At 60.1% G+C, this 57,671-nt stretch carries 42 protein-coding genes (1 of these 42 running past the window's edge); 23 read left to right on the forward strand and 19 right to left on the reverse strand.

Annotated elements, in window-relative coordinates; all coding sequences use genetic code 11:
- The 3 genes in view from ACP7BN_RS15410 to ACP7BN_RS15420 are tightly spaced (at most 5 nt apart) and all read right to left on the reverse strand, a layout consistent with a single transcriptional unit that may run on beyond the window.
- Positions 1-104 carry the start of an alpha-L-glutamate ligase-like protein gene (locus tag ACP7BN_RS15410; protein ID WP_426205106.1) on the reverse strand. The gene continues 883 nt to the left of window position 1, outside the view, so 104 of the gene's 987 nt are visible here — the first part of the coding sequence; its start codon is at positions 102-104; the stop codon falls past the left edge of the window.
- Complete coding sequence (locus ACP7BN_RS15415) at positions 104-1,639, reverse strand: inactive transglutaminase family protein (RefSeq protein WP_420648822.1); 1,536 nt, start codon at positions 1,637-1,639, stop codon at positions 104-106. Before ACP7BN_RS15415 ends, ACP7BN_RS15410 begins: the two co-directional genes overlap by 1 nt.
- A 5-nt stretch (positions 1,640-1,644) precedes the next feature.
- Positions 1,645-2,181 (reverse strand): ATP-dependent zinc protease, encoded by a 537-nt coding sequence (locus ACP7BN_RS15420; protein ID WP_426205107.1) that lies wholly within the window; start codon positions 2,179-2,181, stop codon positions 1,645-1,647.
- Positions 2,182-2,473: 292 nt separating this feature from the next.
- Here ACP7BN_RS15420 and ACP7BN_RS15425 point away from each other — a divergent pair, with 292 nt between their 5' ends.
- The 5 genes from ACP7BN_RS15425 (at position 2,474) to prpF (ending at position 9,299) form a co-directional block, all read left to right on the forward strand.
- The gene (locus ACP7BN_RS15425; RefSeq protein ID WP_426205204.1) at positions 2,474-3,193 is read left to right on the forward strand and encodes a GntR family transcriptional regulator; all 720 of its coding nucleotides are present in this window, start codon (positions 2,474-2,476) and stop codon (positions 3,191-3,193) included.
- Entirely contained in the window at positions 3,190-4,080 is an 891-nt protein-coding gene (prpB, locus tag ACP7BN_RS15430; RefSeq protein ID WP_426205108.1) for a methylisocitrate lyase, read from the forward strand. The genes ACP7BN_RS15425 and prpB overlap by 4 nt, the downstream gene beginning before the upstream one ends.
- A 42-nt stretch (positions 4,081-4,122) precedes the next feature.
- Complete coding sequence (gene prpC, locus ACP7BN_RS15435; protein ID WP_426205109.1) at positions 4,123-5,250, forward strand: bifunctional 2-methylcitrate synthase/citrate synthase; 1,128 nt, start codon at positions 4,123-4,125, stop codon at positions 5,248-5,250.
- A 207-nt stretch (positions 5,251-5,457) separates the two neighbouring features.
- Positions 5,458-8,052 (forward strand): Fe/S-dependent 2-methylisocitrate dehydratase AcnD, encoded by a 2,595-nt coding sequence (gene acnD, locus ACP7BN_RS15440; protein ID WP_426205110.1) that lies wholly within the window; start codon positions 5,458-5,460, stop codon positions 8,050-8,052.
- Positions 8,053-8,108: 56 nt separating this feature from the next.
- A complete protein-coding gene (prpF, locus tag ACP7BN_RS15445; protein ID WP_426205111.1) occupies positions 8,109-9,299 on the forward strand; it encodes a 2-methylaconitate cis-trans isomerase PrpF in 1,191 nt (396 codons plus the stop codon).
- Positions 9,300-9,419: 120 nt separating this feature from the next.
- Here the strand turns inward: prpF and ppsR are convergent, their stop codons facing one another.
- Positions 9,420-10,238: a posphoenolpyruvate synthetase regulatory kinase/phosphorylase PpsR gene (ppsR, locus tag ACP7BN_RS15450; RefSeq protein WP_007951980.1), complete on the reverse strand. Its 819-nt coding sequence runs from the start codon at positions 10,236-10,238 to the stop codon at positions 9,420-9,422.
- A 174-nt stretch (positions 10,239-10,412) separates the two neighbouring features.
- Here ppsR and ppsA point away from each other — a divergent pair, with 174 nt between their 5' ends.
- The 8 genes from ppsA to ACP7BN_RS15490 all read left to right on the forward strand — a co-directional run bounded on the left by ppsA (position 10,413) and on the right by ACP7BN_RS15490 (position 18,542).
- Positions 10,413-12,788, forward strand: coding sequence for a phosphoenolpyruvate synthase (ppsA, locus tag ACP7BN_RS15455; protein ID WP_420648816.1), 2,376 nt, complete (start codon positions 10,413-10,415; stop codon positions 12,786-12,788).
- Between the two features lie 94 nt (positions 12,789-12,882).
- The gene (locus ACP7BN_RS15460; protein ID WP_426205112.1) at positions 12,883-13,872 is read left to right on the forward strand and encodes an alpha/beta fold hydrolase; all 990 of its coding nucleotides are present in this window, start codon (positions 12,883-12,885) and stop codon (positions 13,870-13,872) included.
- Positions 13,873-14,067: 195 nt separating this feature from the next.
- Entirely contained in the window at positions 14,068-14,559 is a 492-nt protein-coding gene (gene rraA, locus ACP7BN_RS15465; RefSeq protein ID WP_420648814.1) for a ribonuclease E activity regulator RraA, read from the forward strand.
- Between the two features lie 25 nt (positions 14,560-14,584).
- A complete protein-coding gene (locus tag ACP7BN_RS15470; RefSeq protein WP_426205113.1) occupies positions 14,585-15,580 on the forward strand; it encodes a zinc transporter ZntB in 996 nt (331 codons plus the stop codon).
- Positions 15,581-15,643: 63 nt separating this feature from the next.
- The gene (locus tag ACP7BN_RS15475) at positions 15,644-15,892 is read left to right on the forward strand and encodes a CrfX protein (RefSeq protein WP_420648812.1); all 249 of its coding nucleotides are present in this window, start codon (positions 15,644-15,646) and stop codon (positions 15,890-15,892) included.
- A gap of 2 nt (positions 15,893-15,894) precedes the next feature.
- Entirely contained in the window at positions 15,895-16,719 is an 825-nt protein-coding gene (locus ACP7BN_RS15480; protein ID WP_007916401.1) for a mechanosensitive ion channel family protein, read from the forward strand.
- Between the two features lie 90 nt (positions 16,720-16,809).
- The gene (gene sigX, locus ACP7BN_RS15485; protein WP_420648811.1) at positions 16,810-17,400 is read left to right on the forward strand and encodes an RNA polymerase sigma factor SigX; all 591 of its coding nucleotides are present in this window, start codon (positions 16,810-16,812) and stop codon (positions 17,398-17,400) included.
- A gap of 107 nt (positions 17,401-17,507) precedes the next feature.
- Positions 17,508-18,542, forward strand: a complete 1,035-nt coding sequence (locus ACP7BN_RS15490) for an OmpA family protein (RefSeq protein WP_420648810.1) — start codon at positions 17,508-17,510, stop codon at positions 18,540-18,542.
- 73 nt (positions 18,543-18,615) lie between these two features.
- Here ACP7BN_RS15490 and cobA read toward each other — a convergent pair whose 3' ends face one another.
- The 8 genes from cobA to ACP7BN_RS15530 all read right to left on the reverse strand — a co-directional run bounded on the left by cobA (position 18,616) and on the right by ACP7BN_RS15530 (position 30,254).
- Positions 18,616-19,395, reverse strand: coding sequence for a uroporphyrinogen-III C-methyltransferase (cobA, locus tag ACP7BN_RS15495; RefSeq protein ID WP_426205114.1), 780 nt, complete (start codon positions 19,393-19,395; stop codon positions 18,616-18,618).
- A 12-nt stretch (positions 19,396-19,407) separates the two neighbouring features.
- On the reverse strand, positions 19,408-22,122 hold the full coding sequence (locus ACP7BN_RS15500) for a molybdopterin-dependent oxidoreductase (protein WP_426205115.1): 2,715 nt from the start codon (positions 22,120-22,122) through the stop codon (positions 19,408-19,410).
- On the reverse strand, positions 22,122-22,439 hold the full coding sequence (gene nirD / locus ACP7BN_RS15505) for a nitrite reductase small subunit NirD (RefSeq protein ID WP_102900776.1): 318 nt from the start codon (positions 22,437-22,439) through the stop codon (positions 22,122-22,124). Before nirD ends, ACP7BN_RS15500 begins: the two co-directional genes overlap by 1 nt.
- Complete coding sequence (gene nirB / locus ACP7BN_RS15510; protein ID WP_426205116.1) at positions 22,436-24,889, reverse strand: nitrite reductase large subunit NirB; 2,454 nt, start codon at positions 24,887-24,889, stop codon at positions 22,436-22,438. The genes nirD and nirB overlap by 4 nt, the downstream gene beginning before the upstream one ends.
- Before the next feature lie 300 nt (positions 24,890-25,189).
- Complete coding sequence (locus ACP7BN_RS15515) at positions 25,190-26,863, reverse strand: protein kinase domain-containing protein (protein WP_426205117.1); 1,674 nt, start codon at positions 26,861-26,863, stop codon at positions 25,190-25,192.
- Positions 26,864-26,870: 7 nt separating this feature from the next.
- Positions 26,871-28,082 (reverse strand): nitrate/nitrite transporter, encoded by a 1,212-nt coding sequence (locus ACP7BN_RS15520; RefSeq protein WP_426205118.1) that lies wholly within the window; start codon positions 28,080-28,082, stop codon positions 26,871-26,873.
- 369 nt (positions 28,083-28,451) lie between these two features.
- Positions 28,452-29,027, reverse strand: coding sequence for an ANTAR domain-containing response regulator (locus ACP7BN_RS15525; RefSeq protein WP_042558507.1), 576 nt, complete (start codon positions 29,025-29,027; stop codon positions 28,452-28,454).
- Positions 29,028-29,042: 15 nt separating this feature from the next.
- Positions 29,043-30,254, reverse strand: coding sequence for a CmpA/NrtA family ABC transporter substrate-binding protein (locus ACP7BN_RS15530; protein WP_426205119.1), 1,212 nt, complete (start codon positions 30,252-30,254; stop codon positions 29,043-29,045).
- 143 nt (positions 30,255-30,397) lie between these two features.
- Between ACP7BN_RS15530 and ACP7BN_RS15535 the strand changes: the two genes are divergently transcribed.
- Positions 30,398-31,426: a quinone-dependent dihydroorotate dehydrogenase gene (locus tag ACP7BN_RS15535; protein ID WP_426205120.1), complete on the forward strand. Its 1,029-nt coding sequence runs from the start codon at positions 30,398-30,400 to the stop codon at positions 31,424-31,426.
- A 285-nt stretch (positions 31,427-31,711) separates the two neighbouring features.
- On the opposite strand, the gene rmf is transcribed toward ACP7BN_RS15535, so the two are convergent.
- Positions 31,712-31,927, reverse strand: coding sequence for a ribosome modulation factor (rmf, locus tag ACP7BN_RS15540; protein ID WP_003223300.1), 216 nt, complete (start codon positions 31,925-31,927; stop codon positions 31,712-31,714).
- 533 nt (positions 31,928-32,460) lie between these two features.
- Between rmf and rlmKL the strand changes: the two genes are divergently transcribed.
- Together rlmKL and ACP7BN_RS15550 are read left to right on the forward strand one after the other, a co-directional pair.
- A complete protein-coding gene (gene rlmKL, locus ACP7BN_RS15545) occupies positions 32,461-34,731 on the forward strand; it encodes a bifunctional 23S rRNA (guanine(2069)-N(7))-methyltransferase RlmK/23S rRNA (guanine(2445)-N(2))-methyltransferase RlmL (protein ID WP_426205121.1) in 2,271 nt (756 codons plus the stop codon).
- Between the two features lie 145 nt (positions 34,732-34,876).
- The gene (locus tag ACP7BN_RS15550) at positions 34,877-37,261 is read left to right on the forward strand and encodes a sensor domain-containing diguanylate cyclase (RefSeq protein ID WP_426205122.1); all 2,385 of its coding nucleotides are present in this window, start codon (positions 34,877-34,879) and stop codon (positions 37,259-37,261) included.
- Positions 37,262-37,388: 127 nt separating this feature from the next.
- On the opposite strand, the gene dacB is transcribed toward ACP7BN_RS15550, so the two are convergent.
- Entirely contained in the window at positions 37,389-38,849 is a 1,461-nt protein-coding gene (gene dacB, locus ACP7BN_RS15555; RefSeq protein ID WP_426205123.1) for a D-alanyl-D-alanine carboxypeptidase/D-alanyl-D-alanine endopeptidase, read from the reverse strand.
- A gap of 234 nt (positions 38,850-39,083) precedes the next feature.
- On the opposite strand from dacB, the gene ACP7BN_RS15560 reads away from it, so the two are divergent.
- On the forward strand, positions 39,084-39,428 hold the full coding sequence (locus ACP7BN_RS15560) for a YggL family protein (RefSeq protein WP_420648798.1): 345 nt from the start codon (positions 39,084-39,086) through the stop codon (positions 39,426-39,428).
- A gap of 56 nt (positions 39,429-39,484) precedes the next feature.
- Here ACP7BN_RS15560 and ACP7BN_RS15565 read toward each other — a convergent pair whose 3' ends face one another.
- Positions 39,485-40,675, reverse strand: a complete 1,191-nt coding sequence (locus ACP7BN_RS15565) for a benzoate/H(+) symporter BenE family transporter (protein ID WP_426205124.1) — start codon at positions 40,673-40,675, stop codon at positions 39,485-39,487.
- 407 nt (positions 40,676-41,082) lie between these two features.
- Between ACP7BN_RS15565 and ACP7BN_RS15570 the strand changes: the two genes are divergently transcribed.
- Positions 41,083-41,847: a GntR family transcriptional regulator gene (locus ACP7BN_RS15570; protein ID WP_426205125.1), complete on the forward strand. Its 765-nt coding sequence runs from the start codon at positions 41,083-41,085 to the stop codon at positions 41,845-41,847.
- Positions 41,848-41,938: 91 nt separating this feature from the next.
- Here the strand turns inward: ACP7BN_RS15570 and guaD are convergent, their stop codons facing one another.
- The 4 genes from guaD to xdhA form a co-directional block, all read right to left on the reverse strand.
- On the reverse strand, positions 41,939-43,243 hold the full coding sequence (guaD, locus tag ACP7BN_RS15575; RefSeq protein ID WP_426205126.1) for a guanine deaminase: 1,305 nt from the start codon (positions 43,241-43,243) through the stop codon (positions 41,939-41,941).
- A gap of 13 nt (positions 43,244-43,256) precedes the next feature.
- Positions 43,257-44,114, reverse strand: a complete 858-nt coding sequence (gene xdhC, locus ACP7BN_RS15580; protein ID WP_426205127.1) for a xanthine dehydrogenase accessory protein XdhC — start codon at positions 44,112-44,114, stop codon at positions 43,257-43,259.
- Between the two features lie 141 nt (positions 44,115-44,255).
- The gene (gene xdhB / locus ACP7BN_RS15585) at positions 44,256-46,655 is read right to left on the reverse strand and encodes a xanthine dehydrogenase molybdopterin binding subunit (RefSeq protein WP_426205128.1); all 2,400 of its coding nucleotides are present in this window, start codon (positions 46,653-46,655) and stop codon (positions 44,256-44,258) included.
- Positions 46,648-48,102 (reverse strand): xanthine dehydrogenase small subunit, encoded by a 1,455-nt coding sequence (gene xdhA, locus ACP7BN_RS15590; RefSeq protein ID WP_426205129.1) that lies wholly within the window; start codon positions 48,100-48,102, stop codon positions 46,648-46,650. The genes xdhB and xdhA overlap by 8 nt, the downstream gene beginning before the upstream one ends.
- Before the next feature lie 266 nt (positions 48,103-48,368).
- Here xdhA and ACP7BN_RS15595 point away from each other — a divergent pair, with 266 nt between their 5' ends.
- From ACP7BN_RS15595 to ACP7BN_RS15615, 5 genes are all read left to right on the forward strand, one after another.
- Positions 48,369-49,028 carry a GntR family transcriptional regulator gene (locus ACP7BN_RS15595; RefSeq protein ID WP_420648791.1) on the forward strand — a complete coding sequence of 220 codons (660 nt, stop codon included), beginning with the start codon at positions 48,369-48,371 and terminating at the stop codon, positions 49,026-49,028.
- A gap of 2 nt (positions 49,029-49,030) precedes the next feature.
- Entirely contained in the window at positions 49,031-52,519 is a 3,489-nt protein-coding gene (gene smc / locus ACP7BN_RS15600; RefSeq protein WP_426205130.1) for a chromosome segregation protein SMC, read from the forward strand.
- Between the two features lie 260 nt (positions 52,520-52,779).
- Positions 52,780-53,643 carry a cell division protein ZipA gene (gene zipA, locus ACP7BN_RS15605; protein WP_426205131.1) on the forward strand — a complete coding sequence of 288 codons (864 nt, stop codon included), beginning with the start codon at positions 52,780-52,782 and terminating at the stop codon, positions 53,641-53,643.
- Positions 53,644-53,821: 178 nt separating this feature from the next.
- Positions 53,822-56,179: an NAD-dependent DNA ligase LigA gene (ligA, locus tag ACP7BN_RS15610; protein WP_426205132.1), complete on the forward strand. Its 2,358-nt coding sequence runs from the start codon at positions 53,822-53,824 to the stop codon at positions 56,177-56,179.
- A 214-nt stretch (positions 56,180-56,393) separates the two neighbouring features.
- On the forward strand, positions 56,394-57,560 hold the full coding sequence (locus ACP7BN_RS15615) for a zinc-binding metallopeptidase family protein (RefSeq protein WP_426205133.1): 1,167 nt from the start codon (positions 56,394-56,396) through the stop codon (positions 57,558-57,560).
- Positions 57,561-57,671: the final 111 nt, after the last annotated feature.

Raw genomic sequence — 57,671 nt, forward strand, 5'->3', positions numbered from 1 at the left:
AGACTGCGTTTGTTGTACTTGAGCACGTAGTCCGCGTTACGCCGATTGATGCCCATGATGCCCCGGGCTTCCAGGGCCTTCCAGGTCTTCCAGAAACCGAACATCAGGCGTCAGCCTTCTTCAGGAAAGCCTTGAAGCGCACCAGTTCGGTCAGGCGATAACCGCGATAGCGACCCATTGCCAGCATGAAGCCCACCAGAATCAGCAGGATCGCCGGGAAGGTAAACACGAAGTACACCAGCTCCGGCACGCTCATGATGAGGTGCGCCAGCGACGCCGCGAACAGCGTGCCGATCGCCACTTTCATCGCATGTCCGGCACCGCGTTCTTCCCAGGTGATCGACAGGCGTTCGATGGTCATGGTCAGAATCACCATCGGGAACAGCGCCACCGACAGACCGCGTTCCAGACCAAGCTTGTGACTAAAGAGACTGATCGCCGCGATCAACACCACGACAAAGGTCAACACCACCGAGAGTCGCGGCAGCATTTGCAGCTTCAGATGTTCCAGATACGAACGTAACGACAGCCCCAGTGCGGTAATCACGGTAAACAGCAGAATGCCGAACCCGAGTTGCGTCTCGCGGAAGGCCAGGGCGATCAACACCGGGGTGAACGTGCCCAAGGTCTGCAGGCCGATCAGGTTGCGCAGGATCAGGATCACCAGCACGCCAATCGGGATCATCACCATGATCATGAAGGTCTGCTGGGTTTGCAGCGGCAGTCCGTACAGCGAGTAATCGAGGAAGTTGGCGTCGGTGTTTTCGTCGGTCAGCTTGGCCAGACGAATCGCGTTCATCTCGCTGTTGTTCAGGCTGAAGGTCACGTTGGCTTTTTTGCCGCCGTCGACGGTGATCAGGTTTTCGTCGCCGGTCCACCACAGCAGGCGGTCGGTCGGCAGGCCTTGCTCACCGGTTTCCGGGTTGAAGTACAACCAGTCGGCGCCATTGAAGCTGCGCAGCCACAGTTCCGGGGTTTGCGGCTGATCGGCGACCAGACGCAGGGTGTGGACTTTTTCTACCGGTACGTGGGCGATCGATAGCAGCAATTCGACGATCTTGGCTTTGTGCGCGGTGGACGGATCGCCGGCCAGCAGCAGTTTCACGTTATCGTCGTTGAGATTGTTGACGCGTTTGATCGCTTCGCCGATGAAGGTTTCGACGTCGGCGGAGTGCTGGCGGATCGGCGCGAGCAGGGCTTCGGCGGCGATTTTTTCCGCGCCTTCGATGACCATGCTGTCGCGGAAGGTCGGGCCTTTGATCTTGGTTTTTTCAGCGGTGTAGCGCTTGGTCAGCACCAGACGGTAATACAGCGTCTGATTGCCCTTGGCACGCCGCGCTGACCACGTCACCTTGCGGTTGCCGTCAACCCGGTTGACCGCTACTCCGTAATTGTTCGAGATGAAGCTTTCATTGAGGCTGACGTAGTCGCGACTCAGGGGCGGCACGAACATCTGGATCTTCACCGGATCCTTGGTGCTGGCGACGAACTCGACTTTGGCGTCGATGTTCCACAAGTCGTCGGTGGCGTCTTCGGTCACCGGGATGCCGAGCACGAAAATCTGATAGGCCGTAACCGAAACGCCGAGCAGCACCAGAATGGTGATCAGGATTTTCAGGTGGAAGGTTAGAGAACGCATGGAAATTACTCGGCGGTATGAGCGGCGATGGCGCAGGCAGGTTTGCCGGCAGCGTATTTAAGACTGGGATCGACCAGCGCGTCGAAGCGTTTCAGCGCTTCGGAGCCGATCAAAAGCGGATATTGGAACGCACTTCGGTCGGTCAGGTTCACTTCTATACTGCGCATTGCCGAACCCATGCAGATATCCAGCTCGATCACCGGACGAGCGGTGTACTTCTTGCCCTCTTCCGGATCGTAGTCGCCGGCGCGGCGCTTGATTTTGCTGACCCGTGCCAGCGGCCGTTCGAGCGGGTGCGAATGCGCGGCGTCGATGGCCAGATAGAAGCGTACCCACGACTCGCCGTTGCGTTTGAAGCGTTTGATGTCGCGGGCGCTCAGTGAGGCGGTTTTGGCGCCGGTGTCGAGTTTGGCCGCGACTTGCAGATTGATACCGTCCAGCGCTGCGTATTCATTGAGGCCGTACACGGTTTTTTCCCCCGCCAAGGCGAGGCCGGGCAGGCAGAGCATATAAAAGAAGGTGGAGAAGGGCTTGAGTCTCATAAATCCTGGTGCGCAGCGTTCCGTTTCTCGGTGCAAGGCGTTGGGCAATGACTGCGCAAGCGCCTACGTGTGCCTATCAGCTTTTTATGACAAGCCGTGCAAATGACTGGCAAATGCGGGCGGCATTCTAGCACGGTGGTTTTATGGCGCCAGCCGCCGAGCGGGTCTATAACCCTTGGGGCTGAATCAGTGGCTTATTAGACGATTGTCGACAATGTGTATTTATCCTTTGACTGATTGGCATTGATTCGCTAGTTTTTGCCGCATTGGATTTCAAGGTGTCGACAATATGCTGGATCAACTCGATCCCCCGGTGATCAGCGGTGACGATTCCGAGACACTTTCGGAAAACGTCTTTCGGCGCATTCAGGCGGCCATCGTCAAAGGTGAAATCGCCCCGGGCAGCAAGATCTCCGAGCCGGAGCTGGCGCGTACCTACGGCATCAGCCGTGGGCCGCTGCGTGAGGCGATCCATCGTCTGGAAGGCCAGCGCTTGCTGGTGCGCGTACCGCACGTCGGCGCACGCGTGGTCTCGCTGAGCCATGCCGAATTGCTCGAACTCTACGAAATCCGCGAATCCCTTGAAGGCATGGCCTGCCGTCTGGCGGCGGAACGCATGACCGTCGAAGAAATCGACGAACTGCGCCGGGTCCTCGAAACCCACGAGCGCGATGCGGCGTTTCAGGCCGGCGTCGGTTATTACCAGCAGGAAGGCGATTTCGACTTTCATTACCGGATCATCCAGGGCAGCGGCAACCGCACCCTGACCCAGATGCTCTGCGGCGAGCTGTACCAACTGGTGCGCATGTACCGCATCCAGTTTTCCACCACGCCCAACCGTCCGCGTCAGGCCTTTGCCGAGCACCACCGGATTCTCGATGCCATCGCCGACCGTGACGGCGAGCTGGCCGAATTGTTGATGCGCCGGCACATCGGCGCTTCGAAACGCAATATCGCCCGTCATTATCAAGACGGCGCCAACCCGACAGTCACTGAACGAGGTGAGTCATGAGTTCCAACCAGAAAACTCCAGGCCAGCGTTTTCGCGATGCGGTCGCCAGCGAGCATCCGCTGCAAGTGGTCGGCGCGATCAACGCCAACCACGCATTGCTGGCCAAGCGCGCCGGTTTCAAAGCGATTTACCTGTCCGGTGGCGGGGTGGCCGCAGGCTCTCTCGGGGTGCCGGATCTGGGCATCACCGGCCTGGATGACGTGCTCACCGATGTGCGCCGCATCACCGACGTCTGCGATCTGCCGTTGCTGGTGGATGTCGATACCGGTTTCGGTTCCTCGGCGTTCAACGTCGCGCGCACTGTGAAGTCGATGATCAAGTTCGGCGCGGCGGCGATTCACATCGAGGATCAGGTCGGCGCCAAGCGTTGCGGCCATCGTCCTGGCAAAGAAATCGTCTCGCAGCAGGAAATGGTTGACCGCATCAAGGCGGCGGTCGATGCGCGCACCGATGACAGCTTCGTGATCATGGCCCGCACCGATGCGCTGGCGGTTGAAGGTCTCGAATCGGCACTCGATCGCGCTGCTGCGTGCATCGAGGCCGGTGCTGACATGATCTTCCCGGAAGCCATCACCGAGCTGGAGATGTACAAGCTGTTCGCCAGCCGCGTGAAAGCGCCGATTCTGGCCAACATCACCGAATTCGGCGCGACGCCGCTGTACACCACCGAGCAACTGGCCGGGGCCGATGTATCGCTTGTGTTGTACCCGCTGTCGGCGTTCCGCGCGATGAACAAGGCTGCGGAAAACGTCTACACCGCGATCCGCCGCGACGGTACGCAGCAGAATGTCATCGACACCATGCAGACTCGCATGGAGCTCTACGATCGCATCGATTACCACACGTTCGAGCAGAAGCTCGATGCGTTGTTTGCGGCGAAAAAATAAACGCCGCCAGCCTCCCTAACAAATTCAAGATTGGAGAAAACAATGGCCGAAGCAAAAGTACTCAGTGGCGCCGGGCTCCGGGGCCAGGTTGCCGGGCAAACCGCTCTGTCGACCGTGGGCCAGGCTGGTGCCGGGCTGACCTATCGCGGCTATGACGTGCGCGAACTGGCCGCAGATGCGCAGTTCGAAGAAGTGGCGTACCTGCTGCTGTACGGCGAACTCCCTAGCAAAACCCAGCTCGCCGACTACCAGCAAAGACTCGGCAAGCTGCGCGATCTGCCGCAAGCGCTGAAAGAAGTGCTTGAGCGCATTCCCGCCGACGCCCACCCGATGGACGTGATGCGCACCGGTTGCTCCTTCCTTGGCAACATCGAACCGGAGCAAGACTTCTCCGAGCAACTGGACAAGACCGACCGCCTGCTGGCCGCGTTCCCGGCGATCATGTGCTACTGGTATCGCTTCAGTCACGATGGCAAACGCATCAATTGCGTCAGCGATGAACCAACCATCGGCGGCCACTTTCTGCACTTGCTGCACGACAAGAAGCCGAGCGAACTGCACGTCAAAGTGATGAACGTGTCGTTGATCCTCTACGCCGAACACGAATTCAACGCTTCGACCTTCACTGCCCGGGTGTGCGCTTCGACGTTGTCTGATCTGTATTCCTGCGTAACGGCGGCCATCGGCTCGCTACGCGGCCCGCTGCATGGCGGCGCCAACGAAGCGGCGATGGAAATGATCGAGCGCTTTTCGTCGCCGGACGAGGCGATCAAAGGCACCCTCGGCATGCTCGAGCGCAAAGACAAGATCATGGGCTTCGGCCACGCGATCTATAAGGACAGCGATCCACGCAACGAAGTGATCAAGGGCTGGGCGAAAAAGCTTTCCGATGAAGTCGGGGACAAGGTGCTGTTCGCGGTTTCCGAAGCGATCGACAAGACCATGTGGGAGCAGAAGAAACTCTTCCCCAACGCCGATTTCTACCACGCCTCGACGTACCACTTCATGGGCATCCCGACCAAGCTGTTCACGCCGATCTTCGTCTGCTCGCGCCTGACCGGCTGGGCCGCACACGTGTTCGAACAGCGCGCCAACAACCGCATCATCCGCCCGAGCGCCGAATACGTCGGCGTCGAACAGCGCAAGTTCGTGCCAATCGAACGTCGCTGAATGGTGAGGGCCCAGCACTGATCTCGAAGTTCACCGAAAAAAACTGTGGGAGCTGGCTTGCCAGCGATAGCGGTGGGTCAGTCAGCATCGATGCTGGATGTGACTCAGTCATCGCTGGCAAGCCAGCTCCCACAGGGTTCGATGGGAATTTCAGGATTGGCGTCAGGCCCCAACCTTTTTGTTATCACCGTGACCGAGTCCCGACCGATGAACACAGAATTCCGCAAGAACCTGCCCGGTACCCCTCTGGATTACTTCGACGTCCGTGCGGCGGTCGATGCGATTCAGCCCGGCGCCTACGACACCCTGCCGTACACCTCGCGCGTGCTGGCGGAAAACCTCGTGCGGCGTTGCGATCCGGCCACGCTGACCGAGTCCCTGAAACAATTCATCGAACGCAAGCGCGACCTGGATTTCCCGTGGTTCCCGGCTCGCGTGGTGTGCCACGACATTCTTGGGCAGACCGCATTGGTCGACCTCGCCGGTCTGCGCGATGCTATCGCCTTGCAGGGCGGTGACCCGGCGCAAGTCAATCCGGTGGTGCCGACCCAGTTGATCGTCGACCACTCGCTGGCAGTCGAGGCCGGCGGTTTTGACGCGCAAGCCTTCGAGAAAAACCGCGCCATCGAAGACCGTCGCAACGAAGACCGTTTCCACTTCATCAACTGGACGAAGAAGGCCTTCAAGAATGTCGATGTGATCCCGCCGGGCAACGGCATCATGCACCAGATCAACCTGGAGAAAATGTCTCCGGTGATCCAGGTGCGCGACGGCGTGGCGTTCCCGGATACCTGCGTCGGCACCGATAGCCACACCCCGCACGTCGATGCACTGGGCGTAATCGCGATTGGCGTTGGCGGCCTCGAAGCCGAGAGCGTGATGCTCGGCCGCGCGTCGTGGATGCGTCTGCCGGAAAGCGTCGGTGTTGAACTGACCGGCAAGTTGCAACCGGGCATCACCGCCACCGACATGGTGCTGGCGCTGACCGAATACCTGCGTAAGCAGAAAGTCGTCGGCGCATGGCTGGAATTCTTCGGCGAAGGCGCCGCCGCGCTGACCCTCGGCGACCGCGCGACCATCTCCAACATGGCCCCGGAATACGGCGCTACGGCGGCGATGTTTTACATCGACCAGCAAACCATCGACTACCTGAAACTTACCGGTCGCGAAGACCAACAAGTGCAGCTCGTCGAGCATTACGCGAAGACTACTGGCCTGTGGGCCGACAGCCTGAAAGGCGCGCAATACGAGCGCGGCCTGACTTTCGATCTGTCGTCGGTCGTGCGCAACATGGCCGGCCCGAGCAACCCGCACGCCCGCGTCGCGACCAGCGATCTGGCGGCCAAAGGCATCTCCGGTCAATGGGATGAAGTGCCGGGGCAAATGCCCGACGGCGCGGTAATCATCGCCGCCATCACCAGTTGCACCAACACCAGCAACCCGCGCAACGTGATCGCCGCCGGGCTGATCGCGCGTAACGCCAATCGACTCGGACTGACGCGCAAACCGTGGGTCAAGTCGTCGCTGGCGCCGGGTTCGAAAACCGTGGCGCTGTACCTTGATGAAGCGGGGCTGACCACTGAGCTGGAGCAGCTTGGTTTCGGCATCGTCGCGTTTGCCTGCACCACTTGCAACGGCATGTCCGGTGCGCTCGATCCAGTGATCCAGCAGGAAATCATCGACCGCGATCTGTACGCCACCGCCGTACTCTCGGGTAACCGCAACTTCGACGGGCGGATTCATCCGTACGCCAAGCAAGCGTTCCTCGCTTCGCCACCATTGGTGGTCGCTTACGCGATTGCCGGCACCATCCGTTTCGACATCGAAAAAGACGTGCTCGGCGTGGTCGATGGCAAGGAAATCCGCCTGAAAGACATTTGGCCGAGCGACGAAGAAATCGACGCCGTGGTCAAATCCTCGGTCAAGCCGGAGCAGTTCCGTCAGGTCTACATCCCGATGTTTGCCATCCACGAAGACACCGGCCCGAAGGTCGCGCCGCTGTACGATTGGCGCGAAATGAGCACCTACATCCGCCGTCCGCCGTACTGGGAAGGCGCGTTGGCCGGCGCACGTCCGCTCAAAGGCATGCGCCCGCTGGCGGTGCTGCCGGACAACATCACCACCGATCACCTGTCGCCCTCCAACGCGATCATGCTCGACAGCGCCGCCGGCGAATACCTGGCGAAAATGGGCCTGCCGGAAGAGGACTTCAACTCTTACGCAACGCACCGTGGCGACCACCTGACCGCGCAGCGCGCGACCTTTGCCAACCCGAAACTGTTCAATGAAATGGTCGTGGAAAACGGCAAGGTCAAACAGGGTTCGCTCGCCCGTGTCGAGCCGGAAGGCCAGGTAATGCGCATGTGGGAAGCCATCGAAACCTACATGGAGCGCAAGCAACCGCTGATCATCATTGCCGGCGCTGACTACGGCCAGGGTTCCTCCCGCGACTGGGCGGCCAAAGGCGTGCGCCTGGCCGGGGTGGAAGCGATTGCCGCCGAAGGTTTCGAGCGCATTCACCGCACCAACCTGGTGGGCATGGGCGTGTTGCCGCTGGAGTTCAAAGCGGGCACCGATCGCCATACGTTGGCCATCGACGGCACTGAAACCTACGACGTGATCGGTGAGCGCAAGCCGCGTGCGGATCTGACGCTGGTGATCGACCGCAAGAACGGCGAGCGCGTCGATGTGCCGGTCACCTGCCGCCTCGATACCGCCGAAGAAGTGTCGATCTACGAAGCCGGCGGCGTGTTGCAGCGCTTTGCTCAGGACTTCCTCGAAGAGTCGGCAGTTGCCTTTTAAAACAATTTAAGCGACCAAAGGATGATGAATCCTTTGGTCGCTTTAAAGGAGCAGTCATGGCTCACGCAGCACAAATCAAAATCCCCGCCACTTATATGCGTGGCGGCACCAGCAAAGGCGTGTTTTTCAGCCTGAAAGATCTGCCTGAAGCCGCACAGGTCGCAGGCCCGGCCCGCGATGCTTTGTTATTGCGCGTGATCGGCAGCCCCGATCCGTACGACAAACAGATCGACGGCATGGGCGGTGCGACATCGAGCACCAGCAAAACCGTGATCCTGTCGAAAAGCACCAAGGCTGATCACGATGTCGATTACCTGTTCGGTCAGGTCTCCATCGACAAACCGTTCGTGGACTGGAGCGGCAACTGCGGCAACCTGTCGGCAGCGGTTGGTTCGTTTGCCATCAGCAACGGTCTGGTGGATGCCGAGCGCATTCCGCACAACGGCGTCGCCGTGGTCCGGGTGTGGCAGGCCAACATTGGAAAAACCATCATTGCGCACGTGCCGATCACCAACGGTGAAGTGCAGGAAACCGGTGATTTCGAGCTCGACGGCGTGACCTTTCCTGCGGCTGAAGTGCAGGTCGAATTCATCGACCCGGCGGCGGAAGAAGAGGGCGGCGCCGGTTCGATGTTTCCCACCGGCAACCTGATCGACGATCTGCAAGTGCCCGGTGTCGGCACCTTCAAGGCAACCATGATCAACGCCGGTATTCCGACGATTTTCGTCAACGCTGAAGACATCGGCTACACCGGCACCGAACTGCAAGGCGCGATCAACGGTGACCTGAAAGCGCTGGCGATGTTTGAAACCATTCGGGCTCACGGCGCATTGCGCATGGGCCTGATTTCCGATCTCAACGAAGCGGCCAAACGGCAACACACGCCGAAAGTCGCATTCGTCGCCAAGCCTGCGGATTACGTGGCCTCCAGCGGGAAGGCGATTGCGGCGGGGGATGTAGATCTGCTGGTGCGCGCCTTGTCGATGGGCAAGCTGCATCACGCGATGATGGGCACGGCGGCTGTGGCGATTGGCACGGCGGCGGCGATTTCCGGCACGTTGGTGAATCTGGCGGCTGGCGGGGTTGAGCGCAGTGCGGTGCGCTTTGGGCATCCGTCGGGAACGTTACGGGTTGGCGCCGAAGCGACTCTGGAAAACGGCGAGTGGAGCGTAAAGAAAGCCATCATGAGCCGCAGCGCGCGGGTTTTGATGGAAGGTTTCGTGCGCGTCCCCGGCGATTCCTTCTGACACAACACATCCCGTGTAGGAGCTGCCGCAGGCTGCGATCTTTTGATCTTGTTTTTTGAAGATCAAAAGATCGTCCGAACGCGGCCCGAGCCTTCGGCAGCTCCTACAGGGACGCGGGGGTTATTTGAAGCGCCGCTCGACGCCTTTCTCCACCAGAATCTTTGCCGATATCTCCTCCACCGAAAAATGCGTGGAATTGATGTTCGGGATGTTCTCGCGGCGGAACAGGTTTTCCACTTCGCGCACTTCGAATTCGCACTGGGCGTAGCTCGAATAGCGGCTGTTGGGTTTGCGTTCGTTGCGGATCGCGGTCAGGCGATCCGGGTCGATGGTCAGGCCGAACAGTTTGTGCTGGTGCGCGCGCAGGGCGGCCGGCAGTTGCAGGCGTTCCATGTCGTCTTCGGTCAGCGGGTAGTTGGCCGCGCGGATGCCGAATTGCATGGCCATGTACAGGCACGTCGGCGTCTTACCACAACGCGACACGCCCACTAGTATCAGGTCGGCCTTGTCGTAATAGTGGGTGCGGGCGCCGTCATCGTTGTCGAGGGCGAAGTTCACCGCCTCGATGCGCTCCATATAGTTGGAGTTGTGGCCGATCGAATGCGACTTGCCGACGGTGTAGGAAGAATGCTCGGTCAGTTCCTGCTCGAGCGGGGCGAGGAAGGTCGAGAAGATGTCGATCATGAAACCATTGGACGTTGCGAGAATCTCACGAATGTCCTGATTGACGATGGTGTCGAAGATGATCGGCCGGAAGCCGTCGGTTTCGGCGGCTTTGTTGATTTGTTGTACCATGGCCCGCGCTTTTTCCACGCTGTCGATGTACGGTCGCGTGAATTTGCTGAAGGTAATGTTTTCGAACTGCGCCAGGAGGCTTTGACCCAGGGTTTCGGCAGTAATGCCGGTGCCATCGGAGATAAAGAAAGCAGATCGTTTCATTTGCACCTTGGGCCTTAAGCTAATAGTCAATCTTGGATATGATAGGCGCGATTTGCCGGCCGCCATTGGCCAGCATTCTCACTTATTTTCCAGGTCCAGGCCATACAACCGGCCAACGCTCCCCCGAGCAGCCGGTTTCTGAGCTTTTCCAACACAGTTAGTGGAGAGATCACCTTGGTAGAGTACGTAGTTTCCCTCGATAAGCTCGGCAAACACGATGTTGAGCATGTGGGGGGCAAGAACGCATCCCTGGGCGAGATGATCAGCAACCTGGCCGGCGCCGGTGTTTCGGTCCCCGGCGGCTTCGCCACCACCGCGCAGGCCTATCGTGACTTCCTGGAACTGAGCGGTCTGAACCAGCAGATCCACGACGCGCTCGACGCCCTCGACGTTGACGACGTCAACGCCCTGGCCAAGACCGGTGCGCAGATCCGTCAATGGATCATGGACGCCGAATTCCCTGAAAAGCTCAACGCCGAGATCCGCACCGCGTTCGCCGCGCTGTCGGCCGGCAATCCTGACATGGCCGTGGCCGTGCGCTCTTCCGCCACCGCCGAAGACTTGCCGGACGCATCCTTCGCCGGTCAGCAGGAAACCTTCCTGAACATTCGTGGCGTGGAAAACGTTATCCGCGCTGCCAAAGAGGTGTTCGCCTCCTTGTTCAACGACCGTGCTATCTCCTACCGCGTGCATCAGGGCTTCGACCATAAACTGGTCGCCCTGTCTGCTGGCGTGCAGCGCATGGTGCGGTCGGAAACCGGTACCGCCGGCGTGATGTTCACCCTTGACACCGAATCCGGTTTCCGTGACGTGGTGTTCATTACCGGCGCTTACGGTCTGGGCGAAACCGTTGTGCAAGGCGCGGTGAACCCGGACGAATTCTATGTCCACAAAGGCACGCTGGAAGCCGGTCGTCCGGCGATCCTGCGCCGTAATCTGGGCAGCAAAGCGATCAAGATGATCTACGGCGAAGTCGCCACGGCCGGTAAATCGGTCAAGACCATCGACGTCGATAAGGCTGATCGCGCACGTTTCTGTCTGTCCGACGCTGAAGTCAGCGAGCTGGCCAAGCAAGCGATGATCATCGAGAAGCACTACGGCTGCCCGATGGACATCGAGTGGGCCAAGGACGGTGATGACGGCAAGCTGTACATCGTGCAGGCGCGTCCGGAAACCGTGAAAAGCCGCACCCAGGCCAACGTCATGGAACGTTACCTGCTGAAAGAAACCGGCACTGTGCTGGTGGAAGGTCGTGCAATTGGCCAGCGCATCGGCGCGGGCAAGGTGCGGATCATCAAGGACGTCTCGGAAATGGACAAAGTCCAGCCGGGCGACGTGCTGGTTTCCGACATGACCGACCCGGACTGGGAACCGGTCATGAAGCGCGCCAGCGCCATCGTCACCAACCGTGGCGGCCGTACCTGCCACGCGGCGATCATCGCCCGTGAACTGGGCATCCCGGCAGTCGTGGGTTGCGGCAACGCCACTCAGTTGCTCAAAGATGGCCAGGGCGTGACTGTTTCCTGCGCTGAAGGCGACACCGGTTACATCTTCGAAGGCGAGCTGGGCTTCGACATCAAGAAGAACTCCGTGGACGCCATGCCGGATCTGCCGTTCAAGATCATGATGAACGTCGGCAACCCGGATCGCGCCTTCGACTTCGCGCAGTTGCCGAACGCCGGTGTGGGCCTGGCCCGCCTGGAGTTCATCATCAACCGCATGATCGGCGTGCACCCGAAAGCACTGCTGAACTACGACGGTCTGCCGCAGGAAATCAAGGACAGCGTCGACAAGCGCATCGCCGGTTACGACGATCCGGTCGGCTTCTATGTCGATAAACTGGTCGAAGGTATCAGCACCCTGGCCGCTGCGTTCACCCCGAAAAAGGTCATCGTGCGTCTGTCGGACTTCAAGTCCAACGAATACGCCAACCTGATCGGCGGCAAGCTCTACGAGCCGGAAGAAGAAAACCCGATGCTGGGCTTCCGTGGCGCTTCGCGTTACATCAGCGAATCGTTCCGTGACTGCTTCGAACTCGAGTGCCGTGCGCTGAAACGTGTGCGCAACGAGATGGGCCTGACCAACGTCGAAATCATGGTGCCGTTCGTTCGAACCTTGGGCGAAGCCAGCCAGGTTGTTGATCTGCTGGCAGAGAACGGCTTGAAGCGCGGCGAGAACGGTCTGCGCGTGATCATGATGTGCGAACTGCCATCCAACGCGATTCTGGCGGAAGAATTCCTCGAATTCTTCGACGGTTTCTCGATCGGCTCCAACGATCTGACTCAACTCACGCTGGGTCTGGATCGCGACTCCGGGATCATCGCGCACCTGTTCGACGAGCGTAATCCAGCGGTCAAGAAGCTGCTGTCGAACGCGATTCAGGCGTGCAACAAGGCTGGCAAGTACATCGGCATCTGCGGTCAGGGTCCTTCGGACCACCCGGATCTGGCGCGCTGGCTGATGGAGCAGGGCATCGAAAGCGTGTCGCTGAACCCGGATTCCGTGCTGGAAACCTGGTTCTTCCTGGCTGAGGGTCAGGCTCAGGCTTGATCGGTGAGTGAAGCGGCCGGTCACTGACCGGTCGCTTTATGATTGAAACAGGGCGGGCTCCTCTGGACGCCGCCCTTTTTTGTGCAAGAGCATTATGCAAAGCAGCAGCAACCTATTTCCTGTCGCCCTGATCAGCGCCGAGCGGCGCGGCGATCTGAGCGAAGATGTGTATCGCCTGAAGCCGGGCAACAGCCCCGACTGGTCGGTGGAAATCGCCGTGACCCGTCTGGGCATGGCCGATGAATCGCTGGCGCGCGGCGTGCCGGTGATTCTGCTGCATGGCAGTTTTTCCAATCGACGCTTCTGGTTTTCGCCCAAGGGCTTGGGTCTCGGCGCTTATCTGGCGCGGCTGGGCTACGACGTGTGGATTCCGGAAATGCGCGGGCATGGCTTGTCCCAGCGCAACCAGAACTACCGCAAAAACCGCGTCGCCGATTACGCGCGCTACGATCTGCCGGCGATTGCTGCGTTTGTGCGCGAGCAGAGTGGGCAGATTCCGCACTGGATCGGTCACTCGCTGGGCGGCATCACGCTGGCTGCGGCGCTTGGCGGGGAATACCTCGGTGAGCCTGCGGTGGCGTCAGCGGCATTTTTCGGAACGCAGGTCAGCCGCACCTATTGGCCGCTGAAAATCCCGCCGGTGGAGTGGAGCGGGCGCTTCATTCTCAAGCGCTTTGCGCAACTCTCAGGTTCGCGGCTCAAGCGTGGCCCGGAGGACGAGCCGATCGGTCTGGCGCTGGAAAGCATGCGCTGGTACGGCCTGTTCGGACGTTTCGGCGACAAGGACAAGGACTGGTGGGCGGGTCTGGCCGAGGTTCAGGTGCCGGTACTGGCAGTGAGCGCGGCGGGCGATCATCAGGATCCGACGTGGGCCTGCCAGAAACTGTTCGAGCAGATCGGCTCCGAGCATAAGCAGTTCATCAATCTTGGGCGCGAGCAGGGCTTCAAAGATAATTTTGGCCACGTCGAAATGCTGGTCAGCAAAGCCGCGCAGGCTGAGGTCTGGCCGTTGGTGGCGCGCTGGTTGGCTGATCAGCAGACACCGCTGTTGGCTGAGGCGGCCGGCCTGGCGAAAGCTGTTTGAACTGACGAAGGCATTTCGTTCAGGCTTGCTTGCGGCTAAGATATGACGGATTCAGTGGTTCTGGTCATTTTTAGTGGCCATTTGGCTATTACGTTTCAGCGTTTGTTCAGGTGCTGTCGGCGACCATGCCATGGGCTAAGGTGAACAGCGACCGTTCGACATCCTTGATCGTCTTCCTTTGACAGGAGTTTTTCGATGAACCATTACCTTACGCCTGACCTGTGCGATGCGTATCCGGAGCTGGTGCAGGTGCTGGAACCGATGTTCAGCAATTTCGGCGGCCGTGATTCCTTCGGCGGCGAGATCGTGACCATCAAATGCTTCGAGGATAACTCGCTGGTCAAAGAACAAGCGGAACTCAAGGGCAACGGCAAGGTGCTGGTGGTCGATGGCGGCGGTTCCCTGCGTCGCGCGCTGTTGGGCGACCTGATCGCCGAGAAGGCTGCGAAGAACGGCTGGGAAGGGCTGGTGATCTACGGTTGCATTCGCGATGTCGATGTCATCGCTCAGACCGATCTGGGCGTGCAGGCACTGGCCAGCCACCCGATGAAAACCGATAAACGCGGGATCGGCGACCTGAATGTCGCCGTGACGTTTGCCGGTGTGACGTTCCATCCGGGCCACTACATCTATGCGGATAACAATGGCGTGATCATCTCGCCAAGCCCGCTGCAAATGCCTGAATAAATCGCGGTAATCATTAGGGGTGAGGATGTTCGAGGAAGAAAACGCGCAATGGGGGCTGGTGCATGCCCTGGTGCTTGACGGTAAAGGCGGCGCGCGTTCGATAGCCCGGACTGATCTCGACGAGTTGCAACTGCAGGCCCACGAGAGCCTGTGGTTGCATTGGGATCGCAGTCACCCGCAAACCCAGACCTGGTTGCGTAAATCCAGTGGGCTAAATGAGTTCACCTGCGACCTGTTGCTGGAAGAAAACACCCGGCCACGCCTGTTGCCGCTGCCGGATTCCGAGCTTTTGCTGTTTTTGCGCGGGGTCAATTTGAACCCCGGCGCTGAGCCGGAAGACATGGTCTCGGTGCGCATTTTTGCCTCGGCGCAGCGAGTTATTTCCCTGCGTTTGCGCCCGTTGCGCGCAACCGATGAGTTGTTGGCGGATTTGGCAGAGGGCAAAGGCCCGAAAACGTCGTCTGAACTGATCCTGTATCTGGCGCAGTTCCTCACCAATAAAGTGCAGGACCTGGTGACTTGCCTCTCGGAAATCGCCGATGAGGAAGAAGAAAAGATGGATGCCGACGAACGGTATACCCCCGAGCATGGCTCGATTTTGCACATCCGTCGTCGGGCTGCCGGGCTGAAGCGTTTCCTCGCTCCGCAACGGGATATTTTTGGGCAAATGACGCGGATAAAACTGCCATGGTTTGTCGATGATGATGCCGACTACTGGAACGAATTGAACAACAGCCTGACGCGCTATCTCGAAGAGCTCGAATTGACCCGAGAGCGCGTGGGGCTTGTGCTGGAGGCCGAAGACCGGCGCTTGAGCGTGCGTATGAACCGCACCATGTACCGCTTCGGGATCATCACCGGGATCTTTTTGCCGATGAGTTTTCTCACCGGTCTGCTGGGCATCAATGTCGGCGGAATACCGTTCTCGGAAAGTCCCTACGGATTCATGGTGGCATGCCTGCTGATGGCCTCGGTGGCACTCGGGCAATGGTGGTTGTTCCGACGTTTGCGCTGGGTATGAATATGCAGCATGTGACCCGACCAAATTTGCCCGCGTCTTTCACAGACATCACGAGAGGTGCGTATGCACGATCCGTTTGAACAGTCTCTGCGCGACATGCTCAACGCCTCGCCGTCCGCTCGCGACGACGATGCGGCCCTGGGCCGCGTGCTCAAAACCGCCAACCGCCAGGTCGGCGCCGGTGATCTGTTCAGCCTGCTGGGCCGCTGGCTGCCCGCGCTGATGATCGCTTTGAATAATGGATCGGCGCATGTCTCGCCGGTTTCCCGTCTTCGTAAACCTGTTGCTCGCACCGCTGATAAGGCTGATTGAATATGGAACTTGATCTCTGGACTCAGAGCCTCGTCACTGCAATGACTGCGTTGTGGACCAAAGTCGCCAATTTCATCCCGAACCTGTTCGGCGCACTGGTGGTGCTGCTGTTGGGCTTCGTGGTGGCCAAGTTGCTCGACACGTTGCTGTCCAAATTGCTGGCCAAACTCGGTCTTGACCGCTTGATGGGCGGCACCGGTTTGACTAAATTAATGTCCCGTGCGGGGCTGCAAGTACCGATTTCGACGTTGATCGGAAAAATTGTGTATTGGTTCGTTCTGCTGATATTTTTGGTTTCTGCGGCAGAATCCCTTGGCCTTGAACGAGTTTCAGCTACGCTCGACATGCTGGCGTTGTATTTGCCGAAAGTTTTTGGCGCCGCGCTGGTGTTGTTGGTGGGTGTTCTGCTCGCACAATTGGCCAACGGGCTGGTGCGCGGGGCGGCAGAAGGCGTAGGGCTGGACTACGCTTCAGGACTTGGGCGAATTGCCCAGGGCCTGGTTATCATCATCAGCATCTCGGTCGCGATCAGTCAGCTTGAGGTCAAGACCGACCTGCTGAACCATGTGATTGTCATCGTTTTGATTACCGTTGGTCTGGCAGTTGCGCTGGCCATGGGCTTGGGAAGCCGGGAAATTGCCGGTCAGATTCTTGCGGGAATCTATGTGCGTGAGTTGTATCAGGTTGGGCAACAAGTGCGTGTTGGCGAGGTCGAAGGCCAGATCGAAGAGATCGGCACGGTTAAAACCACATTGCTGACCGATGAGGGTGAGCTAGTCTCTCTTTCCAATCGGATCCTGCTGGAACAGCATGTGAGTAGCCGCTAACCCGGCAAACCCTGCTAATGTATGCCGCCGCGAAATGCCAGCTGATGCTGGTTGCGGCGGACATTGACCTGACTGTCGGCACGACTTGTTTTGAATAAAGCCCATACGCTATCTACGCGCTACGACCCCCGCGAGCTCTCTGATGAGGAGTTGGTCGCGCGCTCGCACACCGAGCTGTTTCACGTGACGCGCGCCTATGAAGAGCTGATGCGGCGTTACCAACGAACATTATTTAACGTTTGTGCGCGATATCTTGGGAACGATCGCGACGCAGACGATGTCTGTCAGGAAGTGATGTTGAAGGTGCTGTACGGCTTGAAGAACTTCGAGGGGAAATCGAAGTTCAAAACCTGGCTGTACAGCATCACTTACAACGAATGCATCACGCAGTATCGGAAGGAACGGCGAAAGCGTCGCTTGATGGACGCATTGAGTCTTGACCCCCTCGAGGAAGCGTCTGAAGAGAAGACGCCGAACCCCGAGGACAAGGGCGGGCTTGATCGCTGGCTGGTGTATGTGAACCCGATTGACCGCGAAATTCTGGTGCTACGATTTGTCGCAGAGCTGGAGTTTCAGGAGATCGCAGACATCATGCACATGGGTTTGAGTGCGACAAAAATGCGTTACAAACGTGCTCTAGATAAATTGCGTGAGAAATTTGCAGGCATTGCTGAAACTTAGTTCGGCGCAAATATCTCTTACGTGTAGGCAAGTTCTGATAGACTTGCCGCCGAGTTGTCCCCCGGTTTGCGGGACTGCTTCACAATCACCAGATGGGGATTTAACGGATGAAACTGAAAAACACCTTGGGCTTGGCCATTGGTTCTTTGATTGCCGCCACTTCGTTCGGCGCTCTGGCACAAGGCCAAGGCGCAGTTGAAATCGAAGGCTTCGCTAAGAAAGAACAATTCGACAGCGCTCGTAACTTCAAGAACAACGGCAACCTGTTCGGCGGCTCTGTTGGTTACTTCCTGACCGACGACGTTGAACTGCGTCTGGGCTACGACGAAGTGCACAACGTACGTGCCAACGACGGCAAGAACGTAAAGGGCGCTAACACCGCTCTGGACGCTCTGTACCACTTCAACAACCCGGGCGACATGCTGCGTCCGTACGTTTCGGCCGGTTTCTCTGACCAGAGCATCGACCAGAACGGTTCGAACGGTCGCAACCGTTCCACCTTCGCCAACGTTGGCGGCGGTGCCAAGCTGTACTTCACCGAGAACTTCTACGCCCGTGCTGGCGTTGAAGCTCAATACAATATCGACCAGGGCGACACCGAGTGGGCTCCTAGCGTTGGTATCGGTGTGAACTTCGGTGGCGGCTCCAAGCCTGCTGCTGCTCCAGTTCCAGCACCAGCTGAAGTCTGCTCCGACAGCGACAACGACGGCGTATGCGACAACGTTGACAAGTGCCCGGACACCCCAGCCAACGTAACTGTTGACGCTGATGGCTGCCCAGCAGTTGCTGAAGTTGTACGTGTAGAGCTGGACGTTAAATTTGACTTCGACAAATCTGTTGTTAAAACCAACAGCTACGGCGACATCAAAAACCTGGCTGACTTCATGAAGCAGTACCCATCCACCACCACTACTGTTGAAGGTCACACTGACTCCGTCGGTCCTGACGCTTACAACCAGAAACTGTCCGAGCGTCGTGCAAACGCCGTTAAGCAAGTTCTGACCAACCAGTACGGTGTTGAATCGTCCCGCGTTCAGTCTGTTGGCTACGGCGAAACTCGCCCAGTTGCTGACAACAAAACTGACGCTGGCCGCGCTGTAAACCGTCGCGTAGAAGCGCAGGTTGAAGCTCAAGCTAAGTAATTAGCTGCCGCTCTGAGGAAAGCCCGGCTTAGGCCGGGCTTTTCTTTGTCTGCGATTTGACTGCCGGTATTTGCTACCGGGCGATCGCGCTCTGAATGTAGGAGCTGCCGCAGGCTCGGGCCGCAATCGGACGATCTTTTGATCCTGCCCGAGCGGCAACGGCACCGATCACCAGAATTGCCGGGCTCTTCAATTCAAATGCACGTGCATCCTCCTCCATAGCCGTCAGATCACTGCGACATTCGCGCTGCTCCGGCAGGGAAGCGTTTTCGATCATCGCCACCGGCGTAGCCGCCGCCATGCCGCCAGCCAACAGCTGCTCACGAATTTCGCTGAGCTTGGCCACACCCATGTAAATCACCAGTGTCGTCCCGCCCTGCGCCAGCGCCTGCCAGTTCAACTGACTGTCGTCCTGCGTGTGCGCCGTGACCAGCGTCACACCACGCGCCACGCCGCGTAACGTCAGCGGAATATCGCATTGCGTCGCCCCGGCCAGCCCGGCGGTGATGCCATTCACCAGTTCCACTTCAATCTCACGCTCACGCAGCCACTGCGCTTCCTCACCACCACGGCCGAAAATACACGGATCGCCGCCCTTGAGCCGCACCACGCATTTGCCTTGGCGCGCGTAGCGCAGCATCAGTCGATGGATGAATGCCTGTGGCGTTGAACGACAGCCACCGCGCTTGCCGACGGCAATGATCCGCGCGCCGGGGCAGTGTTCCAGCACTGCTGCGTTGACCAGATCATCAATCAGCACCACATCTGCCTCGCGCAGCGCACGCACGGCTTTGAGCGTGAGCAATTCCGGATCGCCAGGGCCTGCGCCCACCAGCCAGACTTTCGCGTTCATGATGTTTCCTCTTCAGATGACGGCAACCGGCTGCACATTGGCCGCCAGCAAACGCTTGATTTCCGGGACGCAGGAGCCGCATTGCGTGCCGCAGCCCAATTCTTGTTTCAGCCCCGGCAAGTCCAGACCCCGGCGAATGCCGGCGCAGACTGCGCTTTGGCTGACGTTGTTGCAGTTGCACAGGGTTGTATCCGCAGCGAGCTGCGTTCCGGTGCTGCCCGGTGGCGCACTCATCGGTGCCAGCAGCCAGCGCCGCAACTGCTCGTCCGCGCGGCCCTCCAGCCACAGGCCTTGCAACCAATGTTGCGCAAGGGTTTCGCCAGCGAGGCGAATGGCGGTGATCCGGCCGTTTTCGATGCGTACTCGTTTGCCAATGGCGCGGCGCGGGTCGTCGTAAGCCAGTACCGGCCCGTCAATCAAGCTCAAACATTCGTCAATCTGCCGCAGTAACTGCGGATCTGGCGCAACCGCGCTGGCGGCGCGTATCAGCAATGCAGGGCGTTCCCGGCCGACAAGGCTGAGGCTGACGTAGGAAAACGCCTCACACAGCGGTCGAAGTGTCTCGAAATGCCGTTGAACATCGCCCTCAATCAGAGCGAAAAGCTGCCAAGGCAAATCCACCGTTTCAAGGCGTACGCCGCTGTGTTTGAGTTCGGGTTGTTTCGAGAGGGGGTCAAAGGCCGGCAGTGTCAAAGTGTTCACCCCGCCCTTGAGAAACCGGTCACCCCAGTGCATAGGCAGAAAAGCCTGGCCCGGACGCACACTGTCGTCGCTGCCGACCGCGACAATCACTGTGCCACGACGGCTTTTCAGATTGACCAGATCGCCCGGCTGCAACCGGTGCCGACGCAGTTCGTCCGGGTGCAGACTCAGCACGGCCTCGCTGACGTGTCCGAACAATTGCGCGGCGGTGCCGGTGCGGCTCATGCCGTGCCATTGATCGCGCAGGCGGCCGGTGATCAGGGTCAGCGGGAAACGTGCATCGCGCTGTTCTTTGGCTGCGCGATAAGGATCGGCGACAAATTGCGCGCGACCGCTGGCCGTAGGAAATATGCCGTCGACGTACAGGCGCGTCGTGCCTTGCCGTGCTCCGGCAGGGAACGGCCACTGCTGCGGCCCAAGCTCATCGATCAGCGCATGGCTGATGCCCGATAAGTCCAGATCGCGGCCACGGGTCAGCGCTTTGAACTCATCGAACAGCTGCGTCGGGTGATCAAAGGCAAACAGGCTCGGCTGCTGCGGACGCAGACGTTTCTCCAGGCGTTGTGCGAAATCCACCGTGATCGCCCAGTCCGGCCGTGCTTCACCGGGTGCGACAATGGCCTGGCGCACGTGGGAAATCCGCCGTTCGGAGTTGGTCACCGAGCCTTCCTTTTCGCCCCAACTGGCGGCAGGCAGCAGCAGGTCGGCAAACGCGGCGGTTTCAGTTGTACGGAAAGCTTCCTGCAACACCACGAACGGGCAAGCCTCCAGCGCCGCGCGCACAGCGGTTTGATCCGGCATCGATTGCGCGGGGTTGGTGCAGGCGATCCACAACGCCTTGATCTTGCCGCTGCGCACTTGCTCGAACAGCTCAATCGCACTGAGACCGGAATTTTCTGGCAACGAATCCACGCCCCAATATTCGGCCACTTCGGCGCGATGCTCAGGGTTGGTCGCATCGCGGTGACCGGGCAGCAGATTGGACAAACTGCCGGTTTCCCGTCCGCCCATGGCATTTGGCTGACCGGTCAGCGAGAAAGGTCCTGCGCCGGGCCGGCCGATTTGTCCGGTGGCCAGGTGCAGATTGATCAGCGCGCTGTTCTTCGCGCTGCCAGCGGTGGACTGATTCAGGCCCATGCACCACAACGACAAAAAACTGGGTGAGGTGCCGACCCACTCGGCGCACTGCTGCAATTGCTCTACGCTGATTCCGCACAGCTGGGAAACCATGGTCGGGGTGTAATCGCGCACCAGACCCTTCAGTTCGGCGAGGCCTTCGGTATGTGCGTTGACGAAGTCGCGGTCGATCCAGTCTTCCCACAACAGCAGATGCAAAATCCCGTGGAACAACGCGACGTCTGTGCCCGGCAGGATCGCCAGATGCAGATCGGCGAGGTCGCAAGTGTCGGTGCGCCGTGGATCGATAACGATGACTTTCATCTGTGGACGGCGCGATTTGGCTTCTTCGAGGCGACGAAAAAGTACCGGATGGGCGTAGGCCATGTTACTGCCGACGATCATCACGCAATCGCTCAGGTCCAGATCTTCGTAACTGCACGGCGGCGCATCGGCGCCGAGGCTGCGCTTGTAGCCGACCACTGCCGAGGACATGCACAGCCGCGAATTGCTGTCGATGTTGTTGGTGCCGACCAGCGCCCGCGCCAGTTTGTTGAAGGCGTAATAGTCCTCGGTCAGCAACTGCCCGGAGATGTAGAACGCCACGCTGTCCGGGCCATGCTCGGCGATGGTTTCGGCGAACACCTGAGTCGCATGATCGAGCGCGGTGTCCCAGTCGCAGCGGCTACGCGACAGGCCTTTGCCCAAGCGCAGTTCCGGGTACAACGCGCGCGCCGCCAGGTCGCCGGTCAGGTGCAGGGTCGAGCCTTTGCTGCACAATTTGCCGAAGTTGGCCGGGTGCGCCGGATCGCCGCTGACGCCGAGAATGCGCTCGCCGTCGTGCTCGATCAGGACGCCGCAGCCGACCCCGCAATAGCAGCAGGTCGAGGCGGTCGTCTGGCGGCTCATCAGACGGCATCCCGCAGGGCCAGTTGCACGCGGCCATTTTCCACTCGAGCCGGGTGGTGGTGCGCGCAGCCGATATCCGGGGCCTGGGCTTCGCCGGACTCCAGGTCGATCTGCCAGTTGTGCAGCGGGCAGGCCACGCGTTTGCCGTAGATCAGACCTTGTGACAGTGGCCCGCCCTTATGCGGGCAGCGGTCATCGAGGGCGAAAACCTCATCGTCGCTTGTGCGAAAAATCGCGATGTCACCCTTCGGCCCGGCAATGATCCGCGAACCGAGGGCGTTGATCTCTTCGAGGGCACAGATATCCAGCCAGTTCATGCCGGCACCTCCAGGTTTTTCACAGGAATGACATCGAATTCTTTCTTCAAGTGCGGCTGCGCGAGGCGCTCTTTCCAAGGGTCCTGTTCGAACGACAAGGAGAATTGCAGGCGCTCGTTCAGCGCTTTGCGCCGCTCGGGATCTTCCAGCACAGCCTTCTTGATGTGCTCCATGCCAACGCGCTGCATGTAGTGCACGGTGCGTTCGAGGTAGAAGGCTTCTTCGCGGTACAGCTGCAAAAACGCGCCGTTGTATTCGCGCACTTCTTCGGCAGTTTTCAGCTTGACGAAGAACTCGGCGACTTCGGTCTTGATGCCGCCGTTGCCACCGATGTACATCTCCCAGCCGGAATCGACGCCGATAATTCCTACGTCTTTGATCCCCGCTTCCGAGCAGTTGCGTGGGCAACCGGAGACCGCCAGTTTCACTTTGTGCGGCGACCACATGTTGAACAGGTCGTGCTCAAGTTCGATGCCCAGTTGCGTCGAGTTCTGCGTGCCGAAGCGGCAGAACTCGCTGCCGACGCAGGTTTTAACGGTGCGGATGGATTTGCCGTAGGCGTGGCCGGACGGCATATCGAGGTCTTTCCACACGCCCGGCAAGTCCTGCTTCTTGATCCCCAGCAAGTCGATGCGTTGGCCGCCGGTGACCTTGACCATCGGCACGTTGTACTTGTCGGCGACGTCGGCAATCCGCCGCAGCTCGGACGGATTGGTCACACCGCCCCACATGCGTGGCACCACCGAGTAGGTGCCGTCTTTCTGAATGTTGGCGTGTGCACGCTCGTTGATCAGGCGCGATTGCGGATCGTCCTTGGCTTCGCCCGGCCAGGTTGAGATCAGGTAGTAGTTGAGCGCCGGGCGGCAGGTGGCGCAACCGTTCGGGGTGCGCCAGTTGAGGTAGCTCATGCTGCCGGCGATGGTCAGCAAGTGTTGCTCGCGAATGGCTTGGCGGATCTGCCCGTGGTTGAGGTCGCTGCAACCGCAGATGGCTTTTTCACTTTTCGGTTTGACGTCGGCCGCGCCACCGACGGTATTGATCAGGATCTGCTCGACCAGTCCGGCGCAGGAGCCGCAGGAACTGGCAGCCTTGGTGTGCTTCTTCACGTCATCGACGCTAAACAGCCCGTGTTCCTGAATCGCCTTGACGATGGTGCCTTTGCACACGCCGTTGCAGCCGCAGACTTCGGCGTTGTCGGCCATGCTCATGGCTTTGTCCTGGCCTTGGTGTCCTACATCGCCTAAAGCGTTTTCTCCAAACATCAAGTGATCGCGGATCTCGCCGATGGCGTGATTCTCACGAATCTGTCGGAAATACCAACCGCCATCCGCCGTATCGCCGTACAGACAGGCGCCGACCAGCACGTCATCCTTGATCACCAGTTTTTTGTACACCCCGCCGATCGGGTCGGAGAGGGTGATGGTTTCGGTGCCTTCGCCGCCCATGAAGTCGCCGGCGGAAAACAGGTCGATGCCGGTGACTTTCAATTTGGTCGAAGTCACTGAACCTTGATAACGGGCGAAGCCCAGTTGTGCCAGGTGATTGGCGCAGACCTTGGCCTGTTCGAACAGCGGCGCCACCAGTCCGTAGGCGATGCCACGGTGGCTGGCGCATTCGCCGATGGCGTAGATGCGCGGGTCGTAGGTTTGCAGGGTGTCGTTGACCAGAATCCCGCGATTGCACGGGATGCCGGATTTTTCCGCGAGTTCGGTATTGGGACGGATGCCTGCGGCCATGACCACCAGATCGGCGGGGATGATTTCGCCGTTGTTGAACTGCACCGAGCCGACCCGGCCATTGCCGGCGTCGTGCAGGGCTTGAGTCTGTTCGCACAGGCGAAAGTGCAGGCCACGGGATTCGAGGGCGGTTTGCAGGAGTTGGCCGCTGGTCTTGTCCAGTTGCCGTTCCAGCAACCACTCGCCGATGTGCACCACGGTGACGTGCATGCCGCGCAGCATCAGACCATTGGCGGCTTCGAGGCCGAGCAGGCCGCCGCCGATCACCACGGCGTGCTTGTAGGTTTTTGCGGTGTCGATCATCGCCTGGGTGTCGGCGATGTCGCGGTAACCGATCACGCCCTGCAGAGTGTTGCCGGGGATCGGCAGGATGAACGGGGTCGAACCGGTGGCGATCAGCAGGCGATCGTATTCAGCTTCTGTGCCGTCTTCTGCGATCACGCGACGTTTGCCCCGGTCGATCTCGACCACTTTGCGGTTGAGCAGCAGCTTGATGTTGTTTTCCAGGTACCAGTCGAGATCGTTGAGCACGATCTCTTCGAAAGTTTGCTCACCGGCCAGCACCGGCGACAGCAGGATGCGGTTGTAGTTGGTGTGCGGTTCGGCGCCGAAGACCGTGATGTCGTACAGCTCGTCGCTCAGCTTGAGCAGTTCTTCGAGGGTGCGGACCCCGGCCATACCGTTGCCGATCATCACCAGTTTGAGTTTTTTCATCAGGTTCTCCGGGGAGCTTGGGGCTTGCCTCTTGTGGGCAGTCAGGCCTTGCTCGACAAATAATGCGCAAACAAAAAAAGGCGTCCCGCTAGTTGCCTAGCGAGGACGCCTTTGTCCTGGTCCCGTTCTCTCGGGAAGCCCGGCCTTCGTCGTTGAAGGTTGGACTTTATGTAAGTTGAAACAGGTAATGCAGTGGTTGTGCCAAGTGGCGCAAGCGCCGTGATTAAAGGGCTTCCGTTGTGGGGGCAGGGTTTTCGATGCACCGTCGCGAGGCATCGCGCTCGGTTTTGAAGCGTCGGATCAAGGCTGATGAAACAGCAAATACAGCAGCACCAGATTCCCCAACAACGCCACCAGCGCCAATGTCCGCCAGACCTTCAGCGGCTCCCGCTCCAGCAATGGCCGTGGTCGCACAGTCAAGCTGCGGCGCTCGCCTTGCTCAAGCACCAGCAACCATTCCTCCGCCGTTTCAAAACGCTGCAAAGGCTCCGCCGCGACGCCGCGCTCCAGACTTTGCGCCAGCCACTCCGGCAGATCCGGTCGATAGCGACTGGCACTCACTGATACGCCGAATCGCGGACGCTGAAACGCCTCAATCTCGCCGTAGGGAAAATGCCCGGTAAGCAGGAAATACAAGGTCACACCCACCGCATACAAATCCTGCTGCGCAGCGGGCGCATCCCCGCGAAAGGCTTCCGGCGCGATGAAGCTCGGCGTGCCCGGCAAAGTTGACGGCTTGTCTTCGGACAATCCTTGGCAATACGCCAGACCCAAATCCAGCAGCCGCAACTCGCCGTCATCGCCCAGCAGCAGATTCTCCGGTTTGATGTCGCGGTGCAGGATCTGCCGCCGATGCAGCAGGCCGACTGCACGCAGCAGCCGTTCAGCCAAGTCCTGCCATTGCGCCAAGGGGAGCGGGCCGCTTTGTTCGAACAGTTGCGCCAAAGTCGAGCCGCAATATTCACGCATCACGTAATACAAATGCTGACGTTGAGTCAGCGCGTGCACTTCAGGAAAATGCCGCCCGGCTACACGCTTGAGAAACCATTCTTCCGACAGTAACGCCTGACCTGCCTCCGCATCATCGGCCAGGCGCACAGGCAAGGTTTTCAACAGCCACGGCTGGCCTTGTCCATCGAGTACCCGATACAGCAGCGATTGCTGACTCTGAGCGACGATCCCCTGCACCTGCCAGCCCTCAAAGGTCTGGCCCGGTTTCAAGGACGGCGGCAGCGGCCATTGCTGCAGATGCATCAACGCATCACCAATATTCGCCTCACCCAGCGCATCGACTCGCACCAGTAATGCGCTGGCGTTGTCCTGACTGCCCGCCAGATGCGCAGCGCCGACCAGTGTCTGCGCAGCTGCGGGCAGATCTGGCTGATCCCGCAGAACCGCCGCAATCGCCGTATCCCCCAGCGTCGACCACACGCCATCGCTGAGCAGCACAAAGCTCTCGCCCTCACGCAATTCACCGTCGAGAAAATCCAGCACCAGATGCTGATCCAGGCCCAGGGCGCGCTTGAGCACATGCTGCATGCCCGGCTGATCCCAGACGTGATCGTCGGTGATGCGCTGCAAGGTGTCTGCATGCCAGCGATAAACCCGGCAATCGCCCACATGCGCCAGGGTGAAACGCCTGCCGCGCATGACCAGAGCGCTGACCGTGGTGAGCAGCGGCTGGCCGCCACCATTGGCCTGCAGCCAGCGATTTTGGGCGAGAAGGAGGCGGTCCAGTGCCTGCGCCACGCTCCAGGTTTCCGGGGTGGCGTAGTAGTCCAGCGCCAGTGCCTGCAAGGTCGAGCGCGCGGCGAGCCCGCCATCGGCGCACTGGCTGACGCCGTCGGCGATGGCGAACAGAAAGCCCTTGCTCGCCGCCAGCGCCGGGGCTGGAGTGACCAGACGCAAAGCGTCCTGGTTCTCCGCCCGTGGGCCGGTGGCGCTGGCGTCGGCGAAACTCAGTTGCAGAGCCACTTGGTCCTCAGACCCGCGCAGCGGTCACGGCCGCCGAGCCCCAAGTGGTTCTCCAGCGACGCTTCACGCCATGCAGGCCGAACCACGCCAGCACACCAAGGCTGGCAAACAACCACAGCGCCAGTTGATAGCTGCCGGTGCTCTGCTTGATCGCACCCATTCCCGCCGCCAGAGCAAAACCGCCGATACCGCCGGCCATGCCGATCAGACCGGTCATCACGCCGATCTCGCGGCGAAACCGCTGCGGCACCAGTTGAAACACTGCGCCGTTGCCTGCGCCTAAACCGAGCATGGTGCAGACGAAAAGTGCCAGTGCGGCGTAGGAGCTTGGCAAGTTGAAACCGACCGCAGCAATGCAGATCGCCGCGACGGTGTACATCGCCAGCAGGGTGCGAATGCCGCCGAAACGATCAGCCAGCGCGCCACCCAACGGACGCATCAGGCTGCCGCCGAACACGCAGGCAGCGGTGTAGTAACCGGCGGTTACCGGGCTCAGGCCGTACTGATCGTTGAAATAACCGGGCAGGGCGCTGGCCAGGCCGATGAAACCGCCGAAGGTCACGCTGTAGAAAAACATGAACCACCAACTGTCGCGGTCGCCCAAGGCCTTGAAGTAGTCCCCCATGGATTTGGCTTTCGGCCGCTCAGGAGCGTTTTTCGCCATCCATGCGAAGAGCACCAGCGTCAGGATCAATGGAATCACGGCGAAGCCGAACACGTTACTCCAGCCAAACGCGGCCGCCAGCACGGGTGCGATCAACGCGGCGAGCACGGTGCCAGAGTTGCCGGCGCCGGCAATGCCCAGCGCCTTGCCTTGATGCTCTGGCGGGTACCACTGCGACGCGAGCGGCAGGGCCACGGCGAACGATGCCCCAGCCATGCCGAGGAACAGCCCGAGGATCAGCGCTTGTTCGTAGCTGTGAATTCCCAGTTTCCACGCGCCGAACAGTGCGCAGATGACGATCACCTGGCCGATCAGCCCGGCGGTTTTCGGCGACAGCCGATCGGCGAGCATGCCCATCGCAAAGCGCAGCACGGCGCCAGCGAGGATTGGCGTTGCGACTACGAGGCCGCGCTGTTGCGTGGTCAGGTGCAGGTCGGCGGCGATCTGCACCGCGAGCGGGCCGAGCAGATACCAGACCATGAAGCTCAGGTCGAAATAGAGGAAGGCCGCGAACAGGGTCGGGGTATGGCCGGATTTCCAGAAGCTTTTATTCATCGCGCACCTCAGCTGTAAAGAATCTCGAGAAGGAGTCATTGACCAGCAAGTGGAGCGCCGCCACGGCCGCACCACCGGCCCCGGGCTGTGGGGCCAAAACGCAAAAACGCCGCTACCCGGATCGCTTGTGGGCGAGGAGGGTGAGCGACGTCTTTGTCGTAGGTGGGGCAACCGCCGTTGGTTACCTGTAGTGATTACTTAGCGAGAACTGTGCCAACAGTTCGAGACCGAGTAGCGGCCAATCGCGGGCAAGCCCGCTCCCACAGGTTCTGCGTTAATCACGAACTCTGTGTACGACTAGGAAACCTGTGGGAGCTGCGGTGCGACGATTCGACTTGCGCGATGGGGCCTTCACAGGCACCGCAAACCTCAGCCCAGCAACTCGCTCATGGCAATGATCTGCTCCGCAACCTGAATCAGTTTCTGCTGGCGGCTCATGGCCTGGCGGCGCATCAGCGTGTAGGCCTCTTCTTCATTGCAGTCCTTCATCTTCATCAACAAGCCCTTGGCCAGCTCAATGCGCTTGCGCTCGGCCAATTGCTGGTCGCGGGCATGCAATTGGGCGCGCAGGGCCTGGTCGCTTTCGAAGCGCGCCATCGCCACGTCGAGAATCGGCTGCAAACGTTGTGCGTGAATGCCTTCGACGATGTAGGCACTCACCCCGGACTTGATCGCCTGACGCATCACGCCGGGGTCATGCTCGTCGGTAAACATCACTATCGGCCGTGGTTGGTCGCGGCTGACCAGCACCACTTGCTCCATCACATCGCGGCTCGGTGACTCGGTATCGATCAGGATCACGTCCGGGCGCACCGTTTCGACGCGCGCGGGCAGGTCGATGGTCAATCCCGATTCATCGATGACCTCGAATCCGGCCTCGGTCAACGCGGCTTTCAAGCGCCCGACCTTTTTTGCGGTGTCGTTGATCAGCAGAATGCGCAGCATGTTCGCGATCTCCTGTCAGCGGCGAGCGAGAAGGGCAGCGCTGTCGCTCAGCGCGTGCAATTTGAAACTGCGGGCGTAGCCGGCTGGATCGCTGCCGTCCCAGATTTTGCCGTCGATCAATTGGCTGCTGCGCATATCTCCCGCGCCCGTGGGGACACCGACGGCAGTGGCGGCGTCGCGGTATAACGCAAGTTGCTGCACCTGACGGGCGACGCCGAGGTAATCCGGGTCATCACGCAGCAAACCCCAGCGGCGGAACTGGGTCATGAACCACATGCCGTCCGACAGGTACGGCAGATTGACTGAGCCGTCGCCATGAAAGCGCAGCGCGTGCGGATCTTGCCAGCGATTGCCGAGGCCGTCGGCGTAGTCGCCGGTAAACCGCGGTTCGATACAGGCAACCGGCGCGTCGAGATATTCCGGCGCGCTCAGCAACTGTGCGGTGCTGCGGCGGTTTTCCGGGCTTGCTTCGATGAAACGGCTGGCTTCGAGAATCGCCATCACCAGCGCCCGTGCGGTATTCGGATACTGCTCGACGAAGGCGCGGGTGCAGCCGAGGACTTTTTCCGGGTGATCGGGCCAGATGGTCTGGCTGGTCGCCAAGGTAAAACCGAGATCCTGTTGCACCGCGCTGGCTGCCCATGGCTCGCCGACGCAGAAACCGTCGATACGTCCGGCCTGCAAGTGCGCGACCATTTGCGGCGGCGGCACCACCACGCTGTCGACATCGCGCAGCGGATGAATGCCTTGGCTCGCCAGCCAGTAATACAGCCACATCGCGTGAGTGCCGGTGGGGAAGGTCTGCGCGAAGGTGAGTTTTGCGCGCGAATGGTGCACATGGCGGTCGAGCGCTTCAGGACTGGTCACGCCGAGCCGTTGCAAGCCGTGGGACAGGTTGAGGCTCTGACCGTTCTGGTTGAGGCCCATCAACACCGCCATGTCGGTCGGCGCCACGCCGCCGATGCCCAGATGCACCGCGTAGATCAGGCCATACAGGCTGTGCGCGGCGTCGAGTTCGCCGCTGACCAGTTTGTCGCGCAGATTGGCCCACGAAGTCTGACGCTTGAGGTTCAGCGTCAGGCCGTAAGGCTGAGCGAAGCCCTGCGTGGCGGCGACCACCAGCGAGGCGCAGTCGCTCAGGGCCATGAAGCCAAGATTGATTGCGCTTTTTTCCGGGGCGTCGCTGCCGTTGACCCAGGCCAGCGGCCTGGCAGAAGGTTGAGTCATTCCATGCACCTGCAAAAGCGATCGTGAAATACCGGGGTGCAAGGCATATGCCACGCACAAGGATTTGCGCGTGCGCCTCGCGCCGCAGGGTCATGCCCGGCTATAATCGCCGCCTCTTTTCGCCGCCCGAGTCATCGCCGCCCATGTACACCCTGGCCCGTCAGCTGTTGTTCAAACTTTCCCCGGAAACCTCCCACGACCTGTCGCTGGATCTGATCGGCGCGGGCGGACGTTTGGGCCTCAACGGCTTGCTGTGCAAGGCCCCGGCGCACGTGCCGGTGAATGTCATGGGGCTGGACTTTCCGAACCCGGTGGGTCTGGCCGCAGGTCTGGACAAGAACGGCGCGGCCATCGACGGCTTTGCACAGTTGGGTTTCGGTTTCGTCGAAATCGGCACCATCACTCCGCGTCCGCAGCCGGGCAACCCGAAACCGCGGATCTTCCGCTTGCCGGAAGCCGAGGCGATCATCAATCGCATGGGGTTCAACAACCTTGGCGTTGATCACCTGTTGGCGCGGGTTGCTGCCGCCAAATATAAAGGCGTGCTTGGGATCAATATCGGCAAGAATTTCGACACCCCGGTCGAGCGCGCAGTCGACGACTACCTGATCTGCCTGGACAAGGTTTACGCCCACGCCAGTTACATCACGGTCAACGTCAGCTCGCCGAACACCCCGGGCCTGCGCAGCCTGCAATTCGGTGATTCGCTCAAGCAGTTGCTGGCGGACTTGGCCCAGCGTCGCGCCGAACTGGCGCTGCGTCACGGCAAGCATGTGCCGCTGGCGATCAAGATCGCTCCGGACATGACCGACGAAGAAACCGTGCAGGTTGCCCAGGCACTGATCGAAACCGGGATGGATGCGGTGATCGCCACCAACACCACCCTGAGTCGCGTTGGCGTCGAAGGCATGGAACATGGCGACGAGATGGGCGGTCTGTCCGGTGCGCCGGTGCGTGAGAAGAGCACGCACACGGTGAAAGTGCTGGCGGCGGAGCTGGGCGGTCGTCTGCCGATCATCGCGGCGGGCGGGATTACCGAAGGCAAGCATGCGGCCGAGAAGATTGCTGCCGGCGCGAGCCTGGTGCAGATCTACTCCGGCTTCATCTATAAAGGCCCGGCGCTGATTCGTGAATCGGTGGACGCCATCGCGGCAATGAAAGTCGGACGCTGAATCTGGCAAGGGGCTCTTGTGGCGAGGGGATTTATCCCCGCTCGGCTGCGCAGCAGTCGTCGTTTCTGATCTTTTGATTTATCTGCGGCACCGAGGTGACAGGTTTTGGGGCCGCTGCGCGACCCAACGGGGATAAATCCCCTCGCCACAGAAATAGTGTTGAATGTGATGCATAAAAAAGGGCTCCTCGAAGGAGCCCCTGGGCCGCAGCCCGCCGTCCGGGAGGGACGTGCGTGGTTAAGGTGTAACGTATTCAGATTGTCGTGTCGGAATTAATGCCCTGTGTCAGCCGACGGCGTGAAGTTCGTTGAGTCTGTGGATTCCCGCAGTGCCGGTCATACCGTCCCAGTTGTCGCCGCGTCCTTCTCGCCAGCCGTTGATCCAGGCTTGACGTACCGACGGTAGAGTAAATGGGCAAAGCTCACGGGATTTGCCACCAACGCCATATTGATATCCGCGCAAAAATGCTCTTTCCAACGGATCACGCTTAAGTCTTCTCATAGGGTGTTTCCCTCACTTGTTGACTGTATATGTCGCGTCGACCTCAATTGAGGTCTGGCAGAAAAAAACATCTGCCGTTGGCGGCTCGCTGCCGGCGTGGCGAGCCAAGGTGTTGACGCCGTTGGGACGTCAACCTGAGACAAGTTCTAACCAAAGCGTCACATCGAGGGAATGACCGTTTTGTCATAAGGACGTAACGAAAAAGATGCTATGGCCATAAGTAACAGCGTATTTGCTGAGCGCTTCGTGGCCAAACCCCGGTATGATCGGCACCGCGCTGCATGATGAGGTTAATCCTTTAGTGAGAATGACCCACGTTTACACTGGGGCATTATTCGACGAAGGGTTGCTTTGAGTCATTTTGTTGCTTCAACTTTTTTCTCTGTCCCGGCATCTAAGCTCTTTAATTCGAGCAGCAGGGATGGAACGGCACACCTTCGTGCCACGCGGGCGCTCTCACAGAAAAGCGCCTGATTGAAAACCGGATCGGCAATGCGTTGCCGGTTCACTCAGCCAAAGGCTCTGAAATTCCAATGTCCGATCAATTCGAAATCTTCCTCACTTGCCCCAAAGGCCTTGAAGGCCTGCTGATCGAGGAAGCCGTCGGGCTTGGCCTTGAAGACGCACGCGAGCACACCTCTGCTGTGCGTGGCATGGCGACCATGGAAACCGCCTATCGCCTGTGCCTGTGGTCGCGCCTGGCCAACCGCGTGTTGCTGGTGCTCAAGCGCTTCGCGATGAAAGATGCGGAAGACCTGTACCACGGCGTGCTCGACGTCGAGTGGCAGGATCACATGCTCAGCGACGGCACCCTGGCCGTCGAGTTCAGCGGCCACGGCTCGGGCATCGACAACACGCACTTCGGCGCGTTGAAAGTCAAAGACGCCATCGTCGACAAACTGCGCACCCCGCAGGGCGACCGTCCGTCGATTGACAAACTCAATCCGGACCTGCGCATTCACCTGCGTCTGGATCGCGGCGAAGCGATTCTGTCTCTCGACCTGTCCGGCCACAGCCTGCACCAGCGCGGTTACCGCTTGCAGCAGGGCGCTGCACCGCTGAAGGAAAACCTCGCGGCAGCGATCCTGATCCGTTCCGGCTGGCCGCGCATTGCTGCCGATGGCGGCGCGCTGGCTGACCCGATGTGCGGTGTCGGTACGTTCCTCGTCGAAGCCGGCATGATTGCCGCCGACATGGCACCGAACCTGCGTCGCGAGCAGTGGGGCTTCACCGCATGGCTGGGTCACGTGCCGGCGCTGTGGAAAAAGCTGCACGAAGAAGCGAGTGAGCGCGCCGCTGCCGGTCTGGCCAAGCCACCGCTGTGGATTCGCGGTTATGAAGCCGACCCACGCCTGATTCAGCCAGGCCGCAACAACGTTGAACGTGCCGGCCTCAGCGAGTGGATCAAGATCTACCAAGGCGAAGTCGCGACCTTCGAGCCGCGCCCGGATCAGAACCAGAAAGGTCTGGTGATCTGCAACCCGCCGTACGGCGAGCGTCTCGGTGACGAAGCCAGCCTGCTGTATCTCTACCAGAACCTTGGTGAGCGTCTGCGTCAGGCCTGCCTGAACTGGGAGGCCGCGGTGTTCACCGGCGCGCCGGAACTGGGCAAGCGCATGGGCATTCGCAGCCACAAACAGTATTCGTTCTGGAACGGCGCGTTGCCGTGCAAGTTGCTGCTGATCAAAGTCACGCCTGATCAGTTCGTCACTGGCGAGCGTCGCACTCCGGAGCAACGTCAGGCCGAACGCGAGCAAGCCGAGTACGATCAGTCGCCGGACGAGCCGCAAGAGCGCAAGTTCAACAAGAACGGCAACCCGATCAAACCTGTGCCGGCCCCGGCGCCAGTGGTCGAGCAGGCGCGTTTGAGCGAAGGCGGGCAGATGTTTGCCAACCGTCTGCAGAAAAACCTCAAGGCACTGGGCAAGTGGGTCAAGCGCGAAGGCATCGATTGCTACCGCGTCTACGATGCGGACATGCCGGAATACGCCATGGCCATCGACCTGTACCACGACTGGGTGCATGTGCAGGAATACGCTGCGCCGAAGTCGATTGATCCGGAAAAAGCTTCGATTCGCATGTTCGATGCACTGGCGGCTATTCCGCAGGCGCTGAACATCGACAAGAGCCGCGTCGTGGTCAAGCGCCGCGAGCGTCAGAGCGGCACCAAGCAGTACGAGCGCCAGGCGGCGCAGGGCAAGTTCAATGAGGTGACCGAGGGCGGCGTCAAGCTGCTGGTCAACCTGACCGACTACCTCGACACCGGGCTGTTCCTCGACCACCGTGCGATGCGTCTGCGCATTCAGAAAGAGGCGGCTGGCAAGCGCTTCCTCAATCTGTATTGCTACACCGCGACCGCCAGTGTGCACGCGGCCAAGGGTGGCGCGCGCAGCACCACCAGCGTCGACCTGTCGAAAACCTACCTCGACTGGGCGCGCCGCAACCTGTCGCTGAACGGTTTTTCCGACAAGAACCGTCTGGAGCAGGGCGACGTGATGGCGTGGCTGGAAAGCTGTCGCGAAGAGTACGACCTGATCTTCATCGATCCGCCGACCTTCTCCAACTCCAAGCGCATGGAAGGCATTTTCGATGTGCAGCGCGATCAGGTGCAGTTGATCGATCTGGCGATGGCGCGCCTGGCGCCGGGCGGGGTGTTGTACTTCTCCAACAACTTCCGCAAGTTCCAGCTCGAAGAAAACCTCGCCGAGCGTTACGCGGTCGAGGAAATCAGCGCACAGACCATTGATCCGGATTTCGCGCGCAACACCAAGATCCACCGCGCCTGGAAAATCACGGCTCGTTGACACTCTGAGCACCTGGATCCACAGAGCCTTGATTCTTAAAGGCTCGTGGATCCGTTCAGTGCTAGCAAAGTTAGTGGCTAATAGCTATAAATCTACTCACGGCCTAGGGGGTTTCTCCGAAACTCTGGCGTAGTGAGTTGCCTTTATGTCGTTGCACCCCGTACGCCCGAAGATTCTGGGTTTTATCAGTGAAGACGTCTCGGCCTGGCTGGTCGCGCTGCTGGTATTGCTCGCCGGCGGGATTCTTACGGGGCTGCTCGCCTGGGCCACGCTCAATCAATTCAATCAACAATTGCGTCAGCGCTTTCAGCTACTGGCGAATGAGCGTTACAGCCGCATCGAAGAGCGTTTTCAGGATCAGGAGCAGCGGCTCGACAGCCTGCGCCGGTTCTTCGCCAACTCCAAATCGGTGTCCCGCGCCGAGTTCGACGGTTACACCCATCCTTTATTACTGCGTACCCAAGCCTATTCGTTCGCTCTGCGAGTGAGCGGTGCCGAGCGCGCGCAATTCGAGCAGCAGGTGCGCGACGAAGGTTTGAGCAACTTCAGCGTGCGTGAGCTCGATGCTCAAGGGGCGCTGCAAATTGCCGCTGCCCGTGATGAATACGTGGTCGTGCTGTACAGCCAGACCCAGAGTCGGCTCGGCTCGCCGCTGGGTTATGACCTGCTGGCGCAGCCGCTGCGCCGCTCGACCCTGGAACGCGCCGATCACCTCGGTAGCCTGGCGGTGTCGCAACCGATGCATCTGGTGAGCATCGAACCGGCCTACGCGCGCGGCGTGCTGCTGGTGGCGCCGGTGATTCGCGAAGGTGAGCAGAAGTCCTTCGGCTACGTGATGGCGGTGATCAGCATGCGTCAGTTGCTCGCCGATGGACTGCCGGATGCGTTCCACGATTACCTGTCGGTGCGCATTCTCGATCTGTCGACCAGCGACGAGCATGAAGCGCTGTTCGAATCGAGCAACGCGCCGGCCCCGAGTGATCTGTCGGCCACGCGCCTGTTGCGCATGGCCGATCACGACTATCAGGTGGATATCGCGCCGAGCGAGGCGTTCGTTCAGGCCAATCATTCGTCGATCAGCAGTGTGGTGGTGCTCGGCGCGCTTCTGAGTCTGCTGCTCAGCGCGCTGTTATATGTGCTGGTCAGCCAGCGTCAGCGCGCCTTGCGGCTGGTCGAGCAGCGCACGCAAGAGTTGCACGCCAGCGAACAGGAACTGCGCGGCACCCACGGCCAACTACGCGGTGTGCTGAACGCGGCGACCCAAGTGGCAATCATCGCCACCGACCTGCGCGGGGTGATCAGCACCTTCAACCCCGGCGCCGAACAGATGCTCGGCTATCGCAGCGAAGAAGTGGTCGGCCGCATGACCTTGGAGAACCTGCATTTTCCCCGTGAGCTGATCGCGCGCGCGGCGGAATTGAGCGCGCGCTACGGTAAAACCATTCCGACCTGTCAGGCGATGCTGGTCGAGGGCGGCGAAGTCGGCGGCCATGAGGCGCGCGAGTGGACGCTGATCTGCAGTGACGGCAGCCATCTGCCGGTGAACATGCTCGCCACCCCGCTGCTGGATGAGCAGGGTTTGTGGGTCGGGCATCTGGCGATCTGCATCGACATCACCGAACGTAAACGCGTGCACGAAGCCCTGGCGGCGCGCGACGTGCTGCTGAAAAAGCTCAGCGCCCACGTTCCCGGCGGCATCTACCAGTTCAAAATGGAGTTCGACGGGCGCTTCAGCGTGATCTACGCCAGCGACGGCATCCGCGAGATCTACGAGCTGGAGCCGGACGTGTTGCTGTTCGACGCCGAGGCGATCTTCACCCGCATTCATCCGCAGGACACCGTTCGCGTGCGTTCCTCGATCCGCACTTCGGCGGCGAACCTCAGCCCGTGGCGCGAGGAATATCGCGTGCAACTACCGAGTCGCGGCCTGCGCTGGGTGCGCGGCGAGGCGACGCCGGAAGAGCTGCCGGGCGGCGGCGTGTTGTGGCATGGCTATATCTCGGACATCTCTGACCTGAAACGCGTGGAGGAAGAACTGCGCGCGTTGTCGGTGACTGATTCGCTGACCGGGATTCACAACCGGCGCTACTTCCAGGAACGCCTGACCACGGAAATGGCGCGGGTCGAGCGTGGCGGCGGTGAATTGTCGGTGATCATGCTCGATATCGACCACTTCAAACGCATCAACGATCAGTACGGACATGCCGTGGGCGACCGCGTGTTGCAAGCGGTGTGCGAGCGCATTGGCCATCGGCTGCGCCGGACGGATGTGTTCTGCCGCTTGGGCGGCGAGGAGTTCATGGTGTTGTGCCCGGACATCGATGGCGAGCATGCCTACATGTTGGCGGTGGAGTTGTGGCAGGGGTTGCGCAGCGAGCCGGTCGATGTGGTCGGGGTGGTGACGGCGAGTTTCGGCATCGCCAGTTGGCGAGTGGGCGAGGGCGCGGATGCGTTATTACTGCGCGCCGACTCCGGCGTGTATGCCGCCAAGCAGCACGGGCGGGATCGGGTTGAGCGGGAGATGAACTGAAATTGAGCACGGCGCAAATCCTGTGGGAGCTGGCTTGCCAGCGATAGCGTCCGTCCAGCCAGCACATGTAGTGACTGACAAACCGCCATCGCGGGCAAGCCCGCTCCCACAGTGTTTTGTGGTGTGGTTACAAAACTGACGCAGTCTGTGCCAATCGCGGCTGTTTATACAGATCCAGCAGCACCTGATCCAGCACCGACGACGCGCCAAACGGAGCTTTGTCGTTGAGGATCGCCACCACCGCCCAGGTGTTGCCATTCACATCACGGCTGAAACCGGCAATCGCCCGCACGGTGTTCAGGGTGCCGGTCTTGACGTGGGCTTCGCCGCGCATTGCGGTGGTCTTCAGGCGTTTGCGCATGGTGCCGTCGGTACCGGCAATCGGCAGCGAGCTGATGTACTCGGCGGCGTACGGGCTGTGCCACGCGGCTTGCAGCATGGCCGCCATTTCACGGGCGCTGACGCGTTCGGCGCGGGACAGCCCGGAACCGTTTTCCATCACCAGATGCGGCGCGGTGATGCCTTTCTTCGCCAGCCACTGACGCACGACGCGTTGCGCAGCCTTGGCGTCGTCGCCGTCGGCATCGTTGCGGAATTTCTGACCGAGGCTGAGGAACAGCTGCTGGGCCATGGTGTTGTTACTGTATTTGTTGATGTCGCGGATGATCTCCGCCAGATCCGGCGAGAACGCCCGGGCCAGCACTTTGGCGCTGCTCGGGGTTGGCGCCAGACGATCGCGGCCCTGAATGCTGCCGCCCAGTTCCTTCCAGATCGCGCGCACGGCGCCAGCGGTGTAAGTCGCGTGATCAAGCAGCGACAGGTAAGTCTGCGAGCTGCAGCCATCGCCCAACTGACCGGCCACGGTCACGGTCACGCTGCCATCGGCTTGCGGCACCGGGTTGTAGCGCACGCCGCCAGTGCATTGCTTGGAGTTGATCGCTTTGACGGTGTTTTCAATTTTGATGCTTGCAATCGGCGGCTCGACCGAAATCAGCACGCGGCCGCCGTCATTGCGCGCAACAAAGCGCAGAGCCTTGAGGTTGACCAGCAGCGAGTCGGGTTTGACCAGGAACGGTTTGTTCTCGTCATTGCCGTCGTCGTTGAATTCCGGCAGTTGCGGCTGCACGAAGAAGCCGCGATCCAGCACCAGATCCCCGGTGATCTGAGTTACGCCGTTGGCGCGCAGGTCGCGCATCAGCAGCCAGAGTTTTTCCATGTTCAGCTTCGGATCGCCGCCACCCTTGAGGTAGAGGTTGCCGTTGAGAATGCCGCCGCTCAGGTCGCCGTCGGTGTAGAACTCGGTTTTCCACTGGTGATTGGGGCCGAGCATTTCCAGCGCTGCGTAAGTCGTGACCAGCTTCATGGTCGAGGCCGGGTTGACCGACACGTCGGCGTTGTACACGGTCGGGTTGCCCGGACCATCGAGTGGCACCATCACCAGCGACAGCGCGTTGGGCTGCAGCTTGCTGGCTTTCAGGGCTTTTTCGACGTTGGGGGTCAGGGCAGTGTTGATGGTGGCGGCGGAGACAGACAGGGCCAGCGGCATAAGAAGGCCGGCGAGGAGCAGAGGACGCAACGATTTGATCATATGAAATAAAACCCTACAGCCGAGGGGAAAAAAGACGAGGACATGGATGAAAAAGCCCTCAGTGGTCATGAAAGTGTCGGCATTATGCCCCAAGGTGTTACCGCTTGTGCCCGATCCGGGGCGGCTAATCGGCGATTTTTTTACGGGCGGTCACACGCACGTCCCACAGAGACGGGCAAAACGCGGCTTAAACTGCTAAAGTGCCGGCCGTTATTACTTAAGAGGATTGTTCCAATGGCGACTAACCGTTCCCAGCGTCTGCGCAAAAAACTGTGCGTCGATGAATTTCAAGAGCTGGGTTTCGAACTGAACCTGGACTTCAAAGAAGACTTGTCCGAAGAAGCCATTGACGCTTTCCTCGAAGCATTCATCAAAGAAGCCATGGAAGCCAACGGTCTGGGTTATGTTGGCGGCGATGACTTCGGTCTGGTTTGCCTGCAGAAGCGTGGCTCGGTCAACGAAGAGCAGCGCGCTGCTGTTGAAGCCTGGCTGAAATCCCGCACTGAGCTGACCGGTATGACCGTCAGCCCGCTGCTGGACGTGTGGTACCCGGAAACACCGGTCAACGCGGCAAAGTGATGTAATGAAAAACGGCGACCCAAGGGTCGCCGTTTTTTTTGCTGGATCTTTCGCTTTCAGGCTTTACGCCAATTCAGAATCACCAGCGTCAACACCCCCGCGACAATCCCCCAAAACGCCGAACCGATGGAAAACAGCGTCAGCCCCGACGCCGTGACCATGAAGGTAATCAGCGCCGCTTCGCGCTCCTTGACCTCGGTCATGGCAATGCTCAAACCATTGATGATCGAACCGAACAGTGCCAGCGCGGCAATCGACAGCACCAGTTCTTTCGGCAGCGCAGCAAACAGCGCCGCCAATGTTGCGCCGAACACCCCGGCGATCCCGTAGAAAATCCCGCACCACACCGCAGCGGTGTAGCGCTTGTTGCGATCCTCATGCGCATGCGGCCCGGTGCAGATCGCCGCACTGATCGCCGCGAGGTTGATGCCATGCGAACCGAACGGCGCCAGCAGCAGCGAGGCGATGCCGGTGGTGGTGATCAGCGGCGAGGCCGGGACGTTGTAACCGTCGGCGCGCAATACGGCGATGCCGGGCATGTTCTGCGAGGTCATCGCCACCACGAACAGCGGGATGCCGATGCTGATGGTTGCCGCGAGCGAGAAGTGCGGCGTGGTCCACACCGGCGTCGCCACTTCCAGATGAAAAGCGCTGAAGTCCAGCAGCCCCATGAAGCCCGACAGCGCGGTGCCGATCAGCAACGCGGCAAGCACTGCATAGCGCGGCGACAGACGCTTCACCACCAGATAAGTGAAGAACATCCCCAGCACCAGCCCGGTGCGGTGCTGCGCGGCAACGAAGATTTCGCTGCCGATCTTGAACAGAATCCCCGCCAGTAACGCGGCCGCCAGCGATGCCGGAATCTTTTTCACCAGCCGTTCGAAACTGCCGGTCATACCGCAAATGGTCACCAGCACCGCGCAGGTGACATAGGCGCCAATCGCTTCGCCATAACTCACGCCGCCGAGGCTGGTGATCAGCAATGCAGCGCCGGGCGTCGACCAGGCAATCGTGATCGGCGTGCGGTAGCGCAGCGACAGGCCGATCGAGCAAACGGCCATGCCAATCGAAATCGCCCAGATCCACGAGGAAATCTGCCCGCTGCTCAGGCCCGCCGCTTGCCCGGCCTGGAACATCAGCACCAGTGAACTGGTGTAGCCGGTCATCATCGCAATGAACCCGGCGACGATGGCCGAGGGCGAAGTGTCCGCGAAAGGGCGCAGGCGCGTGTGGGTGATGTCGTTCATGACAGCGGTGTTCCTTGTTTATAGAAGCAGTGAATCCAACAGGTTTTTATGCCTGGCTCAGCTTTTGTGGCGAGGGAGCTTGCTCCCGCTGGGTTGCGAAGCAGCCCCAATGCAGGCATCGCCGTAGTGTCAGCCAGACCGCGTCAAAGGTTTACGACTGCTGCGCAGCCGAGCGGGAGCAAGCTCCCTCGCCACAATGTTGCGTGGCGGCAGTTTTGGTTTTCAAGCCTAAACTCAAACGTAACGGAGCGTTGCAATACAGCGGAAGTCACAAACAGCCGTACAGTCGTGTTGCCACCATCCATTGTGTACAATCGGCGTGTTTTTTACGCGATACTTGCCAGCGACCTACTGTGCCGTATTACAGTCACGGTCTATTCGCCGCAGTTCTTCCGACTCGAGTGCCCATGAACGAACAGTTGCAACCCCTCAAGAAACAACCGCGAGCAGGCAAAGCCGGCCGCACCGGCACCCAGGACGATATTGTCTACGCGCATATCTTCGAGGCCATCCTCGAACAGCGCCTGGCGCCCGGCACCAAGTTGAGCGAAGAAGCGCTGGGGGAAATTTTCGGGGTCAGCCGCACCATCATTCGCCGCGCACTCTCGCGTCTGGCCCATGAAGGCGTGGTGTTGTTGCGGCCCAATCGTGGCGCCGTGGTTGCCAGCCCGAGCGTCGAAGAGGCGCGCCAAGTGTTCCTCGCCCGCCGTCTGGTAGAGCGCGCGATCACTGAGCTGGCGGTGCAACACGCGACGGCTGAAGAAATTGCCGAACTGCGGCAAATGGTCAACGACGAACGCGACAGCTTCTCCCGTGGTGATCGCGGCGCCGGTATCCGTCTGTCGGGTGAATTCCACCTGAAACTGGCAGAAGCGGCGAAGAACGCACCGCTGATCAGCTTCCAGCGCAGCCTGGTTTCGCAGACTTCGTTGATCATCGCGCAGTATGAAAGCGGCAACCGTTCGCACTGTTCCTACGACGAACACACCCAGTTGATCGACGCTATCGAAGCGCGCAACGGCGAGTTGGCGGTGGATCTGATGATGCATCACATGGATCACATCGACAGCAAACTCAACCTCGATGAGGAAAGTGCGTCGGATGATCTGCATGCGGTGTTCTCGCATTTGTTGCAGACCAAGAAGCCGGGGCGCCCGAGCGCGAAGCTTTAAAGTAGACCGACTTGCCAGCGATGACAATCCAACAGGCACAAAAAATCCCCCGGACTGAGCAGTACCGGGGGATTTTTTTGTCCGCAGAAAACTAGCGCTGATGCACCAACGCACCCGCGGCATAGGTCTGGGCAACCGTCCGGTCATCGCCCAGCGTCATCAACACAAACAACGTCTCGGCAATGTTGTTGGCCTGCTTCAAGCGATAGCTCAACAGCGGCGTGGCGTTGTAATCCAGCACCAGGAAGTCTGCGTCGCTGCCCGGCTGCAGATTACCGATCTTGTCCTCCAGACGCAGCGCACGCGCACCGCCCAAAGTCGCCAGATACAACGATTTGAACGGGCTCAAACGCGCACCCTGCAACTGCATCACTTTGTATGCTTCATTCAAGGTCTGCAGCAGCGAGAAACTGGTGCCGCCGCCAACGTCAGTCCCGAGGCCGACATTGACTTTATGCTTCTCGGCCATCGGCAGATTGAACAAACCGCTGCCGAGGAACAGGTTCGAGGTCGGGCAGAAGGCGATCGCTGAACCGGTCTCTGCCAGGCGCGCGCATTCGTCGTCACACAGGTGCACGCCGTGGGCGAACACCGAGCGCTCGCCGAGCAACTTGAAGTGATCGTAAACGTCGAGATAGCCCTTGCGCTCCGGGAACAGCTCCTTGACCCACTCGACTTCCTTGAGGTTTTCGCTGATGTGGGTCTGCATGTACAGATCCGGGTACTCGCCGAGCAATTGACCAGCGAGGGTCAACTGTTCCGGGGTGCTGGTCGGGGCGAAGCGCGGCGTCACTGCGTAGTGCAGACGACCTTTGCCGTGCCAGCGCTCGATCAACGCCTTGCTGTCGACATAGCTCGATTCCGGCGTGTCGGTCAGATAGTCCGGCGCATTGCGATCCATCATCACCTTGCCAGCGATCATGCGCAGGTCGAGCTTCTCGGCGGCTTCGAAGAACGCGTTCACCGATTGCGGATGCACGCTGCCAAACACCAGCGCGGTGGTGGTGCCGTTGCGCAGCAGTTCCTTGACAAAAATGTCGGCAACTTCGTCGGCGTGGGCCTTGTCGGCGAACTGGCTTTCGCACGGAAAGGTGTAGGTGTTCAGCCAGTCGAGCAGTTGCTCGCCGTAGGCACCGACCATGCCGGTTTGCGGGAAATGGATGTGCGTGTCGATGAAGCCGGGGGTGATCAGCGCATCCTGATAGTGGTTGATCTCGATGTCCGCCGGCAGAGTCGGCAGCAGGTCACTGGCGTGGCCGAGGGCGCTGATCTTGCCGTCATCGACCACCAGCAGACCGTCCTCGAAATATTCGTAGGAAGCTTCGATGCCGACCTCGGCGGGGTCGGCAATGCTGTGCAGGATGGCGGCGCGGTAGGCTTTGCGAGTCAGGGGCATGAGGGTTCTCTGATCAATTTGAGGCTTTGAGTTTTGTGGCCTGACTGCGCCGCGAAACCGGCAGCAGTTTGGCAATCGGTTCGGCGCTGGCAGTCTGCTGGCCGAAATTGGCGTTGTAGGTGGCGATGATTTCGCCGGCAATGGAGATGGCGATTTCCACCGGCAACTTGCCTTTGACTTCGCCGATGCCCATCGGGCAACGCATGCGCTGCACGACGCTGGCGTCGAAGCCACGGTCACGCAAACGGTGTTCGAACTTGGCGCGTTTGGTCTTCGACCCGATCAGGCCGAACCAGGTGAAGTCGTTGCGTTTGAGGATCGCGGCAGTCAGTTCCAGATCCAGTTGATGGTTGTGGGTCATGACGATGCAATAGCTGCCGGCGGGCAGGTCGTCGACTTCGTCCACCGGTTCTTCGCTGACGATTTTACGTACGCCGTGGGGAATCTGCGCGGGGAATTCGTCCTCGCGCGAATCGATCCAGCGCACCCGGCATGGCAGGCTGGCGAGCAAGGGTACCAGCGCGCGGCCGACGTGGCCCGCACCGAATACCGCGATTTGCGCCTGTACCTGGCCCATTGGTTCGAACAGCAACACCGTGGCGCCGCCGCAGCACTGGCCAAGGCTGGCGCCGAGGCTGAAGCGTTCCAGATGCGTGTCCTGCTTGCCGCTGGCGAGCATCTCGCGGGCGATCTGCATGGCTTTGTATTCCAGATGCCCGCCACCGATGGTGTCGAAAGTCTGGCGAGCGCTGACGACCATCTTCGAGCCGGCGTTGCGCGGCGTCGAGCCGAGCTCTTCGATGATCGTCACCAGAACACAGGGCTCGCCCTGGTTCTGCAGGTCGGCGAGGGCGTCGATCCAGTTGTACATATTCACCTCGACATCTTCGTTGTCTGTTCGGGCCTCATCGCTGGCAAGCCAGCTCCCACAGTGTTTTATGGTGTCCACAAAATTGGGATTCCACGCCAAACCTGTGGGAGCTGGCTTGCCAGCGATGGCCGCGATGCGGTTTTAGAGTGAAGCCAACTCGGTTTCAGCTTCGACGGTTTTCACCGCTTTGAGCTGGCGCATCTGCTCACACCCCCACAACACTCGCTCCGGAGTCGCCGGCGCATCAATCTTCGGCTGATGCTTATAGTCAGCGAGACTGGCCACCGCATCCTTGAGCGCACACCACGCCGCAATCCCGAGCATGAACGGCGGCTCACCGACCGCTTTTGAATGGAACACCGTGTCTTCCGGGTTCTTGCGGTTTTCCACCAGCTTTACCCGCAGGTCCAGCGGCATGTCCGCCACCGCCGGGATCTTGTAGCTGGCCGGGCCGTTGGTCATCAGCTTGCCCTTGTTGTTCCACACCAGCTCTTCCATGGTTAGCCAGCCCATGCCCTGCACGAAACCGCCCTCGACCTGACCGATATCGATGGCCGGGTTCAGCGAAGCGCCGACGTCGTGCAGGATGTCGGTGCGCAGCATTTTGTACTCGCCGGTCAGGGTGTCGACGATCACTTCACAGCACGCCGCGCCGAAGGCGAAATAGTAGAACGGCCGACCACGCGCCTGGCTGCGGTCGTAGTAGATTTTCGGGGTCTTGTAGAACCCGGTGCTCGACAGCGAAACCTGATTGAAATACGCCAACTGGATCAGCGCTTCAAAGGTCAGGATGTGATCGCGAACCCGTACATGGCCATTGTGAAATTCCACATCTTCTTCGCTGACCTTGAAGTGGCGGGCGGCGAATTCGATCAGCCGTTGCTTGATGATTTCTGCCGCATTCTGCGCAGCCTTACCGTTAAGGTCAGCACCGCTGGAAGCCGCGGTCGGTGAGGTGTTAGGCACCTTGTCAGTGTTAGTCGCGGTGATCTGCACCCGATCCATTTCCACCTGAAACACTTCGGCCACGACTTGCGCGACTTTGGTGTTCAGACCCTGGCCCATCTCGGTGCCGCCGTGGTTCAGATGGATGCTGCCGTCGGTGTAGACGTGGATCAGCGCGCCGGCCTGATTGAGGAAGCTCGCGGTGAAGGAAATACCGAATTTCACCGGGGTCAGCGCGAGGCCTTTTTTCAGAATCGGGCTGTTGGCGTTGTAGCGACGGATCGCTTCGCGGCGCTCGTAATACTGGCTGCTTTCTTCCAGTTCGGCGGTCATCTCTTCGAGCATATTGTGCTCGACGGTCTGGTAGTAATGCGTGACGTTGCGCTCGGTCTTGCCGTAGTAGTTGGCCTTGCGCACCGCCAGTGGATCGAGGTTCAAGTGGCGGGCAATCGCGTCCATCACTTCTTCGATGGCGACCATGCCTTGCGGGCCGCCGAAGCCACGGTAGGCGGTGTTCGACGCGGTGTTGGTCTTGCAGCGATGACCATTAATGGTCGCGTCGCCGAGGTAGTACGAGTTGTCCGAGTGGAACATCGCGCGGTCGACAATTGATGCCGACAAGTCCGGCGAGCAGCCGCAGTTGCCGGCCAGATCCATGTTGATCCCGTGCAGGCGCCCGGTGCTGTCGAAGCCGACGTCGTACTCGACGTAGAACGGGTGACGCTTGCCAGTCATCAGCATGTCTTCGACGCGTGGCAGGCGCATCTTGGTCGGCTGGCCGGTGAGGTGCGCAACCACCGCGCACAGGCACGCCGGGCTGGCGGCTTGAGTTTCCTTGCCACCGAAACCGCCGCCCATGCGGCGCATGTCGACGACGATTTTGTTCATGGATACGTCGAGGACTTCGGCCACCAGTTTCTGCACTTCGGTGGGGTTCTGTGTGGAGCAGTAGACGATCATGCCGCCGTCTTCGGTGGGCATCACCGAGGAAATCTGCGTTTCCAGATAGAAATGCTCCTGGCCGCCGATGTGCAGCGTGCCTTGAATACGATGTTCGGCAGTCGCCAATGCGCCGGCCGAGTCGCCGCGCTGATGGGTGTGGCTGTCGAGCACGAAATGGCGTTTGCGCAGGGCTTCGACCACGTCGAGTACCGGCTCCAGATCTTCGTATTCGATGATCGCGGCCATCGCGGCTTTGCGCGCGGTTTCGAGATCTTTTGCGGCCACGGCCAGCACTGGTTGACCGACGAATTGCACGTCGTCAATCGCCAGCAGAGGATCGCCCGGCAGCAAAGGGCCGATGTCTTTCAGGCCCGGCACGTCTTTGTGGGTGATGGCGATGCGCACGCCTTCGAAGGCGTAGCACGGCGTGGTGTCGATGCTGATGATTTTCGCGTGGGCGCGATCCGACATGCGTGCATAAAGGTGCAACTGGTTGGGAAATTCGAGCCGGTCATCGATGTACTGCGCTTCACCGGACACATGCTTGGCCGCGCTGTCGTGCTTGACGCTGCGGCCGACACCGCTGGTCAGATCCTTGGCGAACAGTTCGGCCAGTTCAGCCTGGGTTTTTTCTACGCCGTGATGGTTAGACATAAGCGGTCACCCGAGTCTCGATGTGCGGTGTTTGCAGTTCGATGAAGTATTTGCGCAGCAGATTCTGCGCGCTGAGCAGGCGATATTCCTTGCTGGCGCGGAAGTCCGAGAGCGGGGTGAAATCTTCTGCCAGCGCGGCGCAGGCGCGTTCGATCACGGCGTTGTTGAACGGCTGGCCGAGCAGCACGGCTTCGCAATGCGCCGCACGTTTCGGGATCGCGGCCATGCCACCGTAGGCGACGCGGGCGTCAGCAATTACGCCGTTTTCCACGCGCAGATTGAACGCGGCGCACACCGCAGAAATGTCATCGTCCAGACGCTTGGAAACCTTGTAGGCGCGGAACAGTTGTTCCGCGCTGGCACGCGGCACGATGATCTTCTCGATGAACTCGCTTTCCTGACGCGCAGTGACGCGGTAGTCGATGAAATAGTCTTCGAGGTTGAGCGTGCGGCGGACTTCGCCCTTGCACAGCACGATCTGCGCGCCGAGGGCGATCAGCAGCGGCGGTGAGTCACCGATCGGCGAGGCGTTGCCGATGTTGCCGCCGAGGGTGCCTTGGTTGCGGATCTGCAGCGAGGCGAAGCGATGCAGCAATTCGCCGAAATCCGGGTACTCGGCGTTCAACGCTTCGTAGCAGTCGGAGAGGGCGGCAGCGGCGCCGATTTCGATGCGATCATCGAATGTCTCGATGCGCTTCATTTCGGCGACGTTGCCGACGTAGATCATCACCGGCAACGTGCGGTGAAACTGGGTGACTTCCAGCGCGAGGTCGGTGCCGCCCGCCAGCAGGCGTGCTTGTGGATAAGCGTCGTAGAGATCGGCCAGATCGGCGACCGTCAGCGGCACCAGGCAGCGCTTGTCGCCGCTGTTGAGTTCGCCGATATCGGTGGGCGCGATGGCTTTGAGGCGGTCTATGGTCTCGGCTTCGCGAGCATCAAACTGATCGGGTTGCTTGCCGCAGCAGGATTGTTCGGCGGCGGCCAGAATCGGTCGGTAGCCGGTGCAGCGGCAGAGGTTGCCGGCCAGCGCTTCGTGGGCCTTGGCATGATCCGGCGCATCGCTGTTCTTTTGCAGCGCGAACAGCGACATCACAAAACCCGGAGTGCAGAAGCCGCACTGCGAGCCGTGGCACTCGACCATGGCTTTCTGCACGCTGTGCAGTTCGCCCTGATGTTTGAGGTCTTCGACGCTGATCAATTGCTTGCCGTGCAGCGACGAAACGAAGGTCAGGCACGAATTGAGGCTGCGATAGCGAATGTGCTCGCGACCGTCGTCATCCGTTTGCAACTCGCCGACCACCACGGTGCAAGCGCCGCAGTCACCGCTGGCGCAGCCTTCTTTGGTACCGGATTTGCCCACGTGTTCACGCAGGTAATTGAGCACGGTCAGGTTCGGGTCCAGGGCGTGCTCGCTACGGAGTTCCTGGTTTAGTAAAAACTGGATCACGGAAGGCCTCGCAGACTCATTATTGTTGTTAAGCGACTTGAACCGAATTTAGCAGCTCTGACTTTTCGGTCAATTGTTTTCTGACTTAAAGGTCAAGAAAATCGGCTTTGTCGATAAACAACCTGTCTATTCAGTATTGACCTTGTATCGATCCCCTGCTTTTTTGCGGGATTCGTGCCAAAAACCGCTGTGCGGGCACTCCGCCATGACCGCGCATTGCGCTACACTGCGCCGCTTGTGCAGATCGAAGAGTTTGAAGGACAACCATGACGTTCAAGGCGCCGGACAGCCTCGCCGAGCAAATTGCTCACCACCTCGCCGAACGAATCATTCGTGGCGAAATGAAGCCGGGAGAGCGCATCCAGGAACAGAAGGTCACGCTGGCGCTCAACGTCAGTCGCGGTTCGGTCCGTGAAGCCTTGCTGATCCTCGAACGCCGGCACCTGATCGCGATCCTACCGCGCCGTGGCGCGCACGTTACCGAACTCACGGCGCACAAGGTGCAGAGCCTGTGCACGCTGATGAGCGAGTTGTACATCCTGCTCGGTAACTCGGTGGCCAACGGCTGGCAAGTCCAGTCCGACATGGCGCCGTTCGTGCAGATCCAGCAGCGTCTGGCCGCCAGCTACGAGCGTCAGGACATCCGCACCTTCGTTGACGACAGCTTCAACGTGATGCGCGCCGCGTACCCGTTCGCCAACAATCCGTACCTGCAAGAAACCGTCGAGAACCTGCAACCGGCCATGAGCCGTGCGTATTTCCTCGCCCTCGAACAGCGCAAAGCCGAGATGAGCGAATTTCTCGAACTGTTCGAACGCTTGCTCGCCGCCGTACTCGCCCGTGATTTGCCGCAGATCCGCATCGTGTTGACGGCTTACGCCCAGCGCAGCTGCGATCTGGTGGTGTCCGCCCTGACGGTTGCCTGACCTTGCGGCTCAAGTGCATCAAACTGGCGGGATTCAAATCCTTCGTCGACCCGACCACGGTGAACTTCCCCAGTAACATGGCGGCGGTCGTCGGGCCGAACGGTTGCGGCAAGTCGAACATCATCGACGCCGTACGTTGGGTGATGGGCGAAAGTTCGGCGAAAAACCTGCGTGGCGAATCGATGACCGACGTCATCTTCAACGGTTCGACCAGTCGCAAACCGGTGAGCCAGGCGAGCATTGAACTGGTCTTCGATAACTCCGACGGCACGCTGATCGGCGCCTACGCGGCATACGCCGAGATCTCGATCCGGCGTAAAGTCACTCGCGACAGCCAGACCACTTATTACCTCAACGGCACCAAATGCCGTCGCCGCGACATCACCGATATCTTCCTCGGCACCGGCCTCGGCCCGCGCAGCTACTCGATCATCGAGCAGGGGATGATCTCCAAGCTGATCGAATCCAAACCGGAAGATCTGCGCAACTTCATCGAAGAAGCGGCGGGGATCTCCAAGTACAAAGAGCGGCGGCGCGAGACTGAAAACCGTATCCGCCGCACTCACGAAAACCTCGCTCGTCTGACTGACCTGCGCGATGAACTCGAGCGTCAACTCGAGCGCTTGCACCGCCAGGCCGAGGCCGCGAAGAAGTATCAGGAATTCAAGGGCGAAGAGCGTCAGCTCAAGGCGCAACTGTCGGCGCTGCGCTGGCAGGATCTGAACGATCAGGTCGGTCAGCGCGAAGCGATCATCGGCACCCAGGAAATCAGTTTCGAAGCGCTGGTCGCCGAGCAACGCAACGCCGATGCGGCCATCGAACGCCTGCGCGACGGGCACCATGATCTGTCGGAGCGCTTCAATCTGGTGCAGGGGCGCTTCTATTCGGTCGGTGGCGACATCGCCCGCGTCGAACAGAGCATCCAGCACGGCCAGCAGCGTTTGCGCCAATTGCAGGATGATCTGAAAGAAGCCGAGCGCGCGCGACTCGAAACCGAATCGCACCTGGGCCACGACCGCACGTTGCTGCTGACCCTCGGCGAAGAGCTGGATCAACTGACGCCCGAGCAGGAAATCACCAGCGCCGCTGCTGAAGAAGCCGCCGCCGCGCTGGAAGATGCCGAAACCACCATGCATGGCTGGCAGGAGCAATGGGACACCTTCAACCTGACCGCCGCCGAGCCACGGCGTCAGGCCGAAGTGCAGCAGTCGCGCATCCAGCAGTTGGAAACCAGCATGGAGCGCCTCGCTGATCGGCAAAAACGTCTCGGCGAAGAAAGCGCGTTGCTCTCGGCCGATCCGGAAGACGCGGCGATCATGGAGCTCAGCGAACAACTCGCCGAGTCCGAAGCCACCCTTGAAGATTTGCAGACCAGTGAAGAAGCGCAGGTCGAAAAACTCGAACAACTGCGTCAGGAATTGCAGCAAGCGCTCACCGCGCAGCAGCAGGCGCAAGGCGATTTGCAGCGGCTCAACGGTCGCCTCGCATCGCTCGAAGCCTTGCAGCAAGCCGCGCTTGATCCGGGCACCGGCACCGCCGAATGGCTGAAGGAGCACAACCTCGCCGAGCGTCCGCGTCTGGCTGAAGGCCTGAAGGTCGAGGCCGGTTGGGAGCTGGCGGTGGAAACCGTGCTCGGCGCCGATCTGCAAGCGGTGCTGGTGGATGATTTCGACGGCTTCGATCTGTCCGGTTTCAGCCAAGGCGATTTGCGCCTGCTCAGCCCGGGCAACGATGGCGTGCGCGTGCCCGGCAGTCTGCTCGACAAGGTCGAAGCACAGATCGATCTGTCGCCGTGGCTGGGTCAGGTCAAACCGGTCGACAGTCTTGAGCAGGCGTTGGCCCTGCGCGGTCAATTGGCTGCCGGACAAAGCCTGATCAGCCGCGACGGTTACTGGATCGGCCGGCATTTTCTGCGGGTGCGCCGTGCCAGCGAAGCCGAAAGCGGCATGCTCGCGCGCGGTCAGGAAATCCAGGATCTGCATCTGGAACGCGAAGAGCGCGAAGCCACGGTCGAGGCCATGGAAAACCGCTTGCAGACCCTGCGCGCGCAACAGCGTCAGCAGGAAAACGGTCGTGAACATTTGCGCCGCTTGCTGCAAGACGAAGCGCGTCAGCAAGGTGAATTGAAAGCCCAGTTGTCCGCCGGCAAAGCCAAGGCTGAGCAACTGACGCTGCGTCGCAAACGTCTCGATGAAGAACTTGTCGAGCTGGGTGAGCAGCGCGCGCTGGAACACGAAAACGTCGGCGAAGCGCGCATTCAATTGCAGGACGCCCTCGACGCCATGGCGCTGGATACCGAGCAACGCGAATTGCTGCTGGCTCAGCGCGACAGCCTGCGCGAACGCCTCGACCGCGTGCGGCAGGAAGCGCGCCAGCACAAGGATCACGCCCATCAATTGGCTGTGCGTCTCGGCTCGCTACGCGCGCAACACGACTCCACGCGTCAGGCGCTTGAGCGTCTGGAAATGCAGGCCGAACGCCTCACCGAAAAACGTGAACAACTCAGTCTGAACCTGGAGGAGGGCGAGGCTCCGCTGGAAGAGCTGCGCCTGAAACTGGAAGAGTTGCTCGACAAACGCATGAGCGTCGACGAAGAACTCAAGACCGCGCAAATTGCCATGGAAGATGCCGATCGCGAATTGCGCGACGCGGAAAAACGCCGGACTCAGGCCGAACAACAATCGCAATTGATCCGTGGCCAGCTCGAACAGCAGCGCATGGAATGGCAAGCCCTGACCGTGCGTCGCAAGGCCTTGCAGGATCAACTGCTGGAAGACGGTTATGACTTGCACGGCGTGCTCAATACCCTGACCGCCGAGGTCAGTGAAAAGGACGCCGAAGAAGAACTTGAGCGGATCAATGCGCGGATTCAGCGTCTGGGCGCGATCAACCTCGCGGCCATCGACGAATACACGCAACAGTCCGAGCGTAAACGTTATCTGGATGCGCAAAACGCCGATCTGGTGGAAGCGCTGGAAACGCTGGAAAACGTCATTCGCAAGATCGACAAGGAAACGCGTAACCGTTTCAAAGATACCTTTGATCAGATCAATGGCGGATTACAGGCGCTTTTCCCAAAAGTTTTCGGTGGTGGCCGCGCGTATTTGGAACTGACGGGCGAAGATCTACTCGATACAGGGGTGACGATCATGGCGCAGCCGCCCGGAAAGAAGAACAGCACCATCCATTTGCTCTCCGGCGGCGAAAAAGCCCTGACCGCGTTGGCCTTGGTATTTGCCATCTTCAAATTGAATCCGGCGCCGTTCTGCATGCTCGACGAAGTTGACGCACCGCTGGATGACGCTAACGTTGGACGCTACGCACGCTTGGTCAAAGAGATGTCGCAGACCGTGCAGTTCATTTACATCACCCACAACAAGATCGCCATGGAAATGGCTGATCAATTGATGGGTGTAACGATGCACGAACCGGGTTGTTCGCGGCTGGTAGCAGTGGATGTCGAGGAGGCGATGGCGATGGTGGATGCCTGAGCCGGCGCGCTGTCGGAAAAGGTATTTGAGGTTTGTAGGACTTTTTTACCGCATTCGACTGGCTGGCCAATCGACATATTCGCGCAAGCCAATGAGACAGACGGTGTAAAGTTGCCTTTGGTCGTGCTAGTTTAATGTCAATTTTTCGTATACGTGGGCAAAACGCCTGTCAGAACATAGAGTTGGCGCCACGTTTTAAAGCGGTTTGCGCAGTGTAAACCCCTTATTTTTCAGCATTTTTTATAGAGGCACGGGATTAAATGGAAATCGGTCTGCGCGAGTGGCTGATCGTCATCGGCATCATAGTGATTGCCGGTATTCTTTTCGATGGCTGGCGCCGTATGCGCGGCGGCAAGGGAAAACTGAAGTTCCGTCTTGACCGAAGTCTGTCCAATTTGCCGGACGAGGACACCAGCGCCGAGCTGTTGGGCCCGTCTCGCGTACTGGATAACCATAAAGAGCCGCAACTCGACGAGCATGATCTGCCGTCGGTGAGCATGCCGGCCCGTGAAGCGCGTGAGCCACGTGAATCCGCTTCCAAGCGTGGCAAACGCGGCGCCAATGGCCCGGCGCAGGGCGACCTGAATCTTGATCTGGATCTGAACGACGGCCCGAGCTTCAGCAGCCGTGATGACGACTTTGTCCACGACGCCAAGCCAGCACCGGCAGCTGTGGAAAAAGATCAGCCACAAGCCGAAGAAGTCTTGGTGATCAGCGTGATCTGCCGCGACGCCGCCGGCTTCAGAGGCCCGGCGCTGTTGCAGAACATTCTGGAAAGCGGTCTGCGTTTCGGCGAGATGGATATTTTCCACCGTCACGAAAGCATGGCCGGCAACGGCGAAGTGCTGTTCTCCATGGCCAATGCGGTCAAGCCGGGTATTTTCGATCTGGACGACATCGACCATTTCAGCACCCCGGCAGTGAGCTTCTTCCTCGGCCTGCCAGGCCCGCGTCATCCGAAGCAAGCCTTCGACGTGATGGTCGCTGCAGCGCGCAAGCTGTCGCAGGAACTCAACGGCGAACTCAAAGATGACCAGCGCAGCGTTCTGACCGCGCAGACCATCGAGCACTACCGCCAGCGCATCGTCGAATTCGAACGCCGCGCCTTGACCCAGAAGCGTTAAGACCGCAGTTGTGGCGAGGGAGCTTGCTCCCGCTGGGCTGCGAAGCAGCCCCAAAATTACGGCGGCTTCGCCACCGAGCGGGAGCAAGCTCCCTCGCCACAATGTCCATAGCCTTGAGCTACTGTGATTAAAAGATTGAGCAGCCTCGGCTGCTCTTTTGCTTTATGAGAGAACACCCATGACCGCCGCCAAAAACCGCATTCTAGAGCTGCGCGCTGAGCTGGATCAGCACAACTACCGTTACCACGTCCTCGACGAGCCGAGCATTCCGGACGCCGAGTACGATCGGTTGTTCCACGAGCTCAAGGCGCTGGAAGCGGCCAATCCGGAGTTGATCACCAGTGACTCGCCGACCCAGCGCGTCGGCAGCGTGGCGCTGACCGCATTCACTCAAGTGCGTCACGAAGTGCCGATGCTCAGCCTCGGCAACGCCTTCGAAGAAACCGACATGCGCGAGTTCGACCGGCGGGTGACCGAAGGTCTGGATCTGCCGGTCGGCGATCTGTTTGGCGGCAGCGCGGCGGTGGAATACAGCTGCGAACCGAAACTCGATGGCCTGGCGGTCAGCCTGCTGTATCAGGACGGCGTATTGGTGCGCGGCGCCACACGCGGCGACGGCACCACCGGCGAGGACATCAGCGTCAACGTGCGCACCGTGCGCAATATTCCGCTGAAGTTGCATGGCACAGGCTGGCCCGCGACCCTCGAAGTGCGTGGCGAAGTATTCATGTCCAAGGCCGGTTTCGAGCGGCTCAACGCCTCGCAACTGGAAGTCGGCGGCAAAACGTTCGCCAACCCGCGCAACGCCGCCGCCGGTAGCCTGCGTCAGCTGGATTCAAAGATCACTGCGAACCGCCCGCTGGAATTCTGCTGCTACGGCATCGGCCAGATCTCCGCCGACATCGCCGATACCCACATTGGCAATCTCAAGCAACTGCAAGCCTGGGGCATGCCGATCAGTCACGAACTGAAACTGGCCAAAGGCATCGACGAGTGCCTCGACTACTACCGCGACATTGGCGCGCGGCGTAACGCGCTGACTTACGAAATCGACGGTGTGGTATTCAAGGTCAACAGCATTGCCGACCAGCGCGAATTGGGCTTCCGTGCGCGCGAACCGCGCTGGGCCATCGCGCACAAATTCCCGGCCATGGAAGAACTCACCGAGCTGCTCGACGTGGAATTTCAGGTCGGCCGCACCGGCGCGGTCACCCCGGTTGCGCGGTTGAAACCGGTCAAGGTGGCTGGCGTCACCGTGGCCAACGCCACGCTGCACAACATGGACGAAGTCGCGCGTCTCGGCCTGATGATTGGCGACACGGTGATCATCCGTCGCGCCGGTGATGTGATCCCGCAAGTGGTGCAAGTGGTCACCGAGCGCCGCCCTGAAGATGCGCGGCCGGTGCAGATTCCCGAAAGCTGCCCGGTCTGTGGCTCGCACGTCGAGCGCACGCAACTGGTCAAACGCAGCAAAGGCAAGGAGACCATCAGCGAAGGTGCGGTGTATCGCTGCGTCGGGCGTCTGGCCTGCGGTGCGCAGCTCAAACAGGCGATCATTCACTTCGTGTCGCGGCGTGCGATGGACATTGAAGGCCTTGGTGATAAGAGCGTCGAGCAACTGGTCGACGAAGGGTTGGTCAGTTCGCCGGCCGATCTGTATGCGCTGAAGTTCGACGATATCGTCGATCTGGAAGGCTTTGCCGAGGTTTCGAGCAACAAACTGCTCGCTGCGATTGAAGACAGTAAAAAGCCGGGGCTGGCGCGGTTCATTTATGCACTGGGCATTCCCGATGTCGGCGAGGAGACGGCCAAGGTGTTGGCGCGCTCGCTGGGTTCGCTGGAGCGCGTGCAGCAGGCTTTGCCACAGGTGCTGACGTATCTGCCGGACGTCGGCCTGGAAGTGGCGCACGAGATTCACAGCTTCTTCGAAGATGCGCACAACCAGCAGGTGATCACCGAGCTGCTCGGTCACGGTTTGCAGATTCAGGATCAGGGCGAGTTGGGCGCCGAGTTTGCCGCCAGCACCACGCTCGGCGGCTTCCTCGACAAGCTGCATATTCCTTCGGTCGGGCCGGGCGGGGCGCAGAAGCTGGCGGACAAGTTTGGCTCGCTGCAAGGCGTGATGGACGCCGATTGGCTGGACATGCGCCAGGCGCTGCCGGAGAAACAGGCCAATTCGGTTCGCGAGTTTTTCGCTGTGCCCGAGCATCGTCAGCTTGCCGAGTCTGCTGAAAAGCAACTGCGTGATTTCGGCATGCACTGGGAAAGCGAAAAGAAAGTCGTCGAAGGCTTGCCGCTGGCCGGGGAGACCTGGGTGCTGACCGGTAAAGTCGAATTGATGAGCCGCGACGTGGCCAAGGACCATCTGGAAAGCCTTGGCGCCAAAGTTGCCGGTTCCGTTTCCGCCAAAACCCATTGCGTGGTGGCTGGGCCGGGCGCCGGGTCGAAGCTGACCAAGGCTAATGAGCTGGGCGTGAAAGTCATGGATGAAGAAGCGTTTATCGCATTCCTCAAAACCCACGACATCTCGATATAACCTAGAACCTGTGGTGAGGGGATTTATCCCCGTTCGGCTGCGCAGCAGTCGTAAATCCGGCTCATGCGGTTTGCCAGACAAATCGGCGTCGACGGATTTGGGGTCGCTTCGCAACCCAGCGGGGATAAATCCCCTCGCCACAGGGTGTAAACGCCGGGGAACGTTGTTGTCTTGGGAATGATCTAGTCTTGGCCAGCCCCTGGGAGAGATCGCCATGTACCGCTTTTTCGAGCAGCTCAGTTCCCGCATCGTCGCGCCGTTCATGGGCGAGCCTTCGCGCAACAGCAAAATCTGGTCGTGTCGCTGCGGCCAGTCGTTGTTCTTCCGTAACAGCCAATGTCTGGCGTGCAACGCAGTGCTCGGTTATCAACCGGAACACAGTCGCCTGACATCGCTGCAACCTGGCCCACAGGAAGGCACCTGGACGCTGGATGTCGAGCCTGATGCCGGGCTGTTCCGCCGTTGCGCCAATCTCGACACCCCGGCCGCCTGCAACTGGCTGCTGCCAGCCAATGATCACACCGCACTGTGCACCGCGTGCAGTCTGAATCGCACCATTCCTGACCTGTCCGTCGCAGAAAACCCCGAACGCTGGCGCAAAGTCGAAATCGCCAAGCGCCGACTGGTCGCGCAACTGATCAGCCTCGGCCTGCCAGTGATCCCCAAAACCGACGACGAAGACACCGGCCTGGCTTTCGATTTCATCGGCGTCGACCTCGAAGGCAACGCGCCGATGACCGGCCACGCCAACGGCCTGATCACCCTCGACATCAAAGAAGCCGACGACGCCCACCGCGAACAGGTGCGTGCGCAAATGCACGAACCCTATCGCACCTTGCTCGGGCATTTCCGGCATGAAGTCGGGCATTACTACTGGGATCGCCTGATCGACAACGGCCCGTGGCTCGGCGCCTTCCGCAATCTGTTCGGCGACGAGCGCGCCAGTTACGCCGAAGCGCTGGATCGGCATTATCAACAGGGTGCGCCCGTCGACTGGCCGCAGCACTACGTCAGCGCCTACGCCACCATGCACCCATGGGAAGACTGGGCGGAAACCTGGGCGCATTACCTGCACATGATGGATGCGGTCGACACGGCGCTGGGTTTTGGCATGAGCGCACGCGAGATGGATCTCGACTACCAACCGTTTCCGCCAAGCACCCTTTACGATCCGGAGCATCCGGGCGGCGCGGCGTTCCTGTCGTTCGTCAACGCGTGGATCGAACTGGCCGGTATGCTCAACGAACTGTCACGCAGCATGGGTCAGCCGGATTTCTATCCGTTCGTGCTGCCGCCGGCGGCGATTGCCAAGCTGCACTTCATTCATCTGGTGATCCAGCAAGAGGGTGGCCGGGCGGACGAGGTGTTGCAAGCGCAATAGCAAGTGCTTGAGTCGCTTCATATTTTTAATCTGAAACCAACGGTTGTAACTTCGTCTCAGATAGGTACAATGGCGCGGCTCGCCGACAGGCAAGCGTCGTTATGGTGACCC

The organism is Pseudomonas sp. TWP3-1, assembly GCF_049896625.1.
Lineage (GTDB): Bacteria > Pseudomonadota > Gammaproteobacteria > Pseudomonadales > Pseudomonadaceae > Aquipseudomonas.

Coding starts and splice junctions, on each gene's coding strand:
- ACP7BN_RS15415 (WP_420648822.1), bottom strand. CDS start 1,639: ATGCGTTCTCTAACCTTCCACCTGAAAATCCTGATCACCATTCTGGTG.
- ACP7BN_RS15420 (WP_426205107.1), bottom strand. CDS start 2,181: ATGAGACTCAAGCCCTTCTCCACCTTCTTTTATATGCTCTGCCTGCCC.
- prpB (WP_426205108.1), top strand. CDS start 3,190: ATGAGTTCCAACCAGAAAACTCCAGGCCAGCGTTTTCGCGATGCGGTC.
- prpC (WP_426205109.1), top strand. CDS start 4,123: ATGGCCGAAGCAAAAGTACTCAGTGGCGCCGGGCTCCGGGGCCAGGTT.
- acnD (WP_426205110.1), top strand. CDS start 5,458: ATGAACACAGAATTCCGCAAGAACCTGCCCGGTACCCCTCTGGATTAC.
- prpF (WP_426205111.1), top strand. CDS start 8,109: ATGGCTCACGCAGCACAAATCAAAATCCCCGCCACTTATATGCGTGGC.
- ppsR (WP_007951980.1), bottom strand. CDS start 10,238: ATGAAACGATCTGCTTTCTTTATCTCCGATGGCACCGGCATTACTGCC.
- ACP7BN_RS15460 (WP_426205112.1), top strand. CDS start 12,883: ATGCAAAGCAGCAGCAACCTATTTCCTGTCGCCCTGATCAGCGCCGAG.
- rraA (WP_420648814.1), top strand. CDS start 14,068: ATGAACCATTACCTTACGCCTGACCTGTGCGATGCGTATCCGGAGCTG.
- ACP7BN_RS15470 (WP_426205113.1), top strand. CDS start 14,585: ATGTTCGAGGAAGAAAACGCGCAATGGGGGCTGGTGCATGCCCTGGTG.
- ACP7BN_RS15475 (WP_420648812.1), top strand. CDS start 15,644: ATGCACGATCCGTTTGAACAGTCTCTGCGCGACATGCTCAACGCCTCG.
- ACP7BN_RS15480 (WP_007916401.1), top strand. CDS start 15,895: ATGGAACTTGATCTCTGGACTCAGAGCCTCGTCACTGCAATGACTGCG.
- ACP7BN_RS15490 (WP_420648810.1), top strand. CDS start 17,508: ATGAAACTGAAAAACACCTTGGGCTTGGCCATTGGTTCTTTGATTGCC.
- cobA (WP_426205114.1), bottom strand. CDS start 19,395: ATGAACGCGAAAGTCTGGCTGGTGGGCGCAGGCCCTGGCGATCCGGAA.
- ACP7BN_RS15500 (WP_426205115.1), bottom strand. CDS start 22,122: ATGAGCCGCCAGACGACCGCCTCGACCTGCTGCTATTGCGGGGTCGGC.
- nirD (WP_102900776.1), bottom strand. CDS start 22,439: ATGAACTGGCTGGATATCTGTGCCCTCGAAGAGATCAACGCCCTCGGT.
- nirB (WP_426205116.1), bottom strand. CDS start 24,889: ATGAAAAAACTCAAACTGGTGATGATCGGCAACGGTATGGCCGGGGTC.
- ACP7BN_RS15520 (WP_426205118.1), bottom strand. CDS start 28,082: ATGAATAAAAGCTTCTGGAAATCCGGCCATACCCCGACCCTGTTCGCG.
- ACP7BN_RS15525 (WP_042558507.1), bottom strand. CDS start 29,027: ATGCTGCGCATTCTGCTGATCAACGACACCGCAAAAAAGGTCGGGCGC.
- ACP7BN_RS15530 (WP_426205119.1), bottom strand. CDS start 30,254: ATGACTCAACCTTCTGCCAGGCCGCTGGCCTGGGTCAACGGCAGCGAC.
- ACP7BN_RS15535 (WP_426205120.1), top strand. CDS start 30,398: ATGTACACCCTGGCCCGTCAGCTGTTGTTCAAACTTTCCCCGGAAACC.
- rmf (WP_003223300.1), bottom strand. CDS start 31,927: ATGAGAAGACTTAAGCGTGATCCGTTGGAAAGAGCATTTTTGCGCGGA.
- rlmKL (WP_426205121.1), top strand. CDS start 32,461: ATGTCCGATCAATTCGAAATCTTCCTCACTTGCCCCAAAGGCCTTGAA.
- ACP7BN_RS15550 (WP_426205122.1), top strand. CDS start 34,877: ATGTCGTTGCACCCCGTACGCCCGAAGATTCTGGGTTTTATCAGTGAA.
- dacB (WP_426205123.1), bottom strand. CDS start 38,849: ATGATCAAATCGTTGCGTCCTCTGCTCCTCGCCGGCCTTCTTATGCCG.
- ACP7BN_RS15560 (WP_420648798.1), top strand. CDS start 39,084: ATGGCGACTAACCGTTCCCAGCGTCTGCGCAAAAAACTGTGCGTCGAT.
- ACP7BN_RS15565 (WP_426205124.1), bottom strand. CDS start 40,675: ATGAACGACATCACCCACACGCGCCTGCGCCCTTTCGCGGACACTTCG.
- ACP7BN_RS15570 (WP_426205125.1), top strand. CDS start 41,083: ATGAACGAACAGTTGCAACCCCTCAAGAAACAACCGCGAGCAGGCAAA.
- guaD (WP_426205126.1), bottom strand. CDS start 43,243: ATGCCCCTGACTCGCAAAGCCTACCGCGCCGCCATCCTGCACAGCATT.
- xdhC (WP_426205127.1), bottom strand. CDS start 44,114: ATGTACAACTGGATCGACGCCCTCGCCGACCTGCAGAACCAGGGCGAG.
- xdhB (WP_426205128.1), bottom strand. CDS start 46,655: ATGTCTAACCATCACGGCGTAGAAAAAACCCAGGCTGAACTGGCCGAA.
- ACP7BN_RS15595 (WP_420648791.1), top strand. CDS start 48,369: ATGACGTTCAAGGCGCCGGACAGCCTCGCCGAGCAAATTGCTCACCAC.
- zipA (WP_426205131.1), top strand. CDS start 52,780: ATGGAAATCGGTCTGCGCGAGTGGCTGATCGTCATCGGCATCATAGTG.
- ligA (WP_426205132.1), top strand. CDS start 53,822: ATGACCGCCGCCAAAAACCGCATTCTAGAGCTGCGCGCTGAGCTGGAT.
- ACP7BN_RS15615 (WP_426205133.1), top strand. CDS start 56,394: ATGTACCGCTTTTTCGAGCAGCTCAGTTCCCGCATCGTCGCGCCGTTC.